70 protein-coding genes (1 of these 70 only partly in view) are annotated in these 54,119 nt (G+C 37.1%); 54 read left to right on the forward strand and 16 right to left on the reverse strand.

Going from position 1 to position 54,119, the window contains the following annotated elements:
* Positions 1-169: 169 nt before the first annotated feature.
* The 5 genes from frr to F3G75_RS07660 form a co-directional block, all read right to left on the reverse strand.
* A complete protein-coding gene (gene frr, locus F3G75_RS07640; RefSeq protein ID WP_072595202.1) occupies positions 170-727 on the reverse strand; it encodes a ribosome recycling factor in 558 nt (185 codons plus the stop codon).
* Positions 717-1,676 carry a polysaccharide deacetylase family protein gene (locus F3G75_RS07645; RefSeq protein ID WP_149717143.1) on the reverse strand — a complete coding sequence of 320 codons (960 nt, stop codon included), beginning with the start codon at positions 1,674-1,676 and terminating at the stop codon, positions 717-719. Before F3G75_RS07645 ends, frr begins: the two co-directional genes overlap by 11 nt.
* A 2-nt stretch (positions 1,677-1,678) precedes the next feature.
* A complete protein-coding gene (gene secG / locus F3G75_RS07650) occupies positions 1,679-2,008 on the reverse strand; it encodes a preprotein translocase subunit SecG (protein WP_021091090.1) in 330 nt (109 codons plus the stop codon).
* Between the two features lie 66 nt (positions 2,009-2,074).
* Complete coding sequence (locus F3G75_RS07655; protein WP_103604001.1) at positions 2,075-2,458, reverse strand: thiamine-phosphate pyrophosphorylase; 384 nt, start codon at positions 2,456-2,458, stop codon at positions 2,075-2,077.
* Positions 2,451-3,149, reverse strand: coding sequence for a Bax inhibitor-1/YccA family protein (locus F3G75_RS07660; protein ID WP_149717144.1), 699 nt, complete (start codon positions 3,147-3,149; stop codon positions 2,451-2,453). Before F3G75_RS07660 ends, F3G75_RS07655 begins: the two co-directional genes overlap by 8 nt.
* Positions 3,150-3,319: 170 nt before the next feature.
* Between F3G75_RS07660 and F3G75_RS07665 the strand changes: the two genes are divergently transcribed.
* The 5 genes from F3G75_RS07665 to F3G75_RS07680 all read left to right on the forward strand — a co-directional run bounded on the left by F3G75_RS07665 (position 3,320) and on the right by F3G75_RS07680 (position 8,141).
* Complete coding sequence (locus F3G75_RS07665) at positions 3,320-3,964, forward strand: carbonic anhydrase (RefSeq protein WP_072595207.1); 645 nt, start codon at positions 3,320-3,322, stop codon at positions 3,962-3,964.
* The gene (locus F3G75_RS07670) at positions 3,957-5,801 is read left to right on the forward strand and encodes a mechanosensitive ion channel family protein (RefSeq protein WP_149717145.1); all 1,845 of its coding nucleotides are present in this window, start codon (positions 3,957-3,959) and stop codon (positions 5,799-5,801) included. Before F3G75_RS07665 ends, F3G75_RS07670 begins: the two co-directional genes overlap by 8 nt.
* A 10-nt stretch (positions 5,802-5,811) precedes the next feature.
* A complete protein-coding gene (locus tag F3G75_RS09335; protein WP_021091126.1) occupies positions 5,812-5,970 on the forward strand; it encodes a hypothetical protein in 159 nt (52 codons plus the stop codon).
* Positions 5,971-6,016: 46 nt separating this feature from the next.
* Positions 6,017-7,096: a GGDEF domain-containing protein gene (locus F3G75_RS07675; RefSeq protein ID WP_223154374.1), complete on the forward strand. Its 1,080-nt coding sequence runs from the start codon at positions 6,017-6,019 to the stop codon at positions 7,094-7,096.
* 82 nt (positions 7,097-7,178) lie between these two features.
* Positions 7,179-8,141: a GGDEF domain-containing protein gene (locus tag F3G75_RS07680; protein ID WP_316350938.1), complete on the forward strand. Its 963-nt coding sequence runs from the start codon at positions 7,179-7,181 to the stop codon at positions 8,139-8,141.
* A gap of 25 nt (positions 8,142-8,166) precedes the next feature.
* Here F3G75_RS07680 and F3G75_RS07685 read toward each other — a convergent pair whose 3' ends face one another.
* The 3 genes from F3G75_RS07685 to F3G75_RS07695 are packed head-to-tail and all read right to left on the reverse strand — an operon-like array spanning position 8,167 to position 10,996.
* Positions 8,167-9,450 (reverse strand): TRAP transporter large permease, encoded by a 1,284-nt coding sequence (locus F3G75_RS07685; RefSeq protein ID WP_107691600.1) that lies wholly within the window; start codon positions 9,448-9,450, stop codon positions 8,167-8,169.
* A gap of 11 nt (positions 9,451-9,461) precedes the next feature.
* Positions 9,462-10,004, reverse strand: coding sequence for a TRAP transporter small permease (locus tag F3G75_RS07690; protein ID WP_087586675.1), 543 nt, complete (start codon positions 10,002-10,004; stop codon positions 9,462-9,464).
* On the reverse strand, positions 10,004-10,996 hold the full coding sequence (locus tag F3G75_RS07695) for a DctP family TRAP transporter solute-binding subunit (protein ID WP_149717147.1): 993 nt from the start codon (positions 10,994-10,996) through the stop codon (positions 10,004-10,006). The genes F3G75_RS07690 and F3G75_RS07695 overlap by 1 nt, the downstream gene beginning before the upstream one ends.
* Positions 10,997-11,438: 442 nt before the next feature.
* On the opposite strand from F3G75_RS07695, the gene sodB reads away from it, so the two are divergent.
* Positions 11,439-12,056 carry a superoxide dismutase [Fe] gene (gene sodB / locus F3G75_RS07700; RefSeq protein ID WP_149717148.1) on the forward strand — a complete coding sequence of 206 codons (618 nt, stop codon included), beginning with the start codon at positions 11,439-11,441 and terminating at the stop codon, positions 12,054-12,056.
* A 495-nt stretch (positions 12,057-12,551) separates the two neighbouring features.
* Here the strand turns inward: sodB and F3G75_RS07705 are convergent, their stop codons facing one another.
* Positions 12,552-13,718 carry a MalY/PatB family protein gene (locus F3G75_RS07705; protein WP_149717149.1) on the reverse strand — a complete coding sequence of 389 codons (1,167 nt, stop codon included), beginning with the start codon at positions 13,716-13,718 and terminating at the stop codon, positions 12,552-12,554.
* A 99-nt stretch (positions 13,719-13,817) separates the two neighbouring features.
* Between F3G75_RS07705 and F3G75_RS07710 the strand changes: the two genes are divergently transcribed.
* The 3 genes from F3G75_RS07710 to tpx all read left to right on the forward strand — a co-directional run bounded on the left by F3G75_RS07710 (position 13,818) and on the right by tpx (position 16,171).
* Entirely contained in the window at positions 13,818-14,273 is a 456-nt protein-coding gene (locus F3G75_RS07710; RefSeq protein WP_149717150.1) for a DIP1984 family protein, read from the forward strand.
* A gap of 216 nt (positions 14,274-14,489) precedes the next feature.
* Positions 14,490-15,632 carry a trans-sulfuration enzyme family protein gene (locus F3G75_RS07715; protein WP_149717151.1) on the forward strand — a complete coding sequence of 381 codons (1,143 nt, stop codon included), beginning with the start codon at positions 14,490-14,492 and terminating at the stop codon, positions 15,630-15,632.
* Positions 15,633-15,646: 14 nt separating this feature from the next.
* Positions 15,647-16,171, forward strand: coding sequence for a thiol peroxidase (tpx, locus tag F3G75_RS07720; RefSeq protein ID WP_103618633.1), 525 nt, complete (start codon positions 15,647-15,649; stop codon positions 16,169-16,171).
* A 46-nt stretch (positions 16,172-16,217) separates the two neighbouring features.
* On the opposite strand, the gene rnhB is transcribed toward tpx, so the two are convergent.
* The 4 genes from rnhB to F3G75_RS07740 form a co-directional block, all read right to left on the reverse strand.
* Entirely contained in the window at positions 16,218-16,769 is a 552-nt protein-coding gene (rnhB, locus tag F3G75_RS07725; RefSeq protein ID WP_072595220.1) for a ribonuclease HII, read from the reverse strand.
* Positions 16,769-17,623: an S-adenosylmethionine tRNA ribosyltransferase gene (locus tag F3G75_RS07730; protein WP_149717152.1), complete on the reverse strand. Its 855-nt coding sequence runs from the start codon at positions 17,621-17,623 to the stop codon at positions 16,769-16,771. The genes rnhB and F3G75_RS07730 overlap by 1 nt, the downstream gene beginning before the upstream one ends.
* Positions 17,624-17,701: 78 nt before the next feature.
* Complete coding sequence (locus F3G75_RS07735; protein WP_149717153.1) at positions 17,702-18,796, reverse strand: ATP-binding protein; 1,095 nt, start codon at positions 18,794-18,796, stop codon at positions 17,702-17,704.
* A gap of 44 nt (positions 18,797-18,840) precedes the next feature.
* Positions 18,841-21,819, reverse strand: a complete 2,979-nt coding sequence (locus tag F3G75_RS07740) for an Eco57I restriction-modification methylase domain-containing protein (RefSeq protein ID WP_149717154.1) — start codon at positions 21,817-21,819, stop codon at positions 18,841-18,843.
* Between the two features lie 257 nt (positions 21,820-22,076).
* Between F3G75_RS07740 and rpsJ the strand changes: the two genes are divergently transcribed.
* The 43 genes from rpsJ (at position 22,077) to F3G75_RS07955 (ending at position 48,335) form a co-directional block, all read left to right on the forward strand.
* Complete coding sequence (gene rpsJ / locus F3G75_RS07745) at positions 22,077-22,385, forward strand: 30S ribosomal protein S10 (protein WP_009295257.1); 309 nt, start codon at positions 22,077-22,079, stop codon at positions 22,383-22,385.
* Between the two features lie 20 nt (positions 22,386-22,405).
* Positions 22,406-22,984 carry a 50S ribosomal protein L3 gene (rplC, locus tag F3G75_RS07750; protein ID WP_002941563.1) on the forward strand — a complete coding sequence of 193 codons (579 nt, stop codon included), beginning with the start codon at positions 22,406-22,408 and terminating at the stop codon, positions 22,982-22,984.
* Positions 22,981-23,595: a 50S ribosomal protein L4 gene (gene rplD, locus F3G75_RS07755; protein ID WP_021092445.1), complete on the forward strand. Its 615-nt coding sequence runs from the start codon at positions 22,981-22,983 to the stop codon at positions 23,593-23,595. Before rplC ends, rplD begins: the two co-directional genes overlap by 4 nt.
* Before the next feature lies 1 nt (position 23,596).
* Positions 23,597-23,878, forward strand: a complete 282-nt coding sequence (locus tag F3G75_RS07760; RefSeq protein ID WP_002941535.1) for a 50S ribosomal protein L23 — start codon at positions 23,597-23,599, stop codon at positions 23,876-23,878.
* A gap of 1 nt (position 23,879) precedes the next feature.
* A complete protein-coding gene (gene rplB, locus F3G75_RS07765) occupies positions 23,880-24,713 on the forward strand; it encodes a 50S ribosomal protein L2 (protein ID WP_002941522.1) in 834 nt (277 codons plus the stop codon).
* A 2-nt stretch (positions 24,714-24,715) separates the two neighbouring features.
* Positions 24,716-24,997 carry a 30S ribosomal protein S19 gene (gene rpsS, locus F3G75_RS07770; protein WP_002941639.1) on the forward strand — a complete coding sequence of 94 codons (282 nt, stop codon included), beginning with the start codon at positions 24,716-24,718 and terminating at the stop codon, positions 24,995-24,997.
* An 11-nt stretch (positions 24,998-25,008) separates the two neighbouring features.
* Positions 25,009-25,341, forward strand: coding sequence for a 50S ribosomal protein L22 (gene rplV / locus F3G75_RS07775; RefSeq protein WP_009295259.1), 333 nt, complete (start codon positions 25,009-25,011; stop codon positions 25,339-25,341).
* 1 nt (position 25,342) lies between these two features.
* Positions 25,343-26,041: a 30S ribosomal protein S3 gene (rpsC, locus tag F3G75_RS07780; protein ID WP_002941650.1), complete on the forward strand. Its 699-nt coding sequence runs from the start codon at positions 25,343-25,345 to the stop codon at positions 26,039-26,041.
* Between the two features lie 2 nt (positions 26,042-26,043).
* Positions 26,044-26,469, forward strand: coding sequence for a 50S ribosomal protein L16 (rplP, locus tag F3G75_RS07785; protein WP_021091116.1), 426 nt, complete (start codon positions 26,044-26,046; stop codon positions 26,467-26,469).
* Positions 26,456-26,650 (forward strand): 50S ribosomal protein L29, encoded by a 195-nt coding sequence (gene rpmC, locus F3G75_RS07790; RefSeq protein ID WP_002941625.1) that lies wholly within the window; start codon positions 26,456-26,458, stop codon positions 26,648-26,650. The genes rplP and rpmC overlap by 14 nt, the downstream gene beginning before the upstream one ends.
* 1 nt (position 26,651) lies before the next feature.
* Complete coding sequence (gene rpsQ / locus F3G75_RS07795; RefSeq protein WP_021091107.1) at positions 26,652-26,903, forward strand: 30S ribosomal protein S17; 252 nt, start codon at positions 26,652-26,654, stop codon at positions 26,901-26,903.
* Positions 26,903-27,271 carry a 50S ribosomal protein L14 gene (gene rplN, locus F3G75_RS07800; RefSeq protein ID WP_021091075.1) on the forward strand — a complete coding sequence of 123 codons (369 nt, stop codon included), beginning with the start codon at positions 26,903-26,905 and terminating at the stop codon, positions 27,269-27,271. The genes rpsQ and rplN overlap by 1 nt, the downstream gene beginning before the upstream one ends.
* Positions 27,271-27,507 (forward strand): 50S ribosomal protein L24, encoded by a 237-nt coding sequence (gene rplX, locus F3G75_RS07805; RefSeq protein WP_009295260.1) that lies wholly within the window; start codon positions 27,271-27,273, stop codon positions 27,505-27,507. Before rplN ends, rplX begins: the two co-directional genes overlap by 1 nt.
* Before the next feature lie 5 nt (positions 27,508-27,512).
* Positions 27,513-28,058 carry a 50S ribosomal protein L5 gene (gene rplE, locus F3G75_RS07810; protein ID WP_002941643.1) on the forward strand — a complete coding sequence of 182 codons (546 nt, stop codon included), beginning with the start codon at positions 27,513-27,515 and terminating at the stop codon, positions 28,056-28,058.
* 1 nt (position 28,059) lies between these two features.
* Positions 28,060-28,245: a type Z 30S ribosomal protein S14 gene (locus F3G75_RS07815; RefSeq protein WP_002941532.1), complete on the forward strand. Its 186-nt coding sequence runs from the start codon at positions 28,060-28,062 to the stop codon at positions 28,243-28,245.
* Positions 28,246-28,254: 9 nt separating this feature from the next.
* A complete protein-coding gene (gene rpsH / locus F3G75_RS07820) occupies positions 28,255-28,650 on the forward strand; it encodes a 30S ribosomal protein S8 (protein WP_021091129.1) in 396 nt (131 codons plus the stop codon).
* 191 nt (positions 28,651-28,841) lie between these two features.
* Positions 28,842-29,378 carry a 50S ribosomal protein L6 gene (gene rplF / locus F3G75_RS07825; protein ID WP_054197279.1) on the forward strand — a complete coding sequence of 179 codons (537 nt, stop codon included), beginning with the start codon at positions 28,842-28,844 and terminating at the stop codon, positions 29,376-29,378.
* A gap of 10 nt (positions 29,379-29,388) precedes the next feature.
* Positions 29,389-29,745, forward strand: a complete 357-nt coding sequence (gene rplR / locus F3G75_RS07830) for a 50S ribosomal protein L18 (RefSeq protein WP_021091120.1) — start codon at positions 29,389-29,391, stop codon at positions 29,743-29,745.
* Positions 29,746-29,760: 15 nt separating this feature from the next.
* Positions 29,761-30,204: a 30S ribosomal protein S5 gene (gene rpsE, locus F3G75_RS07835; RefSeq protein ID WP_002941646.1), complete on the forward strand. Its 444-nt coding sequence runs from the start codon at positions 29,761-29,763 to the stop codon at positions 30,202-30,204.
* Between the two features lie 15 nt (positions 30,205-30,219).
* Positions 30,220-30,621, forward strand: a complete 402-nt coding sequence (gene rplO / locus F3G75_RS07840) for a 50S ribosomal protein L15 (protein ID WP_103604569.1) — start codon at positions 30,220-30,222, stop codon at positions 30,619-30,621.
* Entirely contained in the window at positions 30,621-31,883 is a 1,263-nt protein-coding gene (gene secY / locus F3G75_RS07845; protein WP_054197277.1) for a preprotein translocase subunit SecY, read from the forward strand. The genes rplO and secY overlap by 1 nt, the downstream gene beginning before the upstream one ends.
* A 1-nt stretch (position 31,884) precedes the next feature.
* Positions 31,885-32,643 carry a type I methionyl aminopeptidase gene (gene map / locus F3G75_RS07850; RefSeq protein ID WP_149717155.1) on the forward strand — a complete coding sequence of 253 codons (759 nt, stop codon included), beginning with the start codon at positions 31,885-31,887 and terminating at the stop codon, positions 32,641-32,643.
* Positions 32,644-32,677: 34 nt separating this feature from the next.
* Complete coding sequence (gene infA, locus F3G75_RS07855) at positions 32,678-32,896, forward strand: translation initiation factor IF-1 (protein ID WP_002848031.1); 219 nt, start codon at positions 32,678-32,680, stop codon at positions 32,894-32,896.
* Between the two features lie 191 nt (positions 32,897-33,087).
* Positions 33,088-33,201, forward strand: a complete 114-nt coding sequence (rpmJ, locus tag F3G75_RS07860) for a 50S ribosomal protein L36 (RefSeq protein WP_002941545.1) — start codon at positions 33,088-33,090, stop codon at positions 33,199-33,201.
* Positions 33,202-33,204: 3 nt separating this feature from the next.
* Positions 33,205-33,573: a 30S ribosomal protein S13 gene (gene rpsM, locus F3G75_RS07865; RefSeq protein WP_002941610.1), complete on the forward strand. Its 369-nt coding sequence runs from the start codon at positions 33,205-33,207 to the stop codon at positions 33,571-33,573.
* Between the two features lie 22 nt (positions 33,574-33,595).
* Positions 33,596-33,988 (forward strand): 30S ribosomal protein S11, encoded by a 393-nt coding sequence (gene rpsK / locus F3G75_RS07870; RefSeq protein WP_021091081.1) that lies wholly within the window; start codon positions 33,596-33,598, stop codon positions 33,986-33,988.
* A gap of 25 nt (positions 33,989-34,013) precedes the next feature.
* Entirely contained in the window at positions 34,014-34,640 is a 627-nt protein-coding gene (gene rpsD / locus F3G75_RS07875; RefSeq protein ID WP_054197275.1) for a 30S ribosomal protein S4, read from the forward strand.
* A 14-nt stretch (positions 34,641-34,654) separates the two neighbouring features.
* Positions 34,655-35,671 (forward strand): DNA-directed RNA polymerase subunit alpha, encoded by a 1,017-nt coding sequence (locus tag F3G75_RS07880; protein WP_084109888.1) that lies wholly within the window; start codon positions 34,655-34,657, stop codon positions 35,669-35,671.
* Positions 35,672-35,682: 11 nt separating this feature from the next.
* Entirely contained in the window at positions 35,683-36,039 is a 357-nt protein-coding gene (rplQ, locus tag F3G75_RS07885; protein WP_002941584.1) for a 50S ribosomal protein L17, read from the forward strand.
* Between the two features lie 279 nt (positions 36,040-36,318).
* The gene (locus tag F3G75_RS07890) at positions 36,319-37,320 is read left to right on the forward strand and encodes a Cj0814-related protein (protein ID WP_149717156.1); all 1,002 of its coding nucleotides are present in this window, start codon (positions 36,319-36,321) and stop codon (positions 37,318-37,320) included.
* Between the two features lie 123 nt (positions 37,321-37,443).
* Positions 37,444-38,052, forward strand: coding sequence for a hypothetical protein (locus tag F3G75_RS07895; protein WP_087577445.1), 609 nt, complete (start codon positions 37,444-37,446; stop codon positions 38,050-38,052).
* The gene (locus F3G75_RS07900; protein WP_087577446.1) at positions 38,049-38,798 is read left to right on the forward strand and encodes an ABC transporter permease; all 750 of its coding nucleotides are present in this window, start codon (positions 38,049-38,051) and stop codon (positions 38,796-38,798) included. The genes F3G75_RS07895 and F3G75_RS07900 overlap by 4 nt, the downstream gene beginning before the upstream one ends.
* Entirely contained in the window at positions 38,795-39,487 is a 693-nt protein-coding gene (locus F3G75_RS07905; protein WP_149717157.1) for an ABC transporter ATP-binding protein, read from the forward strand. Before F3G75_RS07900 ends, F3G75_RS07905 begins: the two co-directional genes overlap by 4 nt.
* Positions 39,488-39,564: 77 nt before the next feature.
* A complete protein-coding gene (locus F3G75_RS07910) occupies positions 39,565-40,482 on the forward strand; it encodes an NrtA/SsuA/CpmA family ABC transporter substrate-binding protein (protein ID WP_149717158.1) in 918 nt (305 codons plus the stop codon).
* Between the two features lie 208 nt (positions 40,483-40,690).
* Positions 40,691-40,966 carry a NifU family protein gene (locus F3G75_RS07915; RefSeq protein WP_021091089.1) on the forward strand — a complete coding sequence of 92 codons (276 nt, stop codon included), beginning with the start codon at positions 40,691-40,693 and terminating at the stop codon, positions 40,964-40,966.
* Complete coding sequence (locus F3G75_RS07920) at positions 40,953-41,507, forward strand: histidine kinase (RefSeq protein WP_149717159.1); 555 nt, start codon at positions 40,953-40,955, stop codon at positions 41,505-41,507. Before F3G75_RS07915 ends, F3G75_RS07920 begins: the two co-directional genes overlap by 14 nt.
* Positions 41,485-42,768, forward strand: a complete 1,284-nt coding sequence (locus F3G75_RS07925; protein ID WP_149717160.1) for a UDP-N-acetylmuramoyl-L-alanyl-D-glutamate--2,6-diaminopimelate ligase — start codon at positions 41,485-41,487, stop codon at positions 42,766-42,768. The genes F3G75_RS07920 and F3G75_RS07925 overlap by 23 nt, the downstream gene beginning before the upstream one ends.
* A 2-nt stretch (positions 42,769-42,770) precedes the next feature.
* Positions 42,771-43,118 carry an aspartate 1-decarboxylase gene (gene panD, locus F3G75_RS07930; protein WP_021089265.1) on the forward strand — a complete coding sequence of 116 codons (348 nt, stop codon included), beginning with the start codon at positions 42,771-42,773 and terminating at the stop codon, positions 43,116-43,118.
* Between the two features lie 4 nt (positions 43,119-43,122).
* Complete coding sequence (locus F3G75_RS07935) at positions 43,123-43,437, forward strand: YbaB/EbfC family nucleoid-associated protein (RefSeq protein WP_054197266.1); 315 nt, start codon at positions 43,123-43,125, stop codon at positions 43,435-43,437.
* A complete protein-coding gene (locus tag F3G75_RS07940; protein WP_149717161.1) occupies positions 43,434-44,543 on the forward strand; it encodes a DUF7488 domain-containing protein in 1,110 nt (369 codons plus the stop codon). The genes F3G75_RS07935 and F3G75_RS07940 overlap by 4 nt, the downstream gene beginning before the upstream one ends.
* Entirely contained in the window at positions 44,540-45,439 is a 900-nt protein-coding gene (locus F3G75_RS07945; RefSeq protein ID WP_149717162.1) for a polyprenyl synthetase family protein, read from the forward strand. The genes F3G75_RS07940 and F3G75_RS07945 overlap by 4 nt, the downstream gene beginning before the upstream one ends.
* Positions 45,440-45,572: 133 nt before the next feature.
* Positions 45,573-47,483, forward strand: coding sequence for a transketolase (gene tkt, locus F3G75_RS07950; protein ID WP_149717163.1), 1,911 nt, complete (start codon positions 45,573-45,575; stop codon positions 47,481-47,483).
* A 57-nt stretch (positions 47,484-47,540) separates the two neighbouring features.
* Positions 47,541-48,335, forward strand: a complete 795-nt coding sequence (locus F3G75_RS07955) for an undecaprenyl-diphosphate phosphatase (protein WP_149717164.1) — start codon at positions 47,541-47,543, stop codon at positions 48,333-48,335.
* Positions 48,336-48,443: 108 nt separating this feature from the next.
* Here F3G75_RS07955 and F3G75_RS07960 read toward each other — a convergent pair whose 3' ends face one another.
* The 3 genes from F3G75_RS07960 to moaC are packed head-to-tail and all read right to left on the reverse strand — an operon-like array spanning position 48,444 to position 50,410.
* On the reverse strand, positions 48,444-49,682 hold the full coding sequence (locus F3G75_RS07960) for a hypothetical protein (protein WP_149717165.1): 1,239 nt from the start codon (positions 49,680-49,682) through the stop codon (positions 48,444-48,446).
* A gap of 10 nt (positions 49,683-49,692) precedes the next feature.
* Complete coding sequence (locus tag F3G75_RS07965; protein ID WP_223154384.1) at positions 49,693-49,950, reverse strand: HP0495 family protein; 258 nt, start codon at positions 49,948-49,950, stop codon at positions 49,693-49,695.
* Positions 49,934-50,410, reverse strand: coding sequence for a cyclic pyranopterin monophosphate synthase MoaC (moaC, locus tag F3G75_RS07970; protein ID WP_188115410.1), 477 nt, complete (start codon positions 50,408-50,410; stop codon positions 49,934-49,936). Before moaC ends, F3G75_RS07965 begins: the two co-directional genes overlap by 17 nt.
* A 417-nt stretch (positions 50,411-50,827) precedes the next feature.
* On the opposite strand from moaC, the gene F3G75_RS07975 reads away from it, so the two are divergent.
* Both F3G75_RS07975 and nosZ read left to right on the forward strand, forming a co-directional pair.
* Positions 50,828-51,646 (forward strand): ATP-dependent protease, encoded by an 819-nt coding sequence (locus F3G75_RS07975; protein ID WP_149717168.1) that lies wholly within the window; start codon positions 50,828-50,830, stop codon positions 51,644-51,646.
* A 12-nt stretch (positions 51,647-51,658) separates the two neighbouring features.
* Positions 51,659-54,119, forward strand: partial view of a Sec-dependent nitrous-oxide reductase gene (nosZ, locus tag F3G75_RS07980; RefSeq protein WP_149717169.1) — the 5' portion only. The gene runs 128 nt beyond the window's last position; 2,461 of the gene's 2,589 nt are visible here — the first part of the coding sequence; the start codon lies at positions 51,659-51,661; its stop codon lies off the right edge, out of view.

Genomic DNA, 54,119 nt, shown 5'->3' on the forward strand with positions numbered 1-54,119 from the left:
AAAGTGGTAGCTATATTTTATGCAGTCTAGGTTCTATTTATATTTAATAGATAAAACACAACAGACAAAAAAATAAACTACTTGCTAATAAATATTTTTTTGAAATATTATTTTGAGAGAATATCTAGCCACATAAAAGTAGCTAGATAAGGAAAAATTTCTAAAAATTTTAGATTTTTAAAAGCTCGGCTTCTTTTTCTTTTACAAGAGTATCGATTTTTGCAGTGTAGGTGTCAGTTATCTTTTGAACCTCATCTTGTCCCTTTTTGCTCTCGTCCTCAGTTATAGCTTTGTCTTTTTCAAGCTTTTTGACTTCATCATTTGCATCTTTTCTTACGTTTCTTATACTAACTTTGGCTTTTTCCCCCATTGATTTTGCATGTTTTGCATTTTCTTGGCGTTGCTCGACGGTCATAGGCGGGAAAAATAGCTTAACACTCTCACCATCACTATTTGGATTGACACCGATATTTGCTGCTTGGATAGCTGAAGAGATCGCTTTTATCATGCTCTTTTCCCAAGGTGTGATAGCGATAGTTGAAGCGTCGCTTGTAAGCACAGTGGCTACTTGGTTGAGCGGAGTTGGTGAGCCGTAATAATCAACCATTACATGATCTACAATATTAATGTTTACCTTGCCCGTTCTAAGCGTTGTAAAGTCACGTTTTAATGAAGCTATTGCTTTTTCGCAGCCTTCTTTTTGTGTTTCATAAATTTTATTTAGCATTGATGTCCTTTATTAGAAGTTTTGTACTTCGTTGATGATCTACTTTTAGTGATATTAAAACTTTGCGTTTATCAAGAGGTGGGTTAAATTTACACTCAAAAACACCATTTGTCATAGGTACCTTTTTAAAGCCATTAAAGCCAGTCATGAAAAAATTACCTTCACTAGCATTTGTATCAGTTTTTATAATAAGTTTGTCTATTGCATTATTTTGTGGGTAGCTATCCGGAAATATCCACTGGGCATTTAAAAATTTGCTATTAAACGTTAGTGCTATTTTGGTACCGTTCATTACGGGCGTTCTATAAAGATCGTAAACATCACTTTTGTCTGAAACAGCACCTGAGTTTTGGTTTAAAAGGGCTAAAAAACCAAATTCTTTTGCAAGTTTTACAACTCGACTATCAATCTCACCATAAGGTACTGCAAAAAATTTTGGTTTATAACCCATGTGCTTTTCAAATGTTTCTACACCTTTTTGAAAATCTTCTCTTAGTGCCTCATCACTAAGTTTGGTCATCCTTGGGTGTGCGTATGAGTGGTAGCCAATCTCGCCATAAGCTTCTAGCTCTTTTAGCTGATCAAATGTCAGATAATCACCATATTTTCCAGCAATAGCCTCGACATATATCATAATGGCAAATGGATAGTTGTATTCTTTAAAAACATTAAGCGCGTTATCATAAAAGCTTTTGTAGCCATCATCAATAGTAATGACAATCCAGTTATCTGGTATTTCTTCTCCAGAATTTAGCGCATCAACTAGCTTAGAGAGCTTTACGACCTCGTAGCCGTTGTTTTTAAAGTATTCAAATTGTTCTCTTAAATTTTTAATAGAAATATCAGTGCTTGTATGTCTTGGATCATCAAAGCGATGATAGACTAAAATATGAGCGTCTGCTAAAGCAAATGTTAGCGCCAAGAATGACGCTAAAAGTGTTTTTATCATTGTTATTTTGCTGGAGTTTGTGGTGCGCTAGGAGCTGATGGTACGTCGTTTGATTTTGGTATGACTAGAGATTTACTATCGACGCTATCAACGATAGAGCGCTTTAGATCTTTATTGTAGAAGTATCCAAGTGCAAGTGTATTTAAGATAAATAAAATACCTACAATAAAAGTAAATTTAGCTAAAAACCCAGCTGGTCCTTTTGCTCCAAAAAGACTTTCGTTGCTTCCGCTATATGCCCCAAGTCCGATAGATGAGCTTTTTTGAAGCAAAACAGCGATAGTTATTATAACAGCTAGCGCAAACTGTAAGATCAAAAATATTAAACTCACGAAATTTCCTTTAAATTTTTAAAAATAATTGGTTGCGATTATACAAGAAAAGATTTAAATTTTTAGTTAAAGTTCTTTTTCAATCTCATAAAGCTCGTATCTTATGCTTTTAAAAAGCTCAGCTTGTTCTAAATTTATGAGCTTAAAGCACTCTTCAAGCACGCGAGCGCTTTCCTGGGCGCGCTTGAAATTTGCAGTGATTATCTCGTCTAAATTTTCTCTAGCTTGCTCGCTTTTTGTGCTAGTTTTTAAAACGTCGTTTTGAGAATTTCTAAATTTTAAAAATTCTTTTTGTGGGATCTTTGCCTTGTGGCGGAGGGATTTTATCTTATAGGCGAGCTTAGCGTCATCAAAGACATATCTTTTTATATCTTCAACGACGCGAAGCCCTTCTTTTAGCCTATTTAGATTCGCATCTATTACTCGGTAGATGCGCTCATCTTTAGTCATTTCTATTAAAAATTCCTAAAATTTGTAGTAATGATGTAAATAGATTTACAAAATCAAGATACAAAGCAACTGCGCCTTCAACTGGTGTTTCATAGTTTCCACGGATAATATTTTGCGTATCAAAAAGTATATATGCGCTAAACAGGATCGATGAAATACTTGCGATTACAAGTTGAAACATTGTACTTTTAACGAAAATATTGATAATAGCTGCTGCAACTATAACAATTAGGGTTATGAACAACATTTTACCCATTGTTGTAAAGTCACGTTTTGCATTCATTGCAAAGACACTTAATGCACCAAAAGCAACTGTTGTTAGTCCAAATGCTTGAGCTACAATACCAGCTCCACTTGGCATAGCCAAGATCGCTGAAAGTAGCGGAGTTAGCGTAAGACCACTTATGAAAGTAAACGCAAATAGAAGTATTAAATTTAACCCCTCTTTACGTTTAGCTGCCATTAAGCCAAAAAGTAGTGCAAACTCGACTATAACAAGTCCCCAAAACAAAAATCTATTTGCCGCAAAAACGCTAGCGATACTAATACCTACATAAGCGCCAGCTGTTGCTGAAAGTAGTGATGCTGCAAAAAGTTGATAAGTTTGTTTTATAAAAGTGCTTAGTGAGCTTTGAGAATACGCAAGTTCTTCTTGATTTTGTTTTGCGTAGTTCCTATCATACAGACTCATTTTATCTCCTTATGAATTTTTGAATGAATTTAGCCTAAAATAATTAAACAATGAATAAAAAGAATTTTAATAAATTGTATTAGTTAAAAATTTATATATTAAAGTATTTTTTAGATTAAATAAAAGTTGCTATAATCGCGTAAAAATATAAAAAATGGAGATAAATTTCTATGGATGATTCGCTACTTGAAGGTGCGGTAAAATTTATGGAAGATGGCTTTTTAGAGCATGAAGAGCTCTTTAAAAGTCTACAAAATAGACAAGACCCACATACCCTTTTTATATCCTGTGTGGACTCAAGAGTAGTACCAAATTTGATAACAAACTGCCTTCCGGGAGAGCTTTTTATGGTACGAAATATCGCGAACATCGTGCCACCTTATAGAGTGAGCGAGGAATTTTTGGCAACGACTTCGGCTATCGAATATGCATTAGAGCTTTTAAATATCAAAAATATCATTATTTGCGGACACTCTGATTGTGGTGGATGCGCAGCGCTTTATATGGATGAAAAAAAGCTCAAAACTACGCCAAATGTTAGAAATTGGATAAAGCTAATAGAGCCGATCAAGCGAGAAGTACTTAAATTTACAAGCGACGATCCAGCAAAGATGGCGTGGCTAACTGAGAGATTAAATGTGATAAATTCGATCGAAAATATAATGACTTATCCAAATGTAAAAGAGGAGTATGAAAGAGGAAACCTTCAAATTTATGGCTGGCACTACATTATAGAAACTGGTGAAATTTTCAGCTACGATTTAAAAGAGGGTACATTCAAACTTTTAGCAGATAAAAGGGGTGAAAATGCGTAAAATTTTAACCATCGTCTTGCTCTCATTTTTAACTCTTTTTGGTGCCGAAGATAATAAAACGCAAGAAGAAAGCATCATAAGCCTAACAAATCAGATCTTAACTTTAAACAATCAAATCCAGATTATAAAAGCACAGCAAAAAGATACAAACTCTTCAAAAACAGATAATTCAAATTTAGCCAGCCTTCAGAAGAAGAAGAACGATCTTTTGGAAAAAATTCCGCTATATATCATGCAGATTGAAGTGACTCAAAGCGATATTGACAAATTTATTTTGCAAAAAAATAATCTAGAAAAAAAAGTAGCTAGATTAGAGAAGCAATTAAATAAAGACGCTTATATCCAAAGCGCCATTGAACTTGAAAAGATGAAAGTCGACTACGCTTACTACTCGGCACTCATCAGCCTTGAAGAGATATTTAAAAAGGGTGCTAAGGCAAATTCTATCAAAGAGGTGATAGATAACGGACTTTTAAATTTACAAACAAATTCTTACGTCAGTATAAAAGAGCTAAAAGATTCACTAAATGAGACTTCAAGCTCTTACGATAACGCATTTGCCGAGCTTGATTTAAAAAAAGAGACTGATGAGGAAATTTTAATCTATCTTAAAAACAATGCCGATCTTCTAAGCTCAAGCATGATCTTATCAGAGCTAAATTTAGTCGATACGGTCGAATATATAAATAAGCTAACTTCTATAAATTCGGCAAAATTCAACGTTGGTAAAATCGTAGTTATAATCGTAGTATTTTTATTTTTTGTCTCACTTACAAGAATTCTTGCCAAACTCACATACTGGCTTATGTCACTCATTGCATCAGGTGAAGGCGTAAAGGAGGCAAAGGATCAGATAGTAGATATCGTTAAAAAGCCTATATCTGCACTTCTTATCATTTATGCACTAAATATTTGTATCGGTGTTGGCTTTTATCCAGTACCAGTGCCACTAACTCTAGCAAATATCTTCTCGATCGTCTATATAGTCGCATTTTCATGGCTTGTTTTAACTATCCTAAATGGTTATGGCATAGTAATAATCGATAAAATTGCACAAAAGAGTAGACGAAAAGAGGTCGTAAATTTAGTTTTAAAAGTAGTATATGTAATTGTATTAATAATCGCACTTTTACTAATTCTTCAAAAGCTTGGCTTTGATATATCAGCACTCATAGCTTCACTTGGTATCGGTGGTCTTGCTGTTGCATTTGCTGCAAAAGATATCATCGCAAACTTCTTTGCTTCTGTTATGATGCTTTTTGATAATTCATTTTCGCAAGGTGACTGGATAGTTTGTGGTGATATAGAGGGTACTGTTGTTGAGGTTGGCTTTAGAAAGACGACTATCAGAAGTTTTGATAATGCTTTAATCTTTGTGCCAAACTCAAAGCTAGCAAGTGATCCTGTTAGAAACTGGAGTAGAAGAAAAGTTGGTAGACGTATCAGAATGCTAATAGGCATTGAGTATGGAGCGACAACTGATGAGATTAAAAAATGTGTAGATGACATAAAAACTATGTTGATAAATCATCCAGATATTGCCAAAAGTGAGGATATAACAGCAAAGAAAAAAGGGCTAAAATATAGACAAAGTATAGTTTCAGTTGATGATTATGCTGGATATAAATCAAATTTATTTGTCGTAGTTGATGATTTTGCAGATAGCTCAATAAATATCTTAGTTTATTGTTTTGCAAAGACTATCGTTTGGGGAGAATTTTTAGATGTCAAACAAGATGTAATGCTAAAGATTATGGATATTTTAAAGCAAAATGGTCTAAATTTCGCATTCCCAAGCCAAAGCTTGTATATTGAAAGCGTCAAAGATAAAATTTAAGGAGAAAACAATGAGTGATGATTTTGACTATGAAGAAGTAGAAGAAGACTACTCTGAATTTAATGACGATGAGGACGATAGTAGCGATAGTTATGACTATAATTACGATGAAAATGACTACAACTACGAAGATAGTGACGAGGACGAAGATAGTTACGACTCTTATTAGAATGACTTAATGAAATTTAATGGAATAAATTTACAGGGAGTTTTGTTTGACACACGATTTTGTAGATCAAAGTAGTTATAAAGCGATCGATGATATCTATAAAACGATATTAGACGTTATGATAGCTGTAAATGCACTATCTTTGTTGCTTTTTATGATCATAGCTACACCACTACTTTTTATGTGTTTATTTTTTATAGCAGCTGGAATATTGCTTAGAATAAAATTTGACATAAAATATAGAGTATTAATATCTCTTGCATTTCACCTAAATATCATATTACTTGTTACTATTATTGTTACTACTATGGGTTGGAATACTGGAATTTGGATAATACTTGTTGGTGTAATTTTTATAAACTACTTCCTAGCGTTTGATTCAAAGAGTCTTACTTATATAATGGCATTTTTAGAATTAATCTTGCTTATACTTCTTTATTTTATTCATAAAGATGAGGCGCCGCTGATCCCATCAGCTATACGAGGGGCGATAGTCGTGTGCAGTATTGTTTTTGCTTTTTTTATTGTTTTAAGACTTTCAATGTTTGCAGATATCATCACATCTAGTGGATATCAGCAAATAAGAAAAGAGACGGAAGAGCTTGAAAAGGACTCGAAGCATGATTTTTTAACGCAGCTTTTAAATAGAAGAACAATAGAAAAAACTTTAAGATTTGAACTAGTTGCTAACAAGGAAAGAAGTGGTAATACAAATTTAGTCATAATGTTAGGCGATATTGATAATTTTAAAAAAATAAACGATACATATGGACATGACTGTGGTGATGAGGTCTTAAAAGATGTAGCCAGTGCCTTGAAGAAATCATTCAGAGGCAAAGACTATGTTTGTCGCTGGGGTGGAGAAGAATTTTTGATAATCTTGCCCGATACAAAGATAGAATTTATCCACGAAGTGAGCAAAAGGCTTAAAAAACAGATAAACAACGCAAAACTTCCAGATAAAACTCCAGTTACTATGACCTTTGGCATGCTAATATGTGCAAATGGTATTGAGGTGGATTTTGAGCAAGCCATAACTTTAGTAGATAAGCTGCTTTACGAAGGCAAGCAAAATGGCAAAGACCGCATCGAATTAGAAATTTTAAAAAAGGGCTCGGATGCGTAGAATTTCACTCTATACAGCTCAAAAAATTATCATATTTTCAATATTATTAACTCACGTCTGTTATTTTTTTATTTTTTTATTTATGAAAGAAGAAATTCTAGCAGTTACGAATGTATTTTCAGTAGCAACCTATCTTTTTCTTTTAAGGCTTATTTACGATAGCCCTGAAAATAACAAGATAACAATGCTTATAGTCCAGCTTGAAATTTTATTTCATGCATTGGTTTGTATGCTGACACTTGGATGGGGATATGGATTTGGGTTGTTGTTTTTAGCATCGTCTCTAATACTATTTTTTACTTCATTTACCTATAAATTTTTTAACTACATAATAGTTGCAGTGCAAATAATTTTATCCATAGCCTGCTATGTATATTTAGATGGCCAGCCTGTAAAAGATTTTGACGGCTTTAAAGATCTACTTTTTGTTTTTAACTTAAGTATAGTTTGTATATTTTCGGTTGTTGTTTCGTATCTTTTGGAGAGCTCAAATTTATTTATATTTTTAAGCATCTTAGAGGAAAAAGAGATGGCTGAAAATATCTTAAATCACGATCCATTAACAGGACTTTTAAATCGTACTTCGATGCAGAAAATTTTAAGTCAAAACGATCTTTATAAAAATAGGGACTTTGCTATCGTTATGTGCGATATTGATAACTTTAAAAAGATAAATGATACCTATGGACACGGCGCAGGAGATGCTGTTTTAAGAAGCTTATCAGGCATATTTAAAAACACATTTAGAGATAAAGATAGAGTAGCTAGATTTGGTGGAGAAGAATTTTTAGCAGTCGTCTTGGGCGTAAAAAAAGACGCAGCTGTAAGTATCGTAGAGCGTGTGAGAGAGACTTTGAGTAAAAATATAGTTGAGTTTGAAAACATAAAGATCAACGCAACTATGACTTTTGGAGTAGTTGCTCATGATGGTACGGGAGAATTTAGCTTAGAAAAGATGATAAAACAAGCTGATAATCTACTTTATGCTGGTAAGAGAAGTGGTAAAAATATCGTTATGAGTGCGGATTACGACTCAAAAGCATAAATTTAGAGGCCTGAGCCTCTAAATTTTAATGTCCATACATTATGTTTGGCAACCAAAGAGAAATTTGTGGTATATAAGTAACTAAGATAAGGCCAAAGAACAAGGTCAGCGTCCACGGCAAGCATGCCATGATGACCTCTTTTAAGTTCATATTTGTAAGACCGCTTGCGACAAATAAATTTAGTCCAACAGGCGGAGTCACCATGCCTATCTCCATATTTACAACTAAGATAATGCCAAAATGTATCGGATCTATGCCAAGCTGCGTAGCTATCGGAAGCAAGAGTGGAACCATGATCATGATAACGCTTGAAGGCTCCATGAACTGACCCATGATAAAGAGCAAGATATTTACAAATATCAAAAATCCTATCATACCGATATTCGCGTCAAGTATCATTGATGCGATTGCTTGAGGGATCTGCTCGCTAGTTAGCAAATATGCAAAAACAACGGCGTTTGCGATGATGAAAAATATCATAGCTGTTGTAAGAGCCGAGTCTAGGCAGATATCCCAAAGATCTTTTATCTTTATATCTCTATATATAAAAAGTGAGATAAATAACGCATAGACCGCGCTTGCCGCAGCAGCTTCTGTCGGAGTAAAAATGCCTCCATAAATTCCGCCGATGACCACAACGACGATCAAAAGTGCCCAAAATGCTTTGGCAAATTTCTGCACTCTTACTTTAAATGGCTCAGCCTTAGTTGCTTTAAAGCCAAGTTTTTTTGCGCCAACATAAGTTTGAACTAGCATAAAAGCTCCAAGCATGAGACCAGGCACAACGCCTGCCATAAAAAGCTTACCAATACTTACCTCAGCTGTTACACCATAAACTATCATAACAACTGAAGGTGGGATCAAAATTCCAAGCGAGCCAGCTGTAGTTATGCCGCCTACTGCGTACTCTTTTGGATAGCCAGCCTCTTTTATCGCTGCAAACATAATTGAGCCAATAGCTACAACCGTCGCAGGCGAGCTTCCAGAGACCGCTGCAAAGATGATGCAGGCAAATATCGCACTCATAGGCAAGCCACCTGGCAAGTGTCCGACCATAGACTTTGCAAAGTCGATGATACGTCTTGCTGAGCCACCTTTACTTAGTAAATTTCCAGCCAAGATAAACATCGGTATCGCCATTAGCGAAAATTTATTGATACCGTCAAATATGAGCTGCGGGATCGTAGCGACGTCGATATCTGTAAAAAATATCATCGTCAAAACCGTGCTCGTTCCCAGCGAAACCGCCACTGGCACGCCTATTAGCATCAGTGCAAAAAGTAGGATAAATAAAAATGCTATTGTCATCTTTTTTCTCCTTAATCTTTGACTACGCTACCATGAGCTAGCTCATGTGCTTCGTTGCTTACGACATTTTCTGCAGGCGTTAGAGCTACTTTTATGGCTTTTTCAGTCGAGCGGTAGCTAGCTGTAACGAAGGCTATTGGAAGCACTAACATAGGGACCCATTGAGGTATGCCAAGGTCTATTATCATCTGCTCGATCTCATGCAAAATTTTGAGATAATCAATCGAATAAACTGCGATAAATATCAAAAAGACAGTTGTTAAGATGTGTGAAAAGAGCAGGCATACTTTTGCGAGCGCTGGTGGAAATTTCTCCACCAAGATAGTTACGCTCACGTGAATGCCCTTGTTAAAGCCATATGCTGCGGCAAAAAACGCCGACCATATAAATAGATAGTTTGATAGCTCACTCGCCCATGACCAGCTTTTATCGAAAAAATATCTAGCCATAACATTTGCAAAGGCCAGCAATGTTCCACTAGCTAGCCCGACTACTGCGATAGTTTTATTTAGTGAGGCTATCGCTATATCAAGGACATTAAAAAAACTCTTCATTATTTTGTCCCAAGAGTCTTTTCTATGAGGTCTTTACCGATAACATCGTAAAATTTAGGATAGATTGACTGCATAACCTTCTGCCACTCGGCTTTTTGTGCATCATCGATCTTATAAATTTCTAGTTTTTTACTAGCATCGATGTATTTTTCAAGCTCAGCTATGACGTGAGCGTCCTCTTTTGCTGTCTCTTCTCTCTCAAAAGCTGTTGCTTCGCTTAGAGCTTGTTTTACATTTGCTTTTAGATCATCTGGTAGCTTGCTCCAAAATTTATCGCTCATAACGACTAAATAGCCCAAATATCCGTGGCTTGAAAGTGTAAGCGAGCTTTGAACTTCGTGAAATTTTGAGTTATAGAAATTTGAAAGCGGGTTTTCAGTCGCATCAACTACGCCTTGTTGAAGTGCAGAGTAAACCTCTGAAAATGGTAAAACTTGTGGGTTGCCACCAACTACTTTAATTTGTTCTTCAAGCACCTTTGAGCTTTGGATTCTAAATTTTTGTCCTTTTGCATCTTCTGGCACAAGAACTGGTTTTTTGCTTGAGCTAAAGTGCTTAAATCCAGCATCCCAGTAATCAAGCGCCACAAAGCCTTTTTTAGTCACAAGGCCTTTTAGCTCCTCGCCGACCTCGCCGTCTTGGACCTTATGAAGGTGCTCTGCATCTTTAAAGATGAAAGGCAGGTCAAACAGCTGAAACTGCGGTACGATAGGTGTAAATTTAGAAAAACTAGGAGCTGCCATTTGGACATTGCCAAGCTTTAGCGCGCCAAAAACTCTATCATCATCAAGTAGCTGAGCTGATGGGAAAACTTGAACTTTTAGTTTGCCCCCACTTAGCTCCTCAGCACGCTTAGCAAAGAAGTCAGCTGCCTTACCCTTTGGCGTAGAAGCTGCGACAACGTGAGCAAATTTGATAGTATAGACCTTATCGGCACCAAATGCTAAGCCACTGATGGCACAAGTAAAAAGTAAAGCTTGTAAGAATTTCATCTTTTATCCTTTGTAATGGTTTCGTTAAACGTATTATAAATTTCAAAAATAAAAATTTAGAAATTTTGTTTCGTAAATTCACAGCTATTTATTTTTATATGTGTATTTTAGTAACAAATATACTTCAAAAAGCTAATTTATATTTTCAAAAGATTTTTATAATTTTTCGATAACTAAACTTTTAAAGTACATTTGTTACTTTTTTACACATAAAATTTATTTTATTTTTACTTTTAATAAAATTTTGAATCCATTTAACCAAATACATAGGATATTTTGCTCTAAATTTGCTTTTTCATAAGCTTAAAAGTCAGCCAAAAAATGTAAGTTTAGTCTTGCTTAAATTTAGCCTATATTTTGTGGCTAAATTTAAAAGATTTTTATTTATTAATTTTTTATGGCTATAATACGAAACAACAAATTTTATTATTAAGGAATTATTATGTTTGAACTTAGAAAACTTCCATTTGATGCAAATAGCAATGCAGTAGTTAGTGCGAAAACCTGTGAATATCACTACGGCAAGCATCATGCAACTTACGTAGCAAATTTAAACAATCTTATAAAAGATACAAAATTTGCCAACACATCTTTTTATGAAATTCTAACAAATAGCGAAGGTGGGCTTTACAACAATGTCGCTCAAGTTTATAACCACGACTTTTACTGGGACTGCATCGCTAAAAAAAGTGAGATGTCAAGCGAGCTAAAAGCTGCAATCGAAGCAAATTTTGCTAATTTTAAAGAGGAATTTTTAAAAGCAGCTACAACGCTTTTTGGCTCAGGCTGGGCGTGGCTTGTATTTGATCCAAGCAGCAAAAAGCTAGAGATCGTACAAACTAGCAATGCAAAAACTCCAGTGAGTGACGGCAAAGTGCCACTTTTAGTCGTTGATGTTTGGGAACACGCTTACTACATCGACAACTTCAACGCTCGTCCAAAATACCTAGAGACATTTTATGAGAACATAAACTGGGAATTTGTAAGCAAAGCTTACGAGTGGGCGCAAAAAGAGGGTCTAGGCTCAGTTGAGTTTTACACAAAAGAACTTCACAAATAATATCTGGCGGGGTTTCCCGCCTTTAAATTTCTACTTTTATCTAAATTTTTAAAATCATCAAATTTATCAGCAAAAACTATCTTGTTTTAAAAGAAAGTGTAACATCAAAAATGGCTCAAAATTTTGTTTTAGCAAACAATTTCTCTTAAAATTAAAACCAGCATAAGCTATCTTAACTTCAAATTTCTGCTTTGTTGAAAATTTTAAACCACTGCTAAATTTTATAAGCCATGGGTATAGAATTTATCACTTCAAAAAGGTACAAATTGCTCGCTTTAATCTACTATATCGTGATTGAGAGAGGTTATATACTTAAATTTAAGCAAGCAAATAAAAACTAGTATAGGCCATTTTGTCTTTAAATTTATTAGCAAAACTTGATTTGATATTTAAAAATGTTGGGGCAATGTTTACTGCTTCAAAAATGCCCCGAGCTGTATTAACTAGGCATGGGTAGCTTTAAATTTCAAAGCTATCCAGCCAAATTTACTCAATTTATCTTTTTGAAGTGTATAAATTTATACCATTTTGCAAGCGTTTTAGCCCTTCCAGTACTCTGGCTCTTTGGGTTGCGATATTCATACGGAGAAAAAATCTATCTCCCCTGTAAGCATTGCCGTCATTTAGCCAAAGTCCAGCTTTATCACGCAAGAAATTCATAAAGTCGCTTGAATCCTCGCAAAACGCGCTACAATCAAGCCATAAAAGATAAGTCGCATTTGAAGGCAGAAGCTTTACTGGCAAATTTTGCTCTTTTATAAAATTTATAACGATTTTTTTGTTTTCAAAAAGATACTCCCTAAGCTCATCAAGCCATGTTTGGCTATCGTTAAATGCCGCTATTGTCGCAGTTATCGCAAATGCGTTTGCTTCACCTATCTCATCATAATTTACAGCCGCATTTATTCTTGCACGTATCTGCTCATTTGGCGTGACGATGGCTGAGCTTTGAAGTCCTGCGATATTAAAAGCTTTTGTAGGTGAGATGCATGTGATTGAGTTATTTTTACACTCTTCACTAACGCTGATAAATGGTACGTAGCTTAATCCAGGATCTGTTATGTCGCAGTGGATCTCATCGCTGATAACCAAAACATCGTGCTTATAGCAAAGCTCGCCTATCTTTTTAAGCGTTTCTTTGTCCCAAATTTTTCCTATTGGATTGTGAGGATTGCAAAGAAGCATCATAGTTGTTAGCGGCTGCGCTAGCTTTGCTTCGAGGTCTTCAAAGTCGATCTCGTAAGAGCCATTTTTATAAACAAGGTCGTTTGATAAAATTTCACGTCCATTGTTTTTGATGCAGTTAAAAAAGACGTGATAGACGGGAGCTTGAACTAAAATTTGATCTCCTGGATTGCTAAATCTTCTAATAGCAGTTGAAATCGCTGGTATAACACCAGTGCAAAAGCACATCCACTCGTTTTCAAAGCTAACATCATGACGCCTCTTCCACCAGCCTTTAATCGCTTCGTTCCACTCTTTTGGGATAAATGAGTAGCCAAAGACGCCATTATCAAGACGCTTTTGTAGGGCATTTAAAATTTCAGGTGCAGCCTTAAAATCCATATCGGCAACCCACATTGGCAAAACATCGTTTTTCATTCGCCACTTCGATGAGTTGGTGCCATCTCTGCTAATAAGCGTATCAAAATCGTACTTCATAGCTTTTCCTTAAAATAAAATTTTAAATCAATTATAACCCAAAAGATACTAATATAATTTGAAATTTTCTCTCAATTTAATATTTCAAAAGGAAAAATGATGAAATTAGCTCAGGCTCTCATTTTAAGAGCCGATACACAAAAACGTTTAGAGCAGCTAAAAGGTAGGTTGCTCGATAATGCAAAAATGCAAGAAAATGAAAGGCCTAGCGAAGATCCAAAGCTTCTTTTAAAAGAGCTTGATAGGCTAAGCGATGAGCTATTTAGGCTGATCTTGGCTATAAATTTAACAAACTCAAGTGCAAAATTTGAAGGCGTGAGTCTAACTGAAATGATCGCTAAAAAAGATACACTAAGCCAAAAAGCAAGCGTGCTTAGGGAATTTGCCAAAAGCGCAAGCCAAAAGGTCGATCTTTACTCAAATAGCGAGATAAAAATTTTAAGTAGTGTTGATGTAGCCACGCTACAAAAGCAAATAGACGAGCTTTCTAAAGAGATCAGAGAGCTAAATATGAAGCTACAGGAGGCAAACTGGCAAGTTGATCTTGTAGAGTAAAATTTATGGTGAAAATGTAGCTAAAGGCGAGTAAAAAGAAAAATTTATTAGGCTTGCGGGGAGAGAGCAAAAGCTTAAATTTATCCCAGCAATTTAAAAAATGTATTCTTAAAAATAAATGTTACTACCACTTACTGATTTAGCTACGTTTTGGGTGGGTTTGGGGAAGATTAATCTTTATTATGTAAGATTTCACAAATTTTTAAAAGGAAATTTATGAAACTTGACACCTTGATCGTAAAAGGCATTGAAGCTAAAAATAATCCAAATAAAGCGGTCATTCCGCCTGTTTTTTTAGCAAGCACATTTGTGCAAGATGATCTTGAAAATTTTCAAGAATTTGCATATTCGCGTGGTAGCAACCCAACCAAAAAAGCATTTGATGAAATTTTTGCAAAGGTTGAAGGTAGCAAATACGCTTTTAGCTTTGGCTCAGGCATGGCAGCAACAGCAGCCGCACTTAGCCTTATAAAAACAGGGCAAAAGGTCCTACTAAATAGCAATGTCTATGGTGGCACTTATAGATATGTCACGACTGTTTTTGAAAGCCACGGCATAAAGAGCGAATTTATAGATGATCTAAATTTTTTAAGCGAAGATGACATAAGCGACGATGTGGCGGCGATATTTATCGAAACTCCCTCAAATCCTCTCTTAAGAGTGACAGATATCGCTAGAATTTCAAAAATCGCTCACAAAAAAGGCGCTCTAGTCATCGTGGATAACACATTTTTAACGCCTTATTATCAAAGAGTACTTGATCATGGAGCTGATATCGTGGTTTATAGCGCTACAAAATATATTGGCGGACACGCCGACGTGATCGCTGGTATTGTCACGCTAAACGATGATGCTTTGGCTGAGAAGATAAAATTTGCTAAAAACACGCTTGGTGGCATCATCAGTCCGATGGACGCATACTACCTAATACGTGGGCTTAAAACGCTTAGCGTTAGGTTTGATAGACAAACGCAAAATACTCATAAAATAATTAAATTTTTGCAGAATAATGACGCCGTTAGTGTTGTGCATTTTGCTGGCTCATATAGTGAGCAAGAGGCAAAGATGCAAGCAGCTCAAGCAAGCGACATCGGTGCTCTCATCTCATTTGAGCTTGATGAAAAATATGATGTAAATAAATTTGTAAAATCGCTAGAAATTTTTGATCTAGCAGTAAGTCTTGGAGGTGTAGAAAGCCTTATTTGCAGGCCTGCGACGATGACACACGAGGCATATCCAAAAGAGGTGCTAGATAAGATCGGCATAAAGCAAAACTTGCTTCGTTTGGCAATCGGTATCGAAAACGCTGATGATCTAATAACAGATCTTGATCAAGCATTTAAAAAAGCAAAAAAATAATAAAGGAGATAGATATGGCAACTACAAAATTTAAAGGTAGTGAGGTAAATTTAAGTGGAAACGAGGTATTTGTAGGCTCTTATGCACCTGAAGCAAAAGTCGTAGCGCAAGATCTTAGCGAATTTAGCGTGGGCGGAAATAACGGCATCGAGGTGCTTGTCTGCTTACCATCACTTGATACTGGCGTTTGTGCGGCAGAGGCTCGTAAATTTAACGAAAAAGTAGCTGGCAAACACGGCGTAAAACTTAGCATCATCTCAAATGATTTACCATTTGCGATGGGGAGATTTTGCACGACTGAAGGCATAGAAAATTTACGTGTCGGAAGCGACTTTAGATACGGAGAATTTGCTAAAAACTATGGCGTTTTAATGAGCGATGGCCCACTAAAAGGACTACTTGCAAGAGCGGTATTTGTCATCAATGATGGCGTAATCATTCACAAACAAATCGTCCCTGAAGTGACAGAAGAGCCAAACTACGATGCTGTATTTGATGCTATTAAAAGTAGCGGTAGTTGTGGTTGTGGCTGCCATTAAAAAAAGGCGTTATCTAAGCATCTATTTGATGCTTAGATAATTAATCTTAGTCAAATAGAGATTTTTCAAAAGATTTTACTACAAAGCTTTTTCTATGAAGGCTTGAATAGCCAAACTTGGCAATGGCATCTAGATGCGCCTTTGTGCCGTATCCTTTGTGCCCAGCAAAGCCATATTTTGAGTAAATTTTATCCCAGCCTTTCATTAAACTATCACGACTAACCTTTGCTAATATGCTAGCAGCGCTTACCCCAGCGACCTTGCTATCAGCCTTTATCATCGTTGTGATACCAACGCCATAGTCTAAATTTCCATCATAAATGATCTCAAAACCCTCAAAGTGCGCCTTAAAAATTTTGAGCGCTCGTCTTAAGCACTCGCTTAGCCCAAGTTCGTCTATTTGTGCATTTGAGAAGTAGATGATGAGAAAATTTGAGCTTTTTATGATCTCTTTAAAAAGCTCCTCACGCTTTTTTGCGGTTAGTTTTTTGGAGTCGTTTAAGCCTGAAATTTCTTTATTTAGCACGCAGGCCGCTACGCTTAAAGGCCCAGCTAAAGCCCCACGTCCAGCCTCATCTATGCCACAAATTTTTGCCATTAAAGTCCGATTTCATCGCTAAAATAAGGTCTTAGCTCATTAAGTGGGACGCTAATTTGCTCCTCATTTAAAAAGGTAAGCCCAAGTGGCGAAAGTACAAAATTTTCGCTAACACCTGCTGTTGCGAGGATTGCTTTTAGATGAGGGTCGTTCATATCTTTAAAAATCTGCTTTAACTTTAGCTTTTTGTTGGTTTTAAGCAAGACGACATCGCAGCTAGTTTTATTATTTTTATAGGTGCAGATGCTTTTTATTTTGTCATTTATATAGTAGATGTTGTCTAGGCTTTCAAATTGGTTATTTGGCCATTTTTTACGCTCGCTTTTTAGGTCATAAAGTGTCGAGAGTAATTTATTTTTATTTTTTTTAGCCGATTCTTTGGCAAATATATCGTTAATTATAGCTTCGTATCTCGTGCCATTTGCTTCGGTCATTTGGATGCCAATATTTAGCATTTCATACTCTTTTTCTTTTTTGATAGTTGCATTATAGGCTTTGTTTTTAACGATTATTTTACCCTTTAGCTCACCATTTTCATTTTTAACGTCTAAATTTATCTTATCAGATACAGCATTTAGCGATGAAATTTCACTGCTATTTTGCTCAAAAGAGCCTTTTTCATAGTAGTATTTTGTACCATCAAAAAAGATATGCCCGCTTATCTTGGCCGGCACTTTAAAGCTCTTACTTTGTTTAAAATTTTCAAATTCATCTTTAAAATAGTTCATATAAACTTCAAATTTTATACCATTTGCCTCACCAATAAATTTATAAAATTTTGCCCAGTTTTCGTGATTTATCTCATAGCCAAATAGGCTTACTATAAGTATAAAAATCCCAATAAATGCTCTCATGTCCGTCCTTCATAGTTTTTTTGATTATAGCTTCTTTACTTTAAGCTTTTAAAACAATAATCAAATAAAGGTTTAAATTTATAAACCTAGACTCCACCTAGAAAAGGGCAAAATTTCGCATTTTATGCCCTCAAGGCTAAGCTCAGCTTGGTTTGCGACGCTGATTATCTGAAGCTTGCTTACACCCAGCTCTTTTAAGCTTGCGTGGAGTTTTTTAAATTTCAAAAAGATGATCTCTGGTGCAGAAAACGGCACACAGATGATCGCGATCTTCCTTTTATTAAGGAAGAAATCAATCTCTTTTGTGTAGTAAATTTCATCTTTAAATTTAAGCAATTCGCAAAAAACGACATTTACAAAGACAGCTAAAAAATCCTTTTTTAGGTATAAAGCGCTACGAAGTGCAAAATTTGTAAAGTAGAGCTTTTTGCTCGTACTGCTCTCATCTAAATTTGGTACTAATTCTATAAAGCCATTTTCATTAAGGCTGGTTACCACGTTATAGACACTATCTTTTGAAATTTTCATCTGCTCTTTTAGGTTTTTGTAGATACCAAAAGTACTAAGCACATCGTGGCATTTTTGAGCACATTCTTTTAAAATCGCAATGCTTTGCTCGCTTAAATTTGCTCTTAAGAGCTGTTGTAAGTGAGCTGTGACCTCGCTTGAGTCTAAAAAGGCACTTGCTATCTCGTTGCCGTGAGCCAAAAAGTAGCTAAACAGTAGGTCTTGGTCCAAATTCTTCTTAAAAAATAGTATAAATTCCTCGTAATCGAGATAGTTTAAATTTATGCGAGCAAAGCCGTCAATCGTGAGTGAAAATTCCTTGCTTGTAAGGATGATGTTTTCAAGTGCAGCCTCCTTTAAAAAGTCTAAATTTACAAGATCAGCGCCTCGTAAATTTTCAACTGCGAGCACCTTTATCTGACTGTTTTTTTCTAAAAACTCTTTTAAATTTGGTAAAAGCAAGGCTCTGTCTATCCTTAGATCGTCTAAATTTACATAAAGTCTCTCCTCGCTTTTATAATGGCTCAAAAACTCATAAACAAGGGCTGTTTTGCCACTTGACACAGCGCCTATTATAAGCGTCTTTGGCGAGATGATTTCGTATTTTCTGGGGATAAATTTACTTGATTTAAGCGGCTGATTGTAATAAAGCTCTAATTGGTTCATTTTCTCCCCTTTGTAAGATGTATATGTAAATTTTTGTTATACCGTCAATTTTCCCCCCCCCCTGTTATAAGCGCGATCTCATCGCTTGTTAGTTCATAAAGCTCAAAAACAAGTTTGTCTATTTTTTCGTCACTTGCCTTGATTTTGTCGTTTAGCGCGTCGATATTTTCTTTGGCTTCTAGCTTTTCATCAAGACTCAAAGTAGGCATGTGCTTCTCGTAAAGCTTGATCTTTTCATTGGCTTTTAAAATTTCATCGACCAAATTTATTATCCCGTTTGATAAATTTTCATTTTGTGGCGTGATTTGTGGGATAGGCAAAATTTCTAAGCGATTTATTTTTATTTCGCCTTCAAGTCCGCCTCCAGCATAGAAAAAGTTGAAAATTTTATAAACAGCTGTTGAATTTAAAAAAGCTAATAAAAATTTTAGATTTTCGCCAGTTATGCAATATGCAGTATTGTCTGGAATATTATTATTTGCATCGTAAGCAAATTTTGGGCTTTGCACCATTCTGGCACATAAAATTTTCTCTTTTTCGAATTCCTCATAATAAGCGATGTTATCTTGCGTCTCAAACCATTTATTTGATGTTTTTTTGCGGCATTTTTTACCATTTATGGTTTTGCCACTTTGTGCTATATAAGGCAAGAAAGTTTGTAAATATCCCTTAAGACTTGGAAAATTTTCAATATCTATCTTTAACGCCGGAAATGTGCAAATGAGCCATAGCCCAGCCCACTCATAGTCATAACGCCTTATATTGCGACCTCGTAAGATCGGCCTAATGAGCTTTTGCATCTGTTCTCTTTCGTCCCCAATGCAAGTGCTTAAAACTTTATCACGAGTGTCGCTATCGATAATGAAAGCTTCGTTTAGCCCAGTTTTAACACCATAATTAATATTTACACCCCAATCTTTTAATGGCTTTGCGACTTTTTCGATTTTATTTTTTAACTCAAATTTGCTCTTATCAAGGAAAGTGAAATTTGTTTCGTTTAGTGTGGATTGTGGTATTTGGATAAATTTTTGTGTTTTTAAATTTATGGTGCTCGAAGCCAGGAAATTAAATTTTGAATTTTCACCGGCTCTTATTTTTCTAAAAATAGTAATCGCGCTATCTACGCTCGCGTCTTCAAAAACTTTAACCCCAGCAAAATCAATAATGTGTGTTATTTGCGTATTTTCTAATATAAATTTACGCAAATTTTCACCATAGCTGGCACGGAAAAATTTATTTGAACATATAAAACCTAAAAGCCCACTTTCTTTTAGATGTGTAATGCCAAGCTCATAAAAATATACAAACAAATCAGCCGTGCCACTATAAACTTTATATTTTTGTAGGGCTGGCTTTTGCTCTTTTATCGCCTCTTGTCTAACATAGGGAGGATTGCCGATAATGACATCAAATTTAAAGTCAAAAGGAAATTCTAAAAGCGAGTTTGCTGCTACTAAATTTTTACTAAGATCTGTTAAAACTCGTCCTTTTGCAGCTGTGCGGAGCCAAAGAGATAGCCTAGCGATCTCGACTGCATCGGCATTTATATCTACGCCGTAAAGGTTATTTTCTAAAATAGTGCTTTCTATATCGTAAAGTCCCAAGCCCTCACCCTCATATACTTTGCGGTAAGTGTCTAATGCGCTATGCTCGGCAATGAGAAATTCTAAAGCTTGGTTTAAAAACGCACCAGAGCCGCAAGCTGGATCAAGTATCTTAAGGGATAAAAGCCACTTGCGGTAAGCATAAATTTTATCTTTGATCTCACTTTCTGCTTTGGTTAATTTTTTGGGATTTTTTGGTGCTAATAGCTCATTTAGATCAAGCCCTAACTCATCTTTTTTGGCTTTACAAAGCGCACCAAGCGAATTTTCAATTATAAATTCTGTTATAAACTCTGGCGTATAAAATATACCATCTTTTTTGCGTTTGCTCTGTTTGGCATCAAATTCATTTCCATTTATTTGCGCATTTAGCTCTTCAAGGTCGTTTAGTGAGCTTTCAAAGATATGTCCTAGGATATTTACACCGATGTCGCTTAAAAAGTCATAGTCGCTTAAAAACTGCGCTTCAAGCACGCTATCGTCTATCTTTAGCGCATCAAGCTCAGTATCTGTGGCAAAAAGACCGCCATTATAGCGTTTGATATCAAGACGTTCACTGCCTTCATCAATGGCTTTAAAGTAAATTTTGTAAAAGTCATAAAAACTAAGCTCAGTAACTTGGTTTTGAAATTTATCTTTTATCTCGGCTATCGTGCGAAGTCTTAGTAGTCCGCGGTCTTCGGCAAATAGTATAAAGACAAACCTATCACATAGTTTTTGAGTTAGGCTTAAAAGCCTATTTTTATCAATGCTAGCATTGTTTTTGCAAATATTTTTAAAAAGAGTGAGCCTAAATGCGCTAAAGTCTTTATAAAATTTGTTTGAAATTTCACGCTCGTGAGTGGCAAATTTCTCTTTTAGCTTTAGCGGCAGATCCGTGCTAATGCTCTCAAAGCTAAGCAGTAAATGAAGTCTTTTAAACTCGTCAAAGTTTGCTGTAAAAAGGTCAAATTTTTCAAATGTTGTTTTATTGCCGATGTAAAAACGCAGTTCATTAAAATTTGAAACAACGACATATTTGGCATTTTCATGCGAGATAAAATAGCGAAAGGCTTGATCTACTGGGCTAAGCTCGCGGTTGGACGGAGTTTTATCAAGATGCTGTGTGGTCTGATCTTTTAGCTCGATCACGCATCTAACTTCGCCATTTATCAGTATCGCCCCATCTGCCTTTTTGCCGTCAGTTTCGTTCTTTTTCTCACGCTCAAGATTGAAATTTGTAGGATTAGTAGTGTCCAAAGTGTAGCCAAGGCAGTTTTCAAAGATATCTTTTAGAAACTGCGTTTGAAATTTTTCTTCTTTGAAGCTCTTAATGTCGCTAGCTTTTGCCTGATACATTTGCAAATTTGCATAACGCTTTTTAAGCTTTTCTTCGTCTTGATCTTGGGTTAGTAAGAATTTTGGATTAAAGATCGGCATCTTTTCTCTTTAAAATTTTATTTTCTTTGAATTTTATCTTTTTAAATTTTATATCTTCCTTATTAAAAGGAAATAATTAATCAAAATTTATCAAAAAATAACGTTTTTCTTGACAACTATAATAGCTTTTTTGTAAAATCGCGTTCTCTTTACGAAAAGACAAGCGTCTTTGCTCGTACGATCGCTTGATCCTATGCGAGTTATTTTGATGTAAAGAGGTCGCGAGTTTGCGACAAGTTCTTTTTAAAGGAAAACACATGGAAAGAATCAGGTTAAAGCTAAAAGCTTACGACCATAGAGTTCTAGACCGCACTGTTGCAGCAATCGTAGAAGCTGTCAAACGAACAGGTGCCGACGTTCGTGGCCCGGTACCAATGCCTACAAAGATCAAACGCTATACAGTCTTAAAATCTCCACACATCAACAAAGACTCACGTGAGCAGTTTGAGATGAGAATACACGCTCGTATGCTTGACATCGTAGCTGCTACTCCAGAAACTGTAGATAGCCTAACAAAACTCGACTTAGCTCCAGAAGTTAATGTCGAAGTTCGTGCGATGAAATAAGCGGACAAAAGGATAAGAGTATGGAATATATTGTAGAAAAAATAGGCATGAGTAGAACGATTGCCACGAAGAGTACGCCAGTTACACTACTTAAGCTAGTTGAGGCTAAAGTATGTGAGATCGACGAAAACAAACGTGCTATCGTAGCGTATGCCCACACTAAAGCAAACAACAAAGCTATCGCTGGTCAGCAAAAAAAATACAATCTGACAGCAGAATTTAACAAATTTGCTACGCTTGAAGTAGCTAATAGCGAAGTTGGAAACCTAGACTTTACACCATTAAATGAGGCTAAAATTTTAAAAGTTAGTTTTAACTCAAAAGGTAGAGGCTACCAAGGTGTGGTAAAAAGACATGGTTTTGGTGGTGGTCCAAAAAGCCACGGCTCACGTTTCCATAGACGCCATGGTTCAATTGGTAACTGCGAATGGCCAGGTCGTGTTCAACCAGGTATGAAAATGGCAGGACACATGGGTAATGAGAAAGTTACTGTTAAAAACGAGCTAATAAGCTTTGACGCTCAAAATGGCATCGTAGTTGTAAAAGGTTGCGTTCCTGGTCACAATGGTGCAATGGGTAAAATAAGGATTGTAAAATGAGTAAAATTCACGTATTAAACGATAAATTTGAAAATTCAGGCGAGTTAGAGCTTCCTGCAAGCTACGCTGAAGTAAATCCGCACAACCTATATCTTTATGTAAAATCTTACCTTGCTGGTATAAGAGCAAATACGGCTCATACTAAAAGTCGTGCTTTTGTAAGCGGTGGTGGTAAAAAACCATGGAGACAAAAAGGACGTGGTGGTGCAAGAGCAGGTTCAACTAGAACTAACGTTTGGGTAGGCGGTGCAGTTGCATTTGGTCCAACAAACGAGAAAAACTATTTTCAAAAAGTCAATAAAAAACAAAAAAGACTAGCTCTTGAATACGCTTTGGCAGTAAAAGCACAAGATGGTAAAATTTTCGCAGTAGATAGCATCTCAATCGAGTCTGGAAAGACAAAAGATGCAGCTAATATCATCAAAAATTTAAAAGTAAAAGATGCGCTTATCGTTAAAGATTTACTAGACGATAAAACGCTACTTGCTTTTAGGAATTTAGCAAACTGCTATGTAGTAGATGCAAATGAGGTGAATGCTTATCTTGTCTCTACATTTAGTTCGGTTATCATTGAAAAAGCTGCACTAAAAACTATAACAAAAGAGGGCTAAAATGGCGGATATAACTGATATCAAAACAATTATTTATACAGAAAAAACTCTAGGCCTTCAAGAACAAGGCGTTGTTGTTATCCAAACTTCACCAAGAGTTACAAAAAACAGCTTAAAAGCGGTTTTACAAGAGTATTTTGGAGTAACGCCTGTTCGCGTAAATTCACTTAGAATTAGCGGCAAGGTTAAGCGTTTTAGAGGAAGAGCAGGCCAACGTGACGAGATAAAGAAATTCTATGTTAAGTTACCTGAAGGCGTAAGCCTAGAAAATACGGAGGCGTAAGATGGCTATAAAATCATATAAACCATATACACCTAGTCGTAGATATATGACTGGACTAAGCTCTGAAGATATAACAGCTAAACCAAGCGTTAGAAGCTTGCTTGTTAAACTACCTGCAACTGGCGGTAGAAACAACAATGGTCGTATAACTTCAAGACATAAAGAAGCAGGTGCAAAAAAACTTTATCGTATCATCGACTTCAAACGTCGCAAATTTGGTATAGAAGGTAAAGTTGAAGCGATCGAGTACGATCCAAACAGAAACTGCCGTATCGCTCTTATAGCTTATAAAGATGGTGAAAAACGCTATATCATTAGACCAAACGGCCTAAATGTTGGCGATGTTATCGCATCTATCGATGAGGGCTCACTAGATATTAAACCAGGCAATGCTATGAAATTAAGATTTATCCCAGTTGGTACTATCGTTCATAACGTAGAGCTAAAACCTGGCAAAGGCGCTCAGATAGCTCGTTCAGCTGGTGGTTATGCTCAGCTAATGGGTAAAGAAGAGAAGTATGTTATCCTAAGAATGCCAAGTGGCGAGATGAGACAAGTACTAGCTGAGTGTATGGCAAGTATTGGTGTAGTTGGTAACGAAGATTGGGCTAACATCACTATCGGTAAAGCTGGACGTAATCGCTACCGTGGTATCCGCCCACAAACACGTGGTTCTGCTATGAACCCAGTTGATCACCCACACGGTGGTGGTGAAGGTAAGAAAAATTCAGGCCGTCACCCAGTTACTCCATGGGGTAAACCAACTAAAGGTGCTAAGACTCGCCGTAAAAAAGCTAGCGATAAGCTTATAATTTCAAGAAGGAAAGGAAAATAGAGATGGCAAGATCACTCAAAAAAGGTCCTTTCGTAGATGATCATGTAATGAAAAAAGTTATTGCCGCAAAAAATGCAAACGATAACAAACCAATCAAGACTTGGTCAAGACGTAGCACGATTGTACCTGAAATGATTGGACTAACATTTAACGTTCATAATGGCAAGAGCTTTATTCCTGTATATGTTACAGAAAATCATATAGGCTATAAACTTGGCGAATTTGCTCCAACACGCACATTTAAGGGTCACAAAGGCTCAGTGCAAAAGAAAATCGGCAAGTAAGGGGAGATAATATGAGTAAAGCAATTATAAAATTCGTAAGACTTTCTCCTACAAAAGCAAGACTTATAGCAAGAGAAGTTCAAGGCATGAATGCAGAGCTAGCACTTGCAAGCTTACAATTTATGCCAAATCGTGGTGCTAAATTTATAGCAAACGCTATTAGCTCAGCAGTAGCAAATGGCGGATTTGAGCCAGAAGAGGTTGTAGTAACTAGTTGCCGCGTTGATGCTGGTCCTGTATTAAAGAGATTTAGACCTAGAGCAAGAGGAACAGCGAGCAAAATTCGCAAACCTACTTCTCATGTAATGGTAGAAGTATCTAAACCTGAAAAGAAGGAAGCATAATATGGGACAAAAAGTAAATCCAATAGGTCTTAGACTAGGAATTAACCGCAACTGGGAATCTAGATGGTTTCCAACCAAACAGAGTCTTCCTGAAAATATCGGTGAAGATTACAAAATTCGTGCATTTTTAAAGAAAAAACTTTACTATGCAGGAATTAGCCAAATTCTAATCGAAAGAACGGCTAAAAAACTTCGTGTAACCGTAGTTGCAGCTCGTCCTGGTATCATCATCGGCAAAAAAGGTCAAGATGTTGAAAACCTAAAGAACGAAGTTAGCAAACTTATTGGCAAAGAAGTAAATGTAAATATCAAAGAAGAAAGAAAAGCTCAAGCTTCAGCTCAACTTGCTGCTGAAAACGTAGCTATGCAGCTTGAAAAGCGTGTCGCATTTAGACGTGCTATGAAAAAAGTTATCCAAGGTGCTCAAAAATCAGGCGCTAAGGGTATCAAAATTTCAGTTGCTGGTCGTTTAGGTGGTGCTGAGATGGCAAGAACCGAGTGGTATCTAGAAGGTCGCGTTCCGCTTCATACTCTTAGAGCAAAGATAGATTACGGTGTAGCTGAGGCTCATACGACTTATGGAAACATAGGTATTAAAGTATGGATTTTTAAAGGTGAGGTTCTTCAAAAAGGTGTTCAGCCTGAGAAAACTGAAGAAGAGGCGCCTAAGAAAACACGTAGAGCAAGAAGAGGTAAATAATTATGTTGATGCCTAAAAGAACGAAATTTCGTAAGCAAATGAAAGGTCGCAACCGTGGTTATGCGACTCGTGGAGCATCTTTAGCAACTGGCGAATTTGCGCTTAAAGCTGTTGAGGCTGGTAGAATAAATTCTCGCCAAATAGAAGCTGCTCGTCAAGCTCTAACTCGTCACGTAAAAAGACAGGCTAAAATTTGGATTAGGGTTTTCCCTGATAAGCCACTTACTAAAAAACCTCTACAAACTCGTATGGGTAAAGGTAAGGCTGGAGTTGAAGAGTGGGTTATGAATATCAAACCTGGTCGTATAATATTTGAAATGGCTGGTGTTAGCGAAGAGTTGGCTCGTGAAGCTCTAACTTTGGCTTTACACAAACTTCCTTTCAAATCAAAATTTGTAACGCGAGAGAGTGAAAATGAAATATACTGAGTTAAAAGATAAGAGCGTTGCAGAATTAAACGCGTTGCTAAAAGAGAAAAAGGTGCTTTTATTTACTTTAAGACAAAAGCTAAAAACTATGCAGTTAAGCAACCCTAATGAGATTAGTGCTGTTCGCAAAGAGATAGCTCAGATCAACACTGCAATTAGTGCAACAAGACAAGGGGCGTAAAATGGCATTAAAAAGAGAAATTCAAGGTGTTGTTTTACAAAAAGCTGGAGATAAAACAGCTACTATTTTGGTAGAAAGACGCGTTATGCACCCAAGATACCATAAATTTGTAAAACGCTTTAAAAAATATTTAGTTCACGATGAGAAAAATGAGACAAGAGCAGGCGATACAGTTGTTGCGATCGAGTGCAGACCACTTTCAGCTCGCAAGAATTTTCGCTTAAAAGCTGTATTGGCAAAGGGAGTTGAGTAATGATTCAAAGTTTTACAAGACTTGCAGTTGCTGATAACAGCGGCGCAAAAGAGTTAATGTGTATAAAAGTTCTTGGCGGCAGCAAAAGAAGATACGCTACACTTGGCGATATCATAGTTTGCTCTGTTAAAAAAGCTCTTCCAAACGGTAAGATTAAAAAAGGACAGGTTGTAAAAGCTGTTGTTGTAAGAACTAAAAAAGAGGTTCAAAGAGATAATGGTTCGCTAATCCGCTTTGATGAGAACGCAGCTGTTATACTTGATAGCAAAAAAGAGCCAGTCGGCACTCGTATTTTTGGACCAGTTGGACGTGAAGTTAGATATGCTAACTTTATGAAGATTGTTTCGCTAGCTCCGGAGGTTTTATAATGGCTAATGTAAAATTTAAAGTCAAAAAAGGCGATACTGTTAAGATCATCGCTGGTGACGATAAAGGCAAAACTGGTAAAATTTTAGCAGTTCTTGCAAAAAAAGGTCAGGTTATAGTTGAGGGATGCAAAGTAGCTAAAAAAGCTATCAAACCAAGCGAAAAAACTCCAAATGGTGGTCACGTAAATAAAGAGATGCCAATTGATATATCAAACGTCGCGAAAGTTGAAGGATAAGAGATATGAGTAGATTAAAAGATAAATTTAACGAAACTATCAAGCCAGCTCTCGTAAAAGAATTTGACATCAAAAATCCAATGCTTATCCCTGCGCTCGAGAAAATCGTGATCAGTGTAGGTGCTGGAGACTCTGCGAAAGATCAGAAAGTGCTTCAAAATATGGCTGATACCATTTCACTTATCGCTGGACAAAAAGCGGTTATCACTGATGCTAAAAAATCAGTTGCTGGCTTTAAAGTTCGCGAAGGTTTCCCTGTTGGTATCAAAGTAACTTTGAGAAAAGAGCAAATGTATGCTTTCTTAGATAAGCTAATCAGCGTTGCTCTTCCAAGAGTTAAAGACTTCCGCGGTCTTCCAAAAAATGGCTTTGACGGACGTGGAAACTATAACTTCGGTCTTAGTGAGCAGCTAATGTTTCCAGAGGTTGAGTATGATAAAATTTTACGAACTCATGGTATGAATATTACGATTGCTACTACGGCTAAAAATGATAAAGAGGCATTCAAATTGCTAGAGCTATTTGGTGTGCCGTTTGCAAAAGGAAAGTAAAATGGCAAAGAAATCAATGATAGCAAAAGCTGCACGCAAGCCAAAATTTGCGGTTCGCGGCTATACTAGATGCCAAATTTGCGGTCGTCCGCACTCTGTTTATAAAGATTTTGGAATTTGCCGTGTTTGCCTAAGAAAAATGGCTAACGAAGGCCTAATACCTGGTCTTAAAAAAGCAAGTTGGTAAGGAAGAGAAATGTTGAACGATTTAATATCAGATGGGTTAACACGCATTAGAAATGCAAGTATGAGAAAGCTTGAAACTGCGAAATTGCTTCATTCTAAGGTTGTTGAGGCTACTCTTTCTATCCTTGCAGCAAAAGGCTATGTAGAGAGCTACAACGTTATTGAAGAAGGTAACAAGAAATTTATAAACGTAGTTTTAAAGTATGATGAGTACGGCAGAAGCGTTATAAACGAGCTTAAAAGGGTTTCAAAACCTGGTCGCCGTGTTTATCAAGGCAAAGACGACATTAAGCGTTTTAAGAATGGTTACGGAACAGTTATCGTTAGCACAAGCAAAGGCGTCATGAGTGGTATTGAAGCAAGTAAAGCTGGCGTTGGCGGCGAGGTTCTTTGTACGGTTTGGTAATAAACTGCATTAAACGCTATTTAACCTTATGATTTTAAGGTTAAATTTTTTAGCTTGGTAAAATTTTAGATTTTGCCAAAGCTAAATTTAGAAATTCAAATGAAGGTTTCGTCAAATTTGACGATAAAATTTACGGCATTGTGGTGTTTATTCGTAAATGTAGGAACACCCTAGACAAGTAAAGGAAAAAAATGTCACGTATTGGAAAACAGCCTATCGCTATCCCAAGTGGTGTAGATGTTAGTGTTGAAAATAATGTCCTAAAATTTAAAAAGGGCAATCATATAAAAGAGCTTGACACAAAAGGTCACGTTGATGTCAAGGTAGAAAATGGCCATATAGTTTTTGCTCCAAAAGGCGAAGATCGCCAAAGTAGAGCTTACTGGGGAACATATAGAGCACTTGCTAACAACATCGTAACTGGTATCACTGCGGGATTTACTCGCCAGCTTGAGATCAACGGCGTTGGTTACAAAGCAGCTGCAAAAGGTAAAATTTTAGAGCTTTCTCTTGGTTTTTCACACCTTATCAACTATGAGCTACCAGCAGGCGTTGAAGCTAGTGTTGAGAAAAACGTTATTACTATCAAAGGCGATGACAAACAAGTAGTAGGACAAGTGGCTGCTCAAGTTAGAGGATTTAGACCACCTGAGCCATATAAAGGCAAGGGCGTTAAATATCTAGAAGAACGTATCATCCGCAAAGCGGGCAAGACATCTAAGAAATAAGGGGCGGTAAATGACAGCAAAAGTACTAAAAAGAAAAATCGCTCTTAGAATTAAGAGAAAAAGAAGAATCAGAGGTAAAATTTCTGGTGTTGCAACTTGCCCAAGAGTTTCTATTTTCAAATCAAATAGAACTCTTTATGTTCAAGCGATTGACGACGTTACAGCTACTACACTAGCTGCGGTTGATGGTAGAAAAATAGGCATAAAAGCAAACAAAGAAGGTGCGGTCACTTTAGCTAAAGAATTTGCTAAGGCTTTAAAAGCTAAGAAGATAGATGTTGCAGTTTTTGATAGAAATGGTTATTTGTATCATGGCGTTATCGCAGCATTTGCTGAAGCTTTAAGAGAAAATGGCATCAAGCTATAACCCAAAGGAAAATCGATGGAAAAATATAATAGAGAAGAATTTGAAGAAGTAATCGTCGATATCGGTCGGGTTACAAAGGTTGTTAAAGGTGGTCGTAGATTTAGATTTACAGCTTTAGTTGTTGTTGGTAATAGGAATGGTTTAGTTGGCTTTGGTTATGGTAAAGCTAAAGAGGTACCAGATGCGATGAGAAAAGCGATTGACGACGCATTTAAAAATATTATCCACGTTAAGATCAAAGGCACAACTATCCCTCACGATGTAGAGGTAAAATACAACGCAAGTAGAATGCTGCTTCGCCCAGCTAGCGAGGGTACTGGTGTTATCGCTGGTGGTAGTGCACGTCCTATTATCGAGCTTGCAGGTATTAAGGATATCCTTACTAAATCACTTGGCTCAAACAACTCAGCAAACGTCGTTCGTGCTACTATAAAAGCACTTAGTTTGTTAAAAAGCTAAGAGAAAGGAGTTAAGATGGCATTAGAAAAATTAACACCTGCTGCAGGTTCAACTCATGCAACCAAAAGAATAGGTCGTGGTCAAGGTAGCGGCAATGGCAAAACTGCTGGCAAAGGTAACAAAGGTCAAAGAGCAAGAAAAGGCTACAATGAGAAAAGAGGTTTTGAGGGCGGACAGCAACCACTTCAAAGACGTCTTCCAAAGGTAGGCTTTACTTCTAAATTTGAAAAACCTTATGTTATCAATGTTGAGAAGATCACAGCTATAAAAGAGCTTGCTGAAATTTCAATAGCAACAATAGCTAGCGTTCATAAAATTTCAAAGAGCGTTACTAAGATAAAACTAATCGGTGCAAGTGCAAAAGCTCTTGCTTCTAAGGTTAAAGACGAGAACGTTAGCGTTAGCGGAACAAAATAATGGATAAAACACTGACCAACAAGATTTTAATCACGTTGGCATTTTTATTCGCATACAGGATACTGGCTTATGTGCCAGTTCCTGGTGTTAATGTCGACGTAATTAAAGAATTTTTCAATTCAAACAATAGCAACGCCTTGGGTCTATTTAATATGTTTAGTGGTAAAGCTGCTGAGCGTTTAAGTATCATATCTCTAGGTATCATGCCTTACATCACGGCTTCGATTATTATGGAGCTTCTAGCAGCGACATTTCCAAAGTTAGGTCAGATGAAAAAAGAGCGCGACGGTATGCAAAAATATATGCAAATTATACGTTATGCAACTATCGTTATCACTCTTGTGCAATCAATCGGTGTTTCTATTGGACTTCAAAGCTTAAGCGGACGCGGTGGCGAACAAGCTATCATGATAGATATAAATTTATTTATCGCGATATCTGCTGTATCTATGCTAACTGGAACTATGCTGCTTATGTGGATAGGTGAGCAAATAACACAGCGTGGTATAGGCAATGGTATAAGTCTTATCATCTTTGCTGGTATCGTCTCTGGCATACCTAGTGCGATCGGTGGAACTGTAAATTTGGTAAATACTTCTGAGATGAATTTCCTAACAGTTATCGCTATTTTGGTGATTATCTTAGCTACTATTGGTGCTATTATATTTGTCGAGATGGGCGAAAGACGTATCCCTATTTCTTACTCAAGAAAAGTGATAATGGAAAATCAAAACAAACGTATAATGAACTATATACCGATCAAAGTAAATTTAAGTGGCGTTATCCCACCGATATTTGCTAGTGCGATTTTGATGTTTCCTAGTACTATTTTACAAGCTAGTACAAATCCGATCATCCAAGCTATCAACGACTTTTTAAGTCCAAATGGCTATATGTTTAACTTTTTAACATTTTTATTTATCATCTTCTTTGCGTTTTTCTACGCATCAATCGTGTTTAACACAAAAGATATAAGTGAAAATTTAAAGAAACAAGGCGGATTTATCCCAGGCGTTAGACCAGGTGAGAGTACAGCTAGCTATCTAAATGAAGTAGCTGGCAGGCTAACTTTAGGTGGAGCTTTGTACTTGGGTATCATTTCAACGCTGCCTTGGGTACTTGTAAAGACTATGGGCGTACCATTTTATTTTGGTGGTACATCAGTTCTTATCGTGGTTTCAGTAGCACTTGATACGATGAGACGTATAGAAGCTCAGTCTTATACAAACAAATACCAAACTCTAAGTGCAGTAGGTCTGTAAAATGGCTATCACGCTAAAAAGACCAGCTGAGATAGAGAAAATGAGAGCGGCGAACAAGATCGTCGCTCGAACTCTTGATCACGTTTCTACGATCATAAAACCTGGAATTTCCCTTCTTGAGATAGATAAAATTTGCGAAGATATGATAAGGGCCGCTGGAGCAAAGCCTGCTTTTAAAGGGCTTTATGGCTTTCCAAATGCAGCTTGCATAAGCGTCAATGAAGTGGTAATCCACGGAATTCCAAATGAGTACAAGCTAAAAGAGGGCGATATCGTTAGTGTAGATATTGGTTCAAATTTAGATGGTTATTTTGGTGATTCGGCTAGGACATTTGGAGTTGGTAAAATTTCAAAAGAAGACGAAGCTTTGATCGCTTGCTCAAAAGACGCACTATATTTTGCGATTGATTTCATAAGAGCTGGTATGCATTTTAAAGAAATTTGCTACGAGCTTGAGAAATTTATACTAGACAGAGGCTATGTACCTTTACGTGGGTATTGTGGTCACGGCATAGGCAAAAGGCCACACGAAGAGCCAGAAATTCCAAACTATCTTGAGGGGCATAATCCAAAAGCCGGACCAAAGATAAAAGAGGGAATGGTTTTTTGTATAGAGCCGATGATCTGCCAAAAAGACGGCACGCCAGTTTTGGGAAGTGATAACTGGAAAGTAACCTCAAAAGATGGTTTGAGAACTAGCCATTATGAGCATTGCATGGCTATAGTTAATGGCAAAGCTGAAATTTTAAGCCAAGCGTAAAATTTATAGCAAAAATTTAAAGAAAGGAGAGTTTGTGGCAAAAGATGATGTCATTGAGATTGATGGAAATGTTGTTGAAGCACTGCCAAATGCAACTTTTAAAGTTGAGCTTGACAACAAACATATAATTTTATGTCATATCGCTGGAAAAATGAGAATGCATTATATAAAGATAATGCCTGGCGACCGCGTAAAAGTAGAACTTACGCCATATAGCCTAGATAAAGGCAGGATCACTTATAGATATAAGTAAATTTAGCCTCTTGGCAAAAATATGCTAAGTAAATTTAAAGCTGGTTTTGGATAAAATCCAAGCTTTGCGAAAAGCTGTATGAAGAATTATTTTCAAAGTTCCCCACTTATTTTGAAAATAGTTGGTCTAAATTTTTTCTTTAGACCTGATGCAGCCCCTAAAAAAGTGGAATAAATTTTTAGGAGACTAAAATGAAAGTTCGTCCTTCTGTAAAGAAGATGTGTGACAAATGTAAAATTGTCAAACGTAGTGGCATAATTCGTGTTATCTGCGAAAATCCAAAACATAAACAAAGACAAGGATAAGGCATGGCACGTATTGCAGGTGTAGATTTACCAAACAAAAAGAGAATAGAGTATGGTTTGACTTATATCTATGGTATAGGTCTTTATAAATCTCGTCAAATCCTTGATGCAGCTGGAATTTCTTACGACAAGAGAGTTTATGAGCTTAGTGAAGATGAAGCGGCGGCTATCCGTAAAGAAATTCAAGAGCATCATATCGTTGAGGGTGATTTGAGAAAACAAGTTGCTATGGATATCAAAGCTCTTATGGATCTTGGAAGTTATAGAGGTCTTCGCCACAGAAAAGGTCTTCCTGTTCGTGGTCAAAAGACTAAAACTAATGCTAGAACCAGAAAAGGCAGACGTAAAACTGTCGGTGCAGCTACTAAGTAAGGCAAGGGTTAAAGGATAATAAATGGCGAAAAGAAAAATTGTTAAGAAAAAAGTAGTTAGAAAAAGCATAGCCAAAGGTATCGTTTATATCAGTGCAACATTTAACAATACTATGGTAACTGTAACTGATGAAATGGGAAATGCTATTGCATGGAGTAGTGCAGGTGGCTTAGGCTTTAAAGGTAGTAAAAAATCAACTCCTTATGCAGCTCAACAAGCAGTTGAAGATGCTCTAAATAAAGCAAAAGAGCATGGCATAAAAGAAGTTGGTATTAAGGTTCAAGGTCCAGGTAGCGGACGTGAAACGGCTGTTAAAAGTGTAGGAACTGTTGAAGGAATTAAAGTATCTTTCTTTAAAGACATTACACCTTTACCACACAATGGTTGTAGACCGCCAAAACGCCGCCGCGTATAATTAGAGAAAAATAGGAGAAATTATTATGGCTAGATATACAGGACCTGTTGAAAAATTAGAAAGACGTCTTGGTGTGTCTCTTGCGTTAAAAGGCGAAAGAAGACTTGCTGGTAAAAGTGCTTTTGAAAAAAGACCTTATGCGCCAGGGCAACATGGACAAAGAAGAGCAAAAATAAGCGAATATGGCTTACAACTTCGCGAGAAGCAAAAAGCTAAATTTATGTATGGTGTTTCTGAGAAACAATTTAGAAGATTATTTCAAGAAGCAGCACGCCGCGAAGGCAATACTGGTGCTCTTTTAGTCCAACTACTAGAGCAAAGATTAGATAATGTTGTTTATAGAATGGGCTTTGCAACAACTCGTCGTTTTGCTCGTCAGCTAGTAACCCATGGACATATTTTAGTAAATGGCAAAAGAGTAGATATACCATCTTATAGAGTTGAACCTGGCGCAAAAGTAGAGATTGTCGAAAAATCTAAAAACAATCCACAAATTGTTCGTGCGATAGATCTTACAGCGCAAACTGGTATTGTTGCTTGGGTAGATGTTGAAAAAGAGAAAAAATTTGGAATTTTCACTAGAAATCCAGAAAGAGAAGAGGTTATCATTCCTGTTGAGGAAAGATTTATAGTAGAGCTTTATTCAAAATAATAGAGGGTATAAAGATGAGAAAGATTACTACATCAGCTTATATGCCAACTGAAATTGAAGTTAAAAGTGTTAGCGAAAATGTTGCTAACATTACAGCATATCCTTTTGAGGCAGGTTATGCTGTTACCTTGGCTCACCCATTGCGTCGTCTTCTTTACACAAGCACGGTAGGTTTTGCTCCTATTGGTGTAAAGATAAAAGGCGTTAGCCATGAATTTGATAGTATGCGTGGTATGCTAGAAGACGTAGCTTTTTTTATTATAAATTTGAAAAAGATCAGATTTAAATTAAAAAGCACCAGTGAGCGCGAAGTTATAGAGTATAGCTTTAAAGGACCAAAAGAGATAACCGGGGCTGATCTAAATAATGATCTAGTTGAGATCGTTAACCCAGATGCATACCTTGCTACAATAAATGAAGATGCTGAGTTAAATTTTTCAGTTATCATTCAAAAAGGTATCGGATATGTGCCTAGTGAAGAGATTAGAGAAGAGATCGAAGATGACTATATCGCACTTGATGCTTTCTTTACACCTGTTAAAAAAGCAGTTTACGATATACAAAATGTCTTGGTTGAGGATGATCCAGACTATGAAAAGATTGTATTTACTATAACAACTGATGGTCAAGTTAGTCCGATAGAGGCTTTTAAAAATTGTTTAGAAGCTATGTATCAACAAATGTCAGTATTTAAAGGAATTTTAGATATTGATGTTAGTACTCCAGTTGCTAGCTCAACTGCAGGTGGCGAGTTTTCAAAGTTACTTTCTAGTGTAGAAGATCTAAATTTAAGCGCTAGAAGTTTCAACTGCCTTGACAAAGCTGATATTAGATTTATCGGCGAGCTTGCATTAATGGACGAAAATGAGCTTAAAGAGCTTAAAAATTTAGGTAAAAAATCTCTTGAAGAGATTAAAGCGGTTATGGAAGAGATAGGCTATCCAGTTGGTGCCGATGTATTAAAAGATGGCAAAGAGCAACTAAGAAAGAAAATAACCGAGCTTAAAGCACAAATGAGTGTAAAAGAATAAAAGGACAATAGATGAGACATAAACACGGATATCGCAAACTTGGTAGAACGTCATCTCATAGATCTGCATTGCTTAAAAATTTGGCGATAGCTATCATCAAAAGTGAAAAGATAGAGACGACTTTACCAAAAGCAAAAGAGCTTAGAAGCTATGTTGAAAAGCTAATCACAAGAGCTAGAAAAGGTGACTCTAACGCTCACAGAGCAGTATTTGCTTCTTTACAAGATAAAGAAACAACAAATAAATTAGTTACTGAAGTAGCTCCAAAATTTAAAGAGCGCAATGGTGGCTATACAAGAATCATCAAGACTCGTGTTCGCAGAGGCGACGCAGCAGAGATGGCTTATATAGAGCTAGTAGCTGAGTAATTATTAGAGAGCTTCGGCTCTCTTTTTTTAATTTTTTATATCAAATCTCCCACTTTTAAAATAAATCCTTCTTTTCAAAAGCTTTCTCAAACTATAAATTTCTTTAATTATCTACCAAAATTATTAACCAAAAACCATAAAATTTCATAGTTAAAAGTTGTAAATTTTCTAATCTAAAATCATACATTTTAAATTTTTACCTTTGAACTCTATGCTAAAATTTTATTTTATAAAGACGATATTTGTTTCAAATATCTTATAAATTTCAAAGGATTTGAGATGATAGGTAGCGTAAATGGAGTTGGCACAAATTTTTATGTTGGCTCGCAAAGTAGTAGAGCACAAGAGCTTGACACTAATAACTCTAAATCCAATATAGACAAAAATTCTTTAAATGATTTATCTAGCAGTTTGGTTAATGAGCAAAAAAGTCATACCGATACTAGAGGTGAGCCAATAAATTTAAATGAAACAAATACGATAAAATTTCAAAAAAATAGCGAGAATCTAACATTTGCTAGCAATTTCTCGCTATCAGGCATAGCTGCTAATGGTAAGATAAGCATCTGGGGCAAGCTCATGGGATATGACAAACAAGTCAGCCAAGATGAGATAAATGATCTCAAAAATTTTATCAACCAGACCAAAGCACTTGGTTTTGGCAGAGCTCACGAAGAGATCATAGGATATTATCCAACAGATGTTGATCTCTTTGCAAAAGAGTATACATCAAAACTTGATAACACACTTCTTGGGCTTGGTCACAAGAGCCACGTGGAAGGGTTTGAGATACTCGATAAGGACCTAAGCATAGATAAGTTTAAAGATAAGTGGATTGATTATGCGCTTAGGCAGTATCTTGGTGAAAGAGTCGGTGTAGAAAGCATTACGATAGGCAAAAAGGCTATCTCAATGCTAACTAGCACTAATAAGCCGCCAATCGAGTACCAGACGCTACAAAATATAAATTTCACTGACGAAGAGAGTAGACAGAGATTTCTTACACTTATGAAAGCTGGCATGAAGAGTGGGGCGGATTTTAAAGAGGTGGTAGAGGGCGTGCTCTCGCTTTATAATGTGCAAAATACGGACAAACTCGATGGCAACAAAGTCTATGCTTCAGTGATCGGACGAAGTGAGAAACTGGCTACTTACGACATCAACAAAGATGAGAAATTTGCCTATCTTAAGGAGCTAATGCAACTTGAGAAAAATGGAGTTGATATACTAAAGCTAATGGAAAAAGTGGAGCAAAAACAGAAATTAGATATAAAAGTGTAGGCTAAGTTTAGCTTTTTGTACCGCCTATCTTTTATGATTTTAGTCATAATAGGCTCTTTTTACTTGGTTTAAATTTTTAAATGATAGAATCTTGATTTCTATTATTAAAATTACGGAGAACTCGTGAGAAAGCTACTTTGGCTAAATCCCGTTGTAAAAAATATGTATGACCTCTCTGCGTTAAAAGAGCTCTTGCAAAATAAGGGCTTTAACATAGTAGAGTGCGAAAAAGATCATGTTCGTGATGTCAAAAATTCATATAAAAATTTATGCTCTAAAGGCATGGTTTTAGACAGTCGCTGTCCAAGAGCTGTAAATTTTATTAGATCAAATTTTAAAGAATTTTCAAACGATATTTCAAGCTTAAATCCCATTTTAATAGAAAGCGCCATTGAACTTAGCTCGAAGCTAAAAGAAGATGAGTGGCTTTATATAACAACGCCTTGTGAGGACTTGGCTGAGCTTGGAAATTCTTTAAAATTAGATCAAACTACATTTTTAACATGGAAAAAATTTAAAGAGCTAAACGACATAAATTTACAAATAAGTAAAATAGAATCAAGTCCGATCCCACCTGGATTTTTTGAAAATTTAGGCATAAAAACACTAAGCTTATGCAGCAAAGAAAAGATACAAAACGCATTTTCATATAAATTTAGCAAGCTTAAAAACTATCAGATCATCGAGCTTTTATACTGTGAAAATGGCTGTCACAATGGAGATGGGCTGTGATAGAAATTTTTAAAAAGAGCGTTTTGATCCTAGTGATCTTTGCCCTCTGGCAGGTCGTTTGCGAACTAAAAATTTTTACGCCCTATATCTTGCCAAGTCCTATTACGACACTTAAAACAATGTTTGACATGAGCTTAAGTGGCGAGCTAATAACGCATGTGATGATTAGCTTTAAGCGTATATTTGTTGGCTATGCTTTTGCTTTTGTTTTGGCATTTGCTTTTGGCGGAGTGGCGGCGCTATTTCCAAAAGCTAGCATTTATTACGAGTGGATACTAGAGTTTTTTAGAAATGTTCCACCACTTAGCCTTATTGCTATTTTAGTGCTTTGGTTTGGTATAAACGAAACACCAAAAATTATTATTATCATCCTAGCATCGTTTTTTCCAATGTTTCTAAGCATTTCAAAAGGGCTAACTAGCTGCGATGTGAAGCTTATTGAGGTTGGTAAAATTTTTTGTTTTAGTAAATTTGAAATTTTTTACAAAATCATCCTAAAAAATGCCATAAAGGATATTTTTGTAGGTATGCGCATAGGTTTTGGCTACGCTATGCGAGCGATTGTGGGAGCGGAGATGATCGCAGCTTCTAGTGGGCTAGGCTATCTCATACTAGATGCGGAGGAGCTTTCACGCGCAGATAGGATATTTGTTGGCATTTTTACGATTGGAATTTGTGGTGTGCTCATAGATAGGATATTTTTATTTTTGATATCTAAATTTAGCCTTTTGCGAAGCGAAAAATGATAGAAATTTTAAATTTATCAAAGCATTTTTTTATTAATGGCAAGCGTATCGACGTTTTAAAAGAGCTAGATTTAAGTATAAAAAAGGATAAGATCACCGTTATACTTGGTAGAAGTGGTTGCGGTAAAACGACTCTTTTAAGGCTTATTGCTGGACTTGAGGGTGTAAGTCTAGGCGAGATAAAATTTAAAGAGCAAGCAAAGATCGGTTTTGTATTTCAAGAGCCTAGGCTTATGCCTTTTTTAAATGTCTATGAAAATATTGTATTTGCGCTTAAAAAGCATGAGATAGACGAGGTAAAGATAGATAGGCTCATATCGATGATAGGGCTTAATGAGTTTAAATTCGCCGCTATTTCGCAGCTATCTGGCGGTATGAGCTCGCGTGTTTCTCTTGCTAGAGTGCTTGCATACGAAGCAAATTTGATCCTTATGGATGAGCCATTTGCAGCACTTGATGCTTTTACGAGAGCCAGCATGCAGGCTGAAATTTTAAAGCTTCAAGCTGGTAAAACCATCATTTTTGTCACTCACAATGTCGATGAAGCCCTATATTTAGCAGATGAGATCATTTTGCTTGAAAAAGGCGGGATGAAATCAAGCTATGACCTGTCAAATCTAGCTAAGCCAAGAGATTTGCTTTGCGATGAGCTAATAAACTTAAAGCGTAAAATTTTGAGCGAAATTTAGCATTTTATAAAATGATAATTAAAACCAAAACGAAGCAAAAAGTTATATAATTTGGAAAAATTTTTAAAGGAGCAAATATGAGAAAGTTTTTTAAGATTTTGTGTGCAGCCTCTTTGCTTTGTCTAGTCGCAAACGCAAGTGAGCTAGATAAGATCGGTATGACCTATGTCAAATCGCCGCTAAATGTCCCCTCAATCGTCGATAAATTTAAAGGCTTTTATGCTAAATCTTTTGGCATGCCAGTCGAGTACTCTGAGATAACATCAGGTGCAAAGCAGACTCAAGCTCTAGCTTCAAATTCGCTCCAGTTTCTAAACTGCGTGGGCGGAACTTCAGTCATACTTGCTGCAGCGAACAAAGCTGACATAAAGATCATAAGTGCATATTCAAGAGCACCTGAAGCTTTTGCGATATTTGCTAAAGATAAAGGCATAAAAACCGCTAAAGACTTAAAAGGTAAAAAAATAGCAGGCCCAAAAGGCACGATATTAAATGAGCTTTTGGTTAGGTATCTTGCTCTTGGTGGACTTGGCATAAATGACGTAGAGTTCGTTTCTATGGGCATCCCAGCTGCACAAGCTGCACTTGAAAATGGCAGTGTCAATGCAGCACTTCTTGCTGGACCAGCTGCTTATAATGCTAAAAAATCAGGACTTAGTGTCGTAACAACAGGCAAGGGCGTCATCACTCCAGTCATCGTCACTGCCACAAGCGGAGAATTTTACAAAAAGCATAAAGATCTAGTTGAAAAATTTAAAAAGGCCCAAGATGAAATTTTGGCTTTTATGAAAGCAAATGAGGAAGAGGCATTAAAATTTACAGCTGAAGAGACCGGGCTTAGCATAGAGGCGGTAAAGAGTATGTATCCGCAGTATGACTTTAGTCCAAAGATCACGCCTGAAGATATAAAGGCACTTGAGGCTACGCAAGAATTTATGCTTGAGAGCAAGATGATCGAGCAAAAAGTAGATATAAAATCACTTCTAATAGATTAAACAAAAAGGGCAAATTTGCCCTTTTATCCTAAAACTTAATAATCAAAAATTAACTAAATTTTAGTTCACGTATTTAAAAATAAAAGCTGATTAGGCGCATTAGAATAGTTTAAATTATAAAGCAAAATTAGCGCTAAGCAAAAATATAGCCATTATTTTTTGCATTTTTATTTTGCTATAATAGCCCAAAAATTTAATAGGAAAAAATATGATCCCATTTAGCGATGAAGAACTTTTAAAACCAGTCAGTGCGAGTTTGCAAAAGGTATTACCGATGCTTGAAAATGATGGTGGTGGTATGGAGCTACTTGGCATAAAAAACGGCAAAATTTATGTAAGACTTACAGGACATTGTCATGGATGTGCAGCTAGCACAACTACACTAAAATATGGACTTGAAAGACAACTTCGTATGGATATTCACCCAGAGCTTGAGGTCGTAAATATCCCGATCGGCGAGGAATTTGACATTGATAGATTATAAAAAAACAGGCATTAAATACTTCAAACGTTCTAAATTTAAAGAAGCGATCTTTTACTTCTCTCTAGCTTACGAAAAGACACAGGATAAAAATTTACTATTTTTGATACAAATTTGCTCCCTTGGCGAGAAAAATGCAGAGGAAGCAAAACTTTTATTTGACTATTTTATGGATAAACTAAGAGCTGGCGAAGATGATGAAGGAATGGATGAAATTTTAAAAATTTTAGAATCAAGATTGGCTAGCGATGAGTATTTTGAAGAGCAAGATGCTATCAGCTACGAGGACTTTAAAAAGGCTGTTTATAAGGACGGGAGCTTCAAAAAGGTCTTTGAAAATATCATGTTCTCAACCAAGGTCATGATCTCAAACAAAGATGATTTTTTAGAATTTTTGGGAAATTTGATAAAAAATGACTTTATCGATATGAGCATGAACTACCTTGAGAGTGCGGCGGTGATGTTTGGCGGCGACGAGCGTATAGATCAGCTTTTTAAAGAGATACAAAAAAGACAAAACAATGAAAATATCAGTAGAAAATAGCTTCATAACAGATGACTCAAACGAGTGCGAAAATGGCTCATTTTTTGTGCAAACTGCTGCAAACGCAAAATTTGCAGAGGCAGCGGTAAAAAATGGCGCAAAGATAATCAGCCTTGAAGAGTGTAAAAAGCTTTTAAAAATCGATGAAAGCTTAAAGATAGTTGGCATCACAGGTACAAATGGCAAGACCACAACAGCTGCTGCTATCTATGAGACTTTGCGAAATTTAGGCAAAAAATGCGGCCTAAGTGGCACAAGAGGGGCGTTTATAGAGGGCAAGCAAATAGATGACAAGGCGCTTACGACAAGTGCTATTTTAAAGACGCTCTCATATCTAAAAGCAGCTAGTGAGCAGGGCTGTGAGTACTTTGTGATGGAGGTTAGCTCACACGCGATAGCTCAAAAGCGCATAGAGAGCTTGAAATTTGCTCTAAAAATTTTTACAAATTTGACTCAAGACCACCTCGACTACCACAAGAGCATGGAGGAGTACGCTAGGGTAAAGTCGAGCTTTTTTGACGATGATGGCATGAAGCTTATAAATGCTGATGATAATGGCATTAAATTTAATCCAAAAAATGCTTATACGTATTCGCTTAAAAAACCAGCCAGCTTTGCGCCGATAGTTTATGGGCTAAAAGACGGCATAGACGCAGTTATCAAGACACCAAATGGCGATGTGGAGATAGACTCAAGCCTTCAAGGCGAGTTTAATCTTTATAACCTAATCGCAGCCCTTGGCGCCGTTTGCCTGCTAGAGCGCCCAGAGGCGACCGCGCTTTCAAAGGCGATAAGCAAATTTAAAGGGGTTAGCGGTAGGATGGAAGTTGTAAGCACCGATCCGCTAGTCATCGTGGACTTTGCCCATACGCCTGATGGTATAGAAAAGGTGCTAAACTCGCTTAGACATCTAAATTTGATAGCTGTCTTTGGCGCAGGCGGCGACAGAGATAGGACAAAGCGCCCAAAAATGGGAGCAATAGCCCAAAAATACGCAAGAATTTGCATCGTCACAAGTGACAATCCAAGAAGCGAAGAGCCAGAGAGCATAATCGATGAAATTTGCGCTGGTATGAGTCAAAATGAAAATTTGATACGAAATGCCAACCGCAAAGAGGCGATCGCACTGGCCATTAGCAAGCTTGAGTCTGGCTGGGCGCTTGTCGTACTTGGCAAAGGCGACGAGCCACATCAGGAGATAAAGGGTGTCAAGCACCCATTTAGCGACAAAGAAGTTGTAATTGAGCTTTTAAAGAGGTAAAAATGAATATAGAAATTTTAGCTAGCAAGATCCATAGAGCCGTCGTAACAGACGCAAATTTAAACTATGTTGGCTCAATAAGCATAGGCGAGGAGCTAATGAAGGCTGCAAATTTGATAGAAAATCAAAAGGTAGAAATTTTAGACGTAAATAACGGCGAGAGATTTGCCACCTATGTGATAAAAGGCAAAAAGGGCGAAATTTGCCTAAACGGCGCAGCTGCTAGAAAGGTTTGCGTGGGCGACGTGGTCATAATCGTGGCATACGCTAGTATGAAATTTAAAAAGGCTAAGAAATTTAAGCCAACCATCGTGCATGTAAATAACAAAAACGAGATCATAAAGGAGTAGACGGATGTTTGAGGGATTTGACTTTTCAAAGATGGGGCAGATGCTTGAGGATGTGCAAAGACAGGCCAAGCAGATAGAAGAAGAGAGCAAAAATAAAGAATTTGGAGCAAAAAGCGGCGGCGGACTAGTGAGCGTGAGGGCAAACGGCAGTGGCGAGATACTTGATATCAGCATAGATGATAGCTTGCTTGAAGATAAAGAGAGCATGCAAATTTTACTAATAAGTGCCGTAAATGACGTGCTAAAATCTGTTGAAGCTGATAAGAAAAACACCGCTTCAAGGATGCTTGGTGGCCTTGCTTCGATGGGGATAAAATGAGACTAGATCATAAATTTACCCTTGCTTTTTTGCTAACAGCACTTTGCCTAAGTGCCGATCCTAGACCTACGCAAGAGGACTTTAACGCCTGCTTTGAAAAAAATAAAAACTCAATCGTCTCAGTAAATAAACATTTTGGTGTAGCTATCACTAAAAATTTGATCGCAGTGCCAAAAAGCGATGGAGCTCCGCTTGGAGAATATGTCAAATTTGACCCATATTTGCAGCTTTTCTTAGTGCGCTCTAGCAAGGAGCTAAGCCCTGTCGTGATGGCTGATGAGACCAACGAGGAGCGCATAAAAAAGAGCACTTGGGTTGGCATCTTAAATGACGCAAACAACACTATCATGGGTCACATCAAGTCTTTAGGGCAAAATTTAGGCGACTTTGACACGCTAAGCTTCGAGTATGACGCGACTGGCGAGATAAACACGCCTTGTTGCAAGATGATAGGTATAGCTGTTGGAGCTGATAAATTTATACCAAACCGCTATTTAAAGCACTTTGTATCTTACGATGACGTCTATTACGGCGATATCGGCGTGAAATTCTTGCAAAAAGAGGATAATTTTTTTGTGGGGCTTGTTGATCCACTGGGCCGTGGCAAGATGATGATGGTTGATGATGAGCTTGTTACGATAAATGGCATCAAACCAAAGAGCTTAAGAGAGCTAAATGAGATGGTGCTTTTTGCTCCAAAGGGCGCAAAACTAGACATCGTCGTGAAGCGTGATAGAGAGCAGCTACTCTTTCAAGTGCCAGTAAGTGGGGATGTGAAATTTAACCAAAGCCTTGATATAGACGCCCCTTCAAGCCTTGATCTGCCAAATTTAAACGTCATGCCAAAGTCGCCTGAGAGCTTGCTTGATGATAAAATTTTGGTTGATTATGGTATCACGGTCGATAAAAATTTAGTCGTTACTAAGGTCGAGCCAAAGTCAAATGCAGAAATTTTTGGCATAAAGATCGGCGATAAAATTTTAGGCTACAACAAAGAGAGTGTGGGTAGCCGCGAGGAGCTTTTAGAAAAGATAAGCGACCTGCAAAATTTCGTGCTTTTATTTACTAGAAACGACTTTCAGTTCTTTGCAAGAGTGCCAAAATGAGCCTACTTGAGGACTTCGTAAAATTTCTAAATGCAAATTTGCCAAAGGCGCCTAGTTTTCACCCTTACTACGAGGAGGCGCTTGGTGTTATGCTAAAGGCTGGAGGCAAGCACTTTAGGGCGCTTTTGCTTCTTGGTGTGGTCGAAAATGTGGATAAAAGCCTCACACAAAAGGCCATGAGAGTGGCTTTGGGGCTTGAGATGATGCATACATACTCGCTCATCCACGATGATCTGCCTTCGATGGATAACGCAAGCCTAAGACGCGGCACGCCAACGCTTCACGTAACATACGACGAAACGACTGCGATACTTGCAGGAGACGCTCTAAATACGCATGCTTTTTATGAAATTTCACGTGCTGATCTGCCAGCGCAAACACGCATAAAATGCGTGGAAATTTTAAGCGAGAATGCTGGCATTAGCGGCATGGTGCTAGGTCAGGCGCTTGATTGTTTTTTTGAAAATACAAATAAAGAGGACATCAAAAGAGCAAAGGCTAAATTTGGGCTCTCTGGCAAGATGCTAAGCCTTGATGAGCTAGTATTTTTACACATCCACAAAACCGCTAAGCTGATCGCTGCTAGCCTAAAAATGGGCGCTGTGATAGCAAATTTAGACGAAAATGAGTGCGATAAAATTTATGATATCGGACTAAAGCTTGGGCTTGCTTTTCAGATACAAGACGACATTATCGACCTTACAAGCGACGAAACAGCCGCTGGAAAGCCCGTACACAACGACCTAGAGAAAAATTCATTTACAAATTTGCTTGGCCTATCTGGCGCTAAAAAGAAAAAATATGAGCTAATAAGCGAGATAGAAGAGACGCTAAGGCAGATAGATGCTGGCATAGCAAAGATGATCTTGGAGCTTACAGATAAACACCTCAGATAAAAGCTAGAAATTTCTAGCTTTTTGCTACTAAAAATTTAGAAAATTTATATCACTCTTTAGACATTTTAAACCAAAACGCAAGGCAAGTTTTAATCACTTTTTTGTATAATCCAAAGCACTAAAAGGAGATCATATGCTAAAAAAACAAGCCGATACTATAAGATTTTTGTGCGCTGATATGGTGCAAAACGCTAACAGCGGACACCCAGGTGCTCCTATGGGCCTAGCTGATATCATGGTGGTTTTAAGCAACTTTTTAAAACACAATCCAAAAAATCCAAAATGGTTAAATAGAGATAGGCTAGTTTTTAGCGGCGGTCACGCATCAAGTTTGGTTTATAGCTTTTTGCACCTAAGCGGCTACGATCTAAGCCTAGATGAGCTTAAAAATTTCCGCCAACTTGGCTCAAATACACCAGGACACCCAGAGATTCACACTCCAGGCGTTGAGGTTGCTACTGGCCCACTTGGTCAAGGTGTGGCAAATGCAGTAGGTTTAGCTATGGCAGAAAAATACGCTGCAAACGTGCTAAATGAGCCAGATAATAAAATAATCGATCATAAAATTTACTGCCTTTGTGGCGACGGCGACTTAGAAGAGGGTATAAGCTACGAGGCATGTTCTGTGGCTGGAAATTTAAGACTAGACAACCTTGTGCTCATCTACGACTCAAACAATATCACGATCGAGGGTGACACAGCGATAGCATTTAGTGAGGATGTCAAAGCTAGGTTTGAGGCGCAGGGCTGGGAGGTCGCACGTATCGACGGACACGACTATGACCAGATCGAATTTGCACTTGAGCAGGCAAGCGAAAAAGAGTCGCCATATCTCATCATCGCAAACACACGCATAGCACGCGGCGCAATGGAGCTTGAGGGTAGCCACCACAGCCATGGCGCCCCACTTGGCGAGGAGATCATCAAAAAGGCAAAGGCCGCAGCTGGTTTTGATCCTGAGAAGAAATTTGCCATTGACGAGGACGTGCTTTTAAGATTTAGAGGTGCGGTAGAAAAGGGCGATTTGGAAGAGGCTATGTGGAACAAAAAGGTTGAGGCATTAAGCAGCGAGGGTAAAAATTTACTAAACTCACTTCTAAATCCAGACTTTAGTAAGCTAGAATTTCCAGATTTTAGCGACAAAAAGCTAGCCACAAGAGATACAAACCATGTCATTTTAAATGAGATAGCTAAAAAACTACCTGGTTTTATCGGCGGTAGCGCTGACTTAGCTCCTTCAAATAAGACTGAGCTAAAGAGTATGGGCGACTTTCCAAATGGCAAAAATATCCACTACGGCATCAGAGAGCACGCTATGGCGGCCATCAACAACGGTATAGCTAGATACGGCCTTTTCTTGCCATTTTCAGCGACATTTTTCATCTTTAGCGACTATCTAAAGCCAAGTGCGAGGATAGCAGCACTAATGGCCATAAAACACTTTTTTGTCTTCACGCACGATAGTATCGGCGTTGGCGAAGATGGTCCGACGCACCAGCCTATCGAACAGCTTAGCACATTTAGAGCGATGCCAAATTTCTACACTTTCCGCCCAGCTGATGGCAACGAAAATGCAGCTAGCTGGAAAGTGGCTCTAAATTTAAACGCTCCAAGTGCCTTTGTGCTTAGCCGTCAAGGGCTTGATCCACTTGCAAAAGGCGAATTTGGAGAGGTGAGTAACGGCGCATATCTTTTAAGCTCGTCAAAAGACGCAAAGATAACATTTATAGCAAGTGGTAGCGAGGTATCACTCTGTGTAAAAGCAGCTGAAATTCTTGGCGAACAAGGCATTGGTGCAAACATCGTGTCAGCTCCTTGTTTTGACCTACTTTGCGAGCAGCCAGATGAGTATGTGGCTAAAATTTTAGACAAAAATACAACCATCATCGCAGTTGAAGCTGCAACTGGCTATGAGTGGTATAAATTTGCTGATGCAGTTTATGGCATGAATAGCTTTGGCGCTAGCGGAAAGGCTAACGAGCTATTTGATCACTTTGGATTTACTCCGCAAAAACTTGCAAATTTTGCTAGCGAACTTATATAAATTTAATCTTGGGGAGTAAAATCCCCAACTGCAATCTAAAATCAAAAAAGGCATTTTATGGAAATTTCTCACGTTATTGTTTTGGCCTTGGTGCAAGGTATAAGCGAGTTTTTGCCGATATCTAGCTCGGCTCATCTTATCTTGGTACCAAAGTTACTTGGCTGGCCAGATCAAGGTCTTGCTTTTGACGTGGCAGTGCACGTTGGTACGTTAAGCGCGATACTTTTTTATTTTAAAGATACGATTTTTAAGCTACTTCGTGACTTTTTTGCCTCGATCGTACAAAGAAAGATGGTGGGGGATAGCTTGCTTGTTTGGTGTGTCGGCTTTGCTACCATTCCAGTTGGGATTTTTGGACTTTTGTTTAACAATATTATCGAAGAATACGCAAGAAGTGGCGTTGTGATCGCTATTACTACGATCGTCTTTGGCATAGCACTTTACTTTGCTGATCTTCGCTCGACAAATAAAAGCGAATATGAAATGACCATAAAATTTGCGCTTATTATCGGCCTTGCTCAAGCTGTCGCACTTATCCCTGGCGTCTCAAGATCAGGCATAACGATGACGGCAGCCTTATTTTTAGGTTTTAGCCACAAGGGAAGTGCGAATTTCTCATTTTTGATGTCGATCCCAGTCATCATCCTAGCCGGCGGACTTGAGAGCATCAAGCTCATAAAAGACCCAAATGCTCTGCCATGGAGCGACATCGCCCTTGGTGTCATCATAAGTGCTGTTAGTGCCTATGTTTGCGTTAAGCTATTTATGGGGATCATCTCAAGGATTAGAATGCTTCCTTTTGTCATCTACCGCTTGATTTTAGGAACATTTTTACTTTATCTATTTTTATGATTTAAAGCTTTAAAAAGTAAAATCCAAGTGTGGAGAAATTTTTCACACTTGGCAAGAATATATAACTCGAGTATCTTTCAGGAAAAATTTCAAGATAAGCTTGGTAATTTAATCCTCTTTTTTATCTTTTTTAATAACATTTAGCAGATCTTTTGCAGCTTGGTAAGCCCTATCTCCAAATTTCTTGGCTTCTGATTTGATGTCAATTTGTTTGATGTCTTCAAATTTTTCATTGGCTTTTTTCTCAAGATTAGCGATCTCTTGTTTGATCTCTTCGATTTTATCGTTTGTATCAAAATTTAGTTTTAGCTTTTTACTCTTGTCATTTAGCTCTTGTTTTAGGGCTTCAAATTTATTATTTGCCTCGCTCATAAGCTTTGCCATGCCGTTTGACTTTAACTCTTCTATCCTTGAAATGATCTGCTCTCTTGCTTGATCGCTAATGCGTTTAAATTTTGCTAGGTTTGTATCTAGCTCGCTATTTATCACATTTTCGATCTCATTTCTTGCTACACCTTCAAATTCCTTTTCAAGTTCCTTAAGCAAGGCTATAAATTCTTCGTCAATATTTTTTAAGTTTAGTAGTTGCGAGTTTAGCCTAAGCTCATCTGGAGCAAATTTCGCCTCATCTTTAAGCTTTTCTATGGCTCTTAAAATGCCATCTCTTGTGCCACTTATCGCTCCACTTATTAGCTCTTTTGCAAAGATATGACCCTCGTCTGCTAAATTTGCCGCTGCTATGATGATATTTTTTGAAATTTCAAGTATTCGCTCTTTGCTAAACTCTCCTCCAATTATCGCAACATAAGTCATATTTTTAGCTATCGCACCAGCTGTTTCCTCTACATCTTTTGCGCCTTCAAGAGTTGTCAAAAATGCGATTTGAGCACTTTCTTTTAAGATACCAAGAAGCCTTGTTTCTCTAATGATCGCATTATTTAAAAGCTCCAAAATTTCCTCTTTTTCACTAAAATTTCTATCTTTTATGACCTCTTCAGCTGCTTCAAATGAAATTTTGAGCCTATTTTTTATCTCTTCACGTTTTGCTTCTATTGCACGATTTAGCTCATCTTTTTTATCAAGTAGCTCGTAAAGTGCCTTTTCCTCAGCACCGACAATGGCCTGATTTATTCCCTCCATGGCACTTTTTAGATTTTTTGCATTTATGAGATCTTCTTTGTTCATTTTGTCATAAAGCTCGTTCATTTTAGCCTTTAAAATTTCTGGCAAAGCATTTATATCTTTGTTTGCAGTATCTTGAAAGAAGTTATTGCAAAGAGCTTTTATACTTATTAATAAGCCATCGCTACTTTTATAATCATGTAAATTTTGTTCTAAATTATTCATATCTTTTACCTTATAAAACGTATTTTGCTTCGTGTTTTAGTGCTGAAAATATCTCTAGCCTCTCTTCTTCGCTCAAAACTAGTACGGCTAAGTCATAGCTTGCGTACTTTTTATCTTTGCTAAATTTTGAAAAAACTAGCTTAAATTCTCTATCTTTTACTATCTCTTTTACCTTTTCTTCTACATTGACATCTGCATCAAATATTATTTTGTATTCCCAATGCGTTGGGTAATCAATTTTTGCTTTTTTGTTATTTAGATCGCACATACTCGCCACTTTTTCCTCCTGTTTTACTCTCTAATACAATATTGCTTATTTCCATGCTTTTATCTATAGCTTTTACCATATCATAAATCGTTAAAAGCCCCACGCTAACGCCAGTTAATGCCTCCATCTCAACGCCTGTTTTGCCCTCTATTTTTACACTCACATAAAGCTTAAAAGCGCAAATTTCAGGCAGCTCCTCGATATCACAATCCACACCTAAAATAGCTAGTGGATGGCACATCGGGATTAGCTCACTTGTCTTTTTTGCTCCCATTATCGCAGCAACGACGGCCGTTTGGATGACTGGGCCTTTTTTACCAGTATTTTCTTTTATCGCTTTAAAGGCCTCTTTGCTCATTTTGATGATCCCGCTAGCAGTTGCTACTCTTTTTGTAGGATCTTTTGGGCTCACATCGACCATTTTTGGACGATCTTTTTCATCTAAATGCGTTAGCATTATCTCTCCTTTTTTTGGCGGATTATAGCCTATTTAAACAAATTTAAATTACCAATGGCTTTAAGCTAAAAATATACTAAATGCATAAATTTTTGGCTTTTACTTAAATGCTAAAGATTTCTCATTACTTAATATAATTATTTAATTTAAATAATTTTCTTAAGAAATAATTCAAATTTAAATTTTTATGCAAATTAGTACTAAAAATAAGCGATTCAATAGATAATAAATTTTATTAAAGTCATATTAGTATTGATTAAATCATAATGTCTATATAATGTAAATAATAAAATTTAAAAAAATTTATTGATATTTTTCTTTAAAAGCTTAAAAAAATAAATTAATCGCTAATTTGCTTTTAAGAGTTAAGTATGTATAGTTTTTTTACTTATTAAATTTATGATGAAAGTGCCTTGGATTATGAGATTTCTGCTTTGTATAAGTTTGTTTTTGATAACAGCTTTTGCCCAGCAATTAGGCTGCTTTATTAATGAAAGCAATCAAAGCATCGTTTTTATAAAAGATGGACAGATTAAAAATTTGGATCTAAAAGATACGATTTATAAAAATCAAGAATGCGGAAATGATGGAGAATCCTTTTATATCGCAAATTTAAACAATGAGATTATTGAAGTGGCAAATGAGAGAAATTTCTTATTTGCTATGCCAAATGTTGGCTGTAAAATTTCACAAATTGTGGCAATTAAAAATAAAATTTACGTAGCTTGCGATATGGCAAATGAAGTCAGCATAGGCGTTTTTGATAAAAATCTAAATAAACTTTTAACTAAAAATTATAAAGATGTTTATAAAATTTCAAGCCTTTTGCCAATTGATGACGAGCTATTTTTTACAAGCTTTAATGGCAAAGCATTTTTGCTTGATAAAGAGCTTAATTTAAAAGAGAAAAAGCGTGTTGGCTTTGCTCCACTTAGTGCCTGTAAATTTAAAGGGAATGATATTTTGCTTGGCTTTAGAGATGGAGAAATTTTAGATTTTAAAAGTGGAATTAAAAAGCAAGTTTTAAAATCTAAAATTTCAGCTCTTGCGTGTATGGAGGATGAAATTTTCATAGGTGATGGGGATGGAGTAGTCTATAAATTTGACAAAGATCTTAAACTAAAAGGACAAAAGGCTCTTTTTAATAATGAGATAAAAAGAATTTTTATAGATAAAGGCGTCCTAAATGGCGTAAATTTAGACAATGAGATAAAGAGTTTAGAGATAAATTCATTTTAAAAAGGAGAGTAAATGCAAAAGTTATTTTGTGTCGCAAGTGCTGCGTTGCTTGGGCTATCTTTAACTACTGCTTGTGCTGCTAGTAGTGACCTTGAAAAAGTCATGAAAGAGCGTGGGCTAAGCGAAAAAGATGTCCTTGCAGCTGCTAAAACTTATCAGCCTAGCGGTAAAAAAGATGATTTCATCGTCTTTTCATCTGGCGGGCAAAGCGGTCAAGTGCTAGTTTATGGCGTTCCGTCGATGAGAATTTATAAATACATCGGCGTTTTCACACCAGAGCCTTGGCAAGGATATGGCTATGACGATGAGTCAAAAGCTGTTTTAAAACAGGGTGCTATAAGAGGCAAGGAGATAACTTGGGGCGATACACACCATCCAAATTTCACTGAGAAAAATGGCGAGTATGTTGGTGATTATCTATTTATAAACGATAAAGCTAACCCAAGAATCGCAGTTATAAATTTACATGATTTTGAGACAACTCAAATCGTTGTAAACCCTATCATGAAGAGTGAGCACGGCGGTAGCTTCATTACTCCAAATAGCGAGTATGTCATCGAAGCTAGCCAATATGCAGCTCCGCTTGATAACAACTATCACTCAATAGACGACTATGAAGCAGTCTATAGAGGCGCTGTAACATTTTGGAAATTTGACTATCCAAAAGGTAAGATCGATGAGAAAGAGTCATTTTCTCTTGAGCTTCCACCATACTGGCAAGATCTAAGTGATGCTGGTAAAGGCGAGAGCTACGGCTGGGGCTTTACAAACTCAATAAATACTGAGATGTATACTGGCGGTATCGAAAAAGGTCTTCCTCCATTTGAAGCAGGTGCAAGTAGAAATGACACTGACTTCTTACACGTTTATAACTGGAAAATTTTAGAAAAACTTGCACAAGACAAGAAAAACTATAAAGTTATAAATGGACACAAGGTAGTTACAATAGATGCTGCTGTAAAAGCAGGTGCGTTATTTTTGATCCCAGAGTCAAAGAGCCCACATGGTTGTGACGTAACTCCAGATGGTAGATATATCATTATTGGCGGTAAGCTTGATACTCACGCATCAGTTTATGACTTTAGAAAGATCAAAGAGCTAATCGACAAAAAAGAGTATGCTGGCACTGACCCATACGGAATTCCTATCTTAGATAGAGAAAAGTCAATGCACGGACAAGTTGAACTTGGCCTTGGACCACTGCATACATCATTTGACTCACAAGATGGCGTACTCTATACTTCACTTTACGTTGATAGTCAAATCGTAAAATGGGACTATAAAAATTTAAAAGTGCTTGATAAGATAAATGTTCACTACAATATCGGCCACCTTGATACAATGGAAGGCAAATCAGCAAAACCAGTTGGCAAATATGCAATCGCTCTTGATAAACTTTCAATCGATCGCTTTAGCCCAGTTGGCCCACTTCATCCACAAAATCACCAGCTAATAGACATCACTGGTGCAAAAATGGATCTAATCTATGATATGCCAATACCACTTGGTGAGCCACACGATGTTGTGTCAATAGCTGCTAGCAAACTAAGCCCAGCACTTACATATAACATGGGTACAAACTCAAGAACAGGTGAGGCTAGCCCATATGCAACTCTGGCTGGTCAAGAAAGAGTTGAGAGAAACGGCAAAAATGTAACTGTCTATGCAACAATGATCAGAAGCCATATCAACCCAGAGCACATCGAGGTAAATAAAGGTGATAATGTAACAATTCACCTAACAAACCTAGAGCGCGCTCAAGATGAGACTCATGGATTTGGCATCGACCTTTACAACATCCACGCTTCACTTGAACCTGGCAAAACTGCTTCAGTAAATTTCGTAGCTGATATGGAAGGTGTCTTCCCATACTATTGCACCGAGTTTTGTTCGGCGCTTCACCTAGAGATGATGGGTTATTTACTTGTTAAAGATCCAAGTAAAAAATATGAATCTGCAAAAAATAACAAGCTAAAAACTCTAAGTCCAGAGGCTTTAAAAGCTGAATACGACAAAGTAATCGCAACTAATAAGGCAACTGATGATGTTATCCAAGAGGTTGTTAAATACCTAAAAGAGAAACATTATGAGAAGTATCCAAAAGTAAAAGCTTTGGTTGATGATGCACTTGATCAATACGGCCACATCAAAGAGGTAAAAGCTAAAGCTGACGAAGCTTACAAAAAAGGCGACGTAAACGGCGCTATCCTTTGGGAGTACCAAGTATGGCAATACATGGTTAAAACAGCTGACGTTGGCTTAAGAGCTAAAAATAACCTAGCTAAAGAGATCGCAACTCCGATGAGTCCAGCTGCTGCAAAAGGTGAAGAGGCTTATCTAAAAGGCGGTTGTAATGGTTGCCACGTTATCGGTCAAGTAAGCTCAGGTCCAGACCTAACAGGCGTTTTACTAAGACATGAAAATGGTGAAAAATGGGTAGCAGAATTTATCAAAGATCCTGCTAAGTTCTATA

The sequence above is a fragment of the Campylobacter concisus genome (assembly GCF_902460705.1).
Classification (GTDB): Bacteria; Campylobacterota; Campylobacteria; order Campylobacterales; family Campylobacteraceae; genus Campylobacter_A; species Campylobacter_A concisus_Z.

What these genes read in the sequence shown, in the direction of transcription:
- frr (WP_072595202.1), bottom strand. Translation starts at nt 727, where the DNA reads ATGCTAAATAAAATTTATGAAACACAAAAAGAAGGCTGCGAAAAAGCA.
- F3G75_RS07645 (WP_149717143.1), bottom strand. Translation starts at nt 1,676, where the DNA reads ATGATAAAAACACTTTTAGCGTCATTCTTGGCGCTAACATTTGCTTTA.
- F3G75_RS07655 (WP_103604001.1), bottom strand. Translation starts at nt 2,458, where the DNA reads ATGACTAAAGATGAGCGCATCTACCGAGTAATAGATGCGAATCTAAAT.
- F3G75_RS07660 (WP_149717144.1), bottom strand. Translation starts at nt 3,149, where the DNA reads ATGAGTCTGTATGATAGGAACTACGCAAAACAAAATCAAGAAGAACTT.
- F3G75_RS07665 (WP_072595207.1), top strand. Translation starts at nt 3,320, where the DNA reads ATGGATGATTCGCTACTTGAAGGTGCGGTAAAATTTATGGAAGATGGC.
- F3G75_RS07670 (WP_149717145.1), top strand. Translation starts at nt 3,957, where the DNA reads ATGCGTAAAATTTTAACCATCGTCTTGCTCTCATTTTTAACTCTTTTT.
- F3G75_RS09335 (WP_021091126.1), top strand. Translation starts at nt 5,812, where the DNA reads ATGAGTGATGATTTTGACTATGAAGAAGTAGAAGAAGACTACTCTGAA.
- F3G75_RS07680 (WP_316350938.1), top strand. Translation starts at nt 7,179, where the DNA reads ATGAAAGAAGAAATTCTAGCAGTTACGAATGTATTTTCAGTAGCAACC.
- F3G75_RS07685 (WP_107691600.1), bottom strand. Translation starts at nt 9,450, where the DNA reads ATGACAATAGCATTTTTATTTATCCTACTTTTTGCACTGATGCTAATA.
- F3G75_RS07690 (WP_087586675.1), bottom strand. Translation starts at nt 10,004, where the DNA reads ATGAAGAGTTTTTTTAATGTCCTTGATATAGCGATAGCCTCACTAAAT.
- F3G75_RS07695 (WP_149717147.1), bottom strand. Translation starts at nt 10,996, where the DNA reads ATGAAATTCTTACAAGCTTTACTTTTTACTTGTGCCATCAGTGGCTTA.
- sodB (WP_149717148.1), top strand. Translation starts at nt 11,439, where the DNA reads ATGTTTGAACTTAGAAAACTTCCATTTGATGCAAATAGCAATGCAGTA.
- F3G75_RS07705 (WP_149717149.1), bottom strand. Translation starts at nt 13,718, where the DNA reads ATGAAGTACGATTTTGATACGCTTATTAGCAGAGATGGCACCAACTCA.
- F3G75_RS07710 (WP_149717150.1), top strand. Translation starts at nt 13,818, where the DNA reads ATGAAATTAGCTCAGGCTCTCATTTTAAGAGCCGATACACAAAAACGT.
- F3G75_RS07715 (WP_149717151.1), top strand. Translation starts at nt 14,490, where the DNA reads ATGAAACTTGACACCTTGATCGTAAAAGGCATTGAAGCTAAAAATAAT.
- tpx (WP_103618633.1), top strand. Translation starts at nt 15,647, where the DNA reads ATGGCAACTACAAAATTTAAAGGTAGTGAGGTAAATTTAAGTGGAAAC.
- rnhB (WP_072595220.1), bottom strand. Translation starts at nt 16,769, where the DNA reads ATGGCAAAAATTTGTGGCATAGATGAGGCTGGACGTGGGGCTTTAGCT.
- F3G75_RS07730 (WP_149717152.1), bottom strand. Translation starts at nt 17,623, where the DNA reads ATGAGAGCATTTATTGGGATTTTTATACTTATAGTAAGCCTATTTGGC.
- F3G75_RS07735 (WP_149717153.1), bottom strand. Translation starts at nt 18,796, where the DNA reads ATGAACCAATTAGAGCTTTATTACAATCAGCCGCTTAAATCAAGTAAA.
- F3G75_RS07740 (WP_149717154.1), bottom strand. Translation starts at nt 21,819, where the DNA reads ATGCCGATCTTTAATCCAAAATTCTTACTAACCCAAGATCAAGACGAA.
- rpsJ (WP_009295257.1), top strand. Translation starts at nt 22,077, where the DNA reads ATGGAAAGAATCAGGTTAAAGCTAAAAGCTTACGACCATAGAGTTCTA.
- rplC (WP_002941563.1), top strand. Translation starts at nt 22,406, where the DNA reads ATGGAATATATTGTAGAAAAAATAGGCATGAGTAGAACGATTGCCACG.
- rplD (WP_021092445.1), top strand. Translation starts at nt 22,981, where the DNA reads ATGAGTAAAATTCACGTATTAAACGATAAATTTGAAAATTCAGGCGAG.
- F3G75_RS07760 (WP_002941535.1), top strand. Translation starts at nt 23,597, where the DNA reads ATGGCGGATATAACTGATATCAAAACAATTATTTATACAGAAAAAACT.
- rplB (WP_002941522.1), top strand. Translation starts at nt 23,880, where the DNA reads ATGGCTATAAAATCATATAAACCATATACACCTAGTCGTAGATATATG.
- rpsS (WP_002941639.1), top strand. Translation starts at nt 24,716, where the DNA reads ATGGCAAGATCACTCAAAAAAGGTCCTTTCGTAGATGATCATGTAATG.
- rplV (WP_009295259.1), top strand. Translation starts at nt 25,009, where the DNA reads ATGAGTAAAGCAATTATAAAATTCGTAAGACTTTCTCCTACAAAAGCA.
- rpsC (WP_002941650.1), top strand. Translation starts at nt 25,343, where the DNA reads ATGGGACAAAAAGTAAATCCAATAGGTCTTAGACTAGGAATTAACCGC.
- rplP (WP_021091116.1), top strand. Translation starts at nt 26,044, where the DNA reads ATGTTGATGCCTAAAAGAACGAAATTTCGTAAGCAAATGAAAGGTCGC.
- rpmC (WP_002941625.1), top strand. Translation starts at nt 26,456, where the DNA reads ATGAAATATACTGAGTTAAAAGATAAGAGCGTTGCAGAATTAAACGCG.
- rpsQ (WP_021091107.1), top strand. Translation starts at nt 26,652, where the DNA reads ATGGCATTAAAAAGAGAAATTCAAGGTGTTGTTTTACAAAAAGCTGGA.
- rplN (WP_021091075.1), top strand. Translation starts at nt 26,903, where the DNA reads ATGATTCAAAGTTTTACAAGACTTGCAGTTGCTGATAACAGCGGCGCA.
- rplX (WP_009295260.1), top strand. Translation starts at nt 27,271, where the DNA reads ATGGCTAATGTAAAATTTAAAGTCAAAAAAGGCGATACTGTTAAGATC.
- rplE (WP_002941643.1), top strand. Translation starts at nt 27,513, where the DNA reads ATGAGTAGATTAAAAGATAAATTTAACGAAACTATCAAGCCAGCTCTC.
- F3G75_RS07815 (WP_002941532.1), top strand. Translation starts at nt 28,060, where the DNA reads ATGGCAAAGAAATCAATGATAGCAAAAGCTGCACGCAAGCCAAAATTT.
- rpsH (WP_021091129.1), top strand. Translation starts at nt 28,255, where the DNA reads ATGTTGAACGATTTAATATCAGATGGGTTAACACGCATTAGAAATGCA.
- rplF (WP_054197279.1), top strand. Translation starts at nt 28,842, where the DNA reads ATGTCACGTATTGGAAAACAGCCTATCGCTATCCCAAGTGGTGTAGAT.
- rplR (WP_021091120.1), top strand. Translation starts at nt 29,389, where the DNA reads ATGACAGCAAAAGTACTAAAAAGAAAAATCGCTCTTAGAATTAAGAGA.
- rpsE (WP_002941646.1), top strand. Translation starts at nt 29,761, where the DNA reads ATGGAAAAATATAATAGAGAAGAATTTGAAGAAGTAATCGTCGATATC.
- rplO (WP_103604569.1), top strand. Translation starts at nt 30,220, where the DNA reads ATGGCATTAGAAAAATTAACACCTGCTGCAGGTTCAACTCATGCAACC.
- secY (WP_054197277.1), top strand. Translation starts at nt 30,621, where the DNA reads ATGGATAAAACACTGACCAACAAGATTTTAATCACGTTGGCATTTTTA.
- map (WP_149717155.1), top strand. Translation starts at nt 31,885, where the DNA reads ATGGCTATCACGCTAAAAAGACCAGCTGAGATAGAGAAAATGAGAGCG.
- rpmJ (WP_002941545.1), top strand. Translation starts at nt 33,088, where the DNA reads ATGAAAGTTCGTCCTTCTGTAAAGAAGATGTGTGACAAATGTAAAATT.
- rpsM (WP_002941610.1), top strand. Translation starts at nt 33,205, where the DNA reads ATGGCACGTATTGCAGGTGTAGATTTACCAAACAAAAAGAGAATAGAG.
- rpsK (WP_021091081.1), top strand. Translation starts at nt 33,596, where the DNA reads ATGGCGAAAAGAAAAATTGTTAAGAAAAAAGTAGTTAGAAAAAGCATA.
- rpsD (WP_054197275.1), top strand. Translation starts at nt 34,014, where the DNA reads ATGGCTAGATATACAGGACCTGTTGAAAAATTAGAAAGACGTCTTGGT.
- F3G75_RS07880 (WP_084109888.1), top strand. Translation starts at nt 34,655, where the DNA reads ATGAGAAAGATTACTACATCAGCTTATATGCCAACTGAAATTGAAGTT.
- rplQ (WP_002941584.1), top strand. Translation starts at nt 35,683, where the DNA reads ATGAGACATAAACACGGATATCGCAAACTTGGTAGAACGTCATCTCAT.
- F3G75_RS07890 (WP_149717156.1), top strand. Translation starts at nt 36,319, where the DNA reads ATGATAGGTAGCGTAAATGGAGTTGGCACAAATTTTTATGTTGGCTCG.
- F3G75_RS07905 (WP_149717157.1), top strand. Translation starts at nt 38,795, where the DNA reads ATGATAGAAATTTTAAATTTATCAAAGCATTTTTTTATTAATGGCAAG.
- F3G75_RS07910 (WP_149717158.1), top strand. Translation starts at nt 39,565, where the DNA reads ATGAGAAAGTTTTTTAAGATTTTGTGTGCAGCCTCTTTGCTTTGTCTA.
- F3G75_RS07915 (WP_021091089.1), top strand. Translation starts at nt 40,691, where the DNA reads ATGATCCCATTTAGCGATGAAGAACTTTTAAAACCAGTCAGTGCGAGT.
- F3G75_RS07925 (WP_149717160.1), top strand. Translation starts at nt 41,485, where the DNA reads ATGAAAATATCAGTAGAAAATAGCTTCATAACAGATGACTCAAACGAG.
- panD (WP_021089265.1), top strand. Translation starts at nt 42,771, where the DNA reads ATGAATATAGAAATTTTAGCTAGCAAGATCCATAGAGCCGTCGTAACA.
- F3G75_RS07935 (WP_054197266.1), top strand. Translation starts at nt 43,123, where the DNA reads ATGTTTGAGGGATTTGACTTTTCAAAGATGGGGCAGATGCTTGAGGAT.
- F3G75_RS07940 (WP_149717161.1), top strand. Translation starts at nt 43,434, where the DNA reads ATGAGACTAGATCATAAATTTACCCTTGCTTTTTTGCTAACAGCACTT.
- F3G75_RS07945 (WP_149717162.1), top strand. Translation starts at nt 44,540, where the DNA reads ATGAGCCTACTTGAGGACTTCGTAAAATTTCTAAATGCAAATTTGCCA.
- tkt (WP_149717163.1), top strand. Translation starts at nt 45,573, where the DNA reads ATGCTAAAAAAACAAGCCGATACTATAAGATTTTTGTGCGCTGATATG.
- F3G75_RS07955 (WP_149717164.1), top strand. Translation starts at nt 47,541, where the DNA reads ATGGAAATTTCTCACGTTATTGTTTTGGCCTTGGTGCAAGGTATAAGC.
- F3G75_RS07960 (WP_149717165.1), bottom strand. Translation starts at nt 49,682, where the DNA reads ATGAATAATTTAGAACAAAATTTACATGATTATAAAAGTAGCGATGGC.
- F3G75_RS07965 (WP_223154384.1), bottom strand. Translation starts at nt 49,950, where the DNA reads ATGTGCGATCTAAATAACAAAAAAGCAAAAATTGATTACCCAACGCAT.
- F3G75_RS07975 (WP_149717168.1), top strand. Translation starts at nt 50,828, where the DNA reads ATGAGATTTCTGCTTTGTATAAGTTTGTTTTTGATAACAGCTTTTGCC.